The organism is Candidatus Zixiibacteriota bacterium, from assembly GCA_019038695.1.
Taxonomy (GTDB): Bacteria; Zixibacteria; MSB-5A5; order GN15; family FEB-12; genus B120-G9.
In genome coordinates this window covers 1-57,671 of record JAHOYZ010000009.1, presented here as the reverse complement: position 1 = coordinate 57,671, position 57,671 = coordinate 1, and the positions used below count along the sequence as shown (strand labels likewise).

The window sequence follows — 57,671 nt, the reverse complement described above, 5'->3', positions numbered from 1 at the left end:
CAAACGCATCTATGATCGCCTCGGAGTTGAGTTTGATCTTATCACCGGAGAGGCCAATCTCAATGACAAAATGCAACCGATCATCGAACGGCTGGAGAAGGCTGAACTGACCCGCATATCTGAAGGAGCGCTGGTTGTTGATGTAGATGATACTCAGCTGCCACCTTGCCTGCTAAAGAAGGCGGACGGTGCAACTTTGTATGCGACGCGTGATATCGCCGGTGCTTTCTGGCGCTATGAGAAATTTGGATATGATCAGTCGCTGTACGTCGTGGCCAATTCTCAGAGTGACCATTTCAAGCAGGTCTTTGGTGTTATCAAACGACTCGAAGAGGCCGAACAGACACCTGACAATCAGCGTCTGACACCTCGCTTGAAGCATGTTGATTTCGGGTGGGTCAAGTTCGGCGACAGGGCGATGTCTACTCGGGGAGGTAACGTCATTCCGGTTGAGGATGTCATTGACAAAGCGGCATCACTTGTTACTGATATGATCCGGGAAAAGAACCCCGACCTTGAGAATATTGACGACACTGCTGCTATGGTTGGCGTGGGAGCGGTCAAGTTCTCTCAGCTGTCTGTCAAACGTCAAACAGACGTCAATTTCAATTGGGAGGCGGTGCTTAGTTTTGAAGGGGAGACCGGACCGTACTTGCAGTATACCCATGCCCGGCTCTGTTCATTGGAGCGGAAGTTTGGCCAGCCCGTCACTGCGGATGTGAATGTCGTTATGCTGGACGGAGAGGAGGAACGGCGAGTTGTTGAATTGCTGGCCGATTTCCCCGAGGCGATTGCCGATGCCGCCCGCAACTACGATCCGTATTTCATAGCCGCTCATTCGTTGAGGTTGGCCGGTGCGTTTAACAAGTTTTACCAGCGCAAGGCACCCGATGGACGCGTAGACAAGATCATATCTGATAATACCTCCCTGACCGCCGCACGTATGGCGCTTGTGGTGAGCGTTCGTCTCGTGATCGGCGAGGGATTACGCCTGCTTGGGATTCAAGCGCCGGAGGAAATGTAGGATTGGTGATATGCAACCGGTAATCAGCCGCATCAAGAACATAGAATCGCTTGGCGACATCTGTGCCGCCGCCACCAGGAGTTATAAATGCTTATTGTAATGGATACCTCGGCCCCCAAAAGTGCGGTCGAAAACGTATGTAAGCTGATTGAATCGATGGGACTGACGGCCCACCCAATGCCCGGTGCACAGCGCACTGCTATCGGAGTTACGGGCAACAAGCTACAGGTTGATGCGGATCGTATTATGACTCAGGCGGGGGTCCGGGAAATCATCCACGTAACCAAACCATACAAATTGGTTAGTCGGGAGTTTTACCCGGAGTCGAGTGTAATCGAGGTTGGCGACGTGAAGATCGGAGGACCAGAGTTTGTTATCATGGCCGGTCCCTGTTCTGTGGAAAATCGCGAGCAGACCCTTATTATTGCTGAGGCCGTTGCCAAAGGCGGGGCCAAGATTCTGCGAGGGGGAGCATACAAACCGCGCACTTCCCCGTACAGCTTCCAGGGTCTCAAAGAAGAGGGACTAAAAATACTGGCCGAAGCACGGGACAAATTCGGATTGAAAATTGTCACTGAGGCTATAGACACAGAGACCATTGACCTGGTTTCAGACTACTCGGACATTGTACAGATCGGCGCTCGCAATATGCAGAACTACTCGCTTCTTAGAAAAGCAGGCCAGCAAAAGAAGGCTGTATTGCTGAAACGTGGTCTGGCGGCCACTGTCGAGGAGCTACTCATGGCGGCTGAGTATATCATGGCGGAGGGGAACTCAAACGTCATACTATGCGAACGCGGAGTACGAACCTTCGCCGAACATACCCGCAACACGCTTGACTTGTCGGCCGTACCTTATGTCAAACGAACCAGCCATTTACCGATTATCGTTGACCCCAGTCATGGAACCGGACGCAAGGACAAAGTAATCCCATTGTCACGGGCTGCAATTGCCGTTGGAGCTGACGGCATAATAGTTGAAGTTCACCACGATCCTGGGAACGCACTGTCGGATGGACCGCAATCCATCACACCGTCAATGTTCGAAGAATTGGCACACCAAATGCACAAAATGGCCGGAGTGCTCGACCGTACCTGCCTATGAAAACGCTTCATCCAGTCAGGAAAGTAAACGGAACAATATGTGTACCGGGTGACAAGTCTATTGGCCACCGTGTGGCGTTGCTGTCACTATTGGCAAGTGACTCAATAACAGTGACGAACTTCCCCGGTGCGGCGGATTGCCAGAGTTCCTTACAGGCGATCGGGCAGTTGGGAGTGCGCGTCGAGAAGGATGGCGACACGCTGACTCTGTCGTCTCCGGAGACTATTCAATCGAAACCAGGTACAGCTATAGATTGCGGCAACAGTGGAACAACAGTGCGGTTGTTGTCAGGCATTCTGGCTGGCATGGACGGAGAGGTGACTCTCTCCGGCGATGAATCATTGTCTTCACGGCCAATGAAGAGAATCATCACTCCGCTAACGGAGATGGGGGCAGAGATATTCTCTGATGACGGTCACTTGCCGTTGAGGATAAGAGGCGGGAAGCTGTTGCCCTTTGAATATCGCCTGCCGGTGGCTTCGGCCCAGGTAAAATCGGCCCTGTTGCTGGCGGGATTGGCCTCACGTTGTTCTGTCACGGTGCGTGAGGACATCATCACCCGCGACCACACTGAGATCATGATCAAGCAACTGGGAGGGGAACTCAACGTACGAGACATCAAGCAGGTGCTTGTGCGCGATCCGAACGACCCTCGCAAGAGTCATCGGGAGTCGCCGGAACCGTTCAAGCGAGAGATATTGCTATCTTCACGGGCGAAACTTACCGAGGGAACTATCGATATCCCCGGCGATATTTCCACCGGCGCGTTCTTTCTTGCTGCAGCGGCTATCGGCGGTGGATCCGTAACCATAGAGAATCTTGGCCTTAATCCTACTCGCACTGCTTTTCTGGATCACCTGAAGTCCTTCGGTGCTGCGGTTGCAATGACCAACCGTAAGGTTGTCTGCGGCGAGCCACGAGGGACGGTGACGGTATCTGCAGGGAAACTCAAACCACGCCGGATCAGTGGCTCTACCACCGTAGGACTGATCGATGAAATCCCCATCGTAGCGGTTATGGCGGCGTTCGCACCGGGTACCACAATTATCAGGGATGCGGCCGAATTGCGAGTGAAGGAATCAGATCGACTCGAAGCGGTAGCTCACAATTTGAAATTGATGGGCATCAAATGTGGTGTTCTCGAAGATGGACTGGCTATTGACGGGAGTACGGAGTGCTCGGGGGCGGATTTCAAGAGTTTTGGAGATCATCGGATTGCAATGGCGTTCTCGATTGCATCTCTGTTTGCAGTGGGTCCATCAACTATTGATGATGAATCTGTAGTGGCTATCTCCTGCCCGGAGTTCTGGGATCTACTGGAGATGATCAAAGGATGATGGCCCCTCAGAAGTTTGGCCTCATAGGTAGAAACATTGCCTACTCCCTATCTCCGGCTATCTTCAAGTTAGTATTCGACATTGAACAGATCGAAGGCGAGTTTGATATTGTTGATGTTGAACCTGACCTGCTTGAGACACAGATCAAATCGCTCGCATCGCGAGGATACCAAGGACTTTCGGTGACCGTCCCCTACAAGCAAACCGTAATTGATTACGCAGATGAGTTGGACGACCGAGCCGACGCCATTGGCGCTGTTAATTCATTAGCGCTCGATTCGGGGCGTATTTGTGCCTTTAATACCGATGGTTATGGCTTCGCGTTGCCGCTGGAAGTACACCGACCAACCCTTGATCAGGGGGCAGCGACACTATTGGGGTGTGGTGGTAGCGCACGAGCGGTAGCATTTTGCCTTGCCCATGATTTTGGTATGAAGCACCTGGTAGTGGCCGGTCGCAGTCCCAAGCGACTGGAAGCATTCAAAACGACTATGTTACCGTCATTGTCGCCAACAACTATTGAGACTATATCTCTGGATCAATTGACCGAGTTTGTGTCCGGAGACGGGATGCCACTGGTCGTGAACTGTACACCTCTGGGTGGTCCGAATCATGCCCATGAGACACCGTTGCCGGAAGCGTTCCCATGGTGTTGCGGGGACATCTACTACGACCTTAACTATAATACCGACAACTGTGTTCTAAGATCAGCTCATGAGGCGGGGATGATCGTCATTGATGGGAGAGAAATGTTGGTTGGCCAGGCAGTGCGATCCTTTAATCTTTGGACGGGACTTGATGTTCCCTTTGATTCTGTCTACGAACGAATGGATTTCAATGGATAAATGGCACAACATATTCCTGATCGGGTTTTCCGGCTCCGGAAAATCGACGGTAGGATCGTTGTTGGCTCGCACGGTTCGAGCGACATTTTTAGACAGCGATAGCCTTATCGAGGAGTGTTTCGGCAAATCAATTTCTCGCATATTTTCAGAAGAAGGAGAGAACACTTTTCGCGAGGCGGAATCAGATGTGATCAGTGAAGTAATGACCGTAGCGAACACGCGACGAGTGATTGCCCTCGGTGGAGGAGCGTTCCAAACCAGAGGAAACCGCCAGATGATAATGGACCACGACAGCTTAGTGATCTATCTGAGTTGCTCGGTTCGTGAACTGTATCGACGATTGACCAACAACACTGATCGTCCTCTGCTACAAGCGAGACTACGACCGGGGGAGAGCAAGCGACAGGCATTACAGCGACAGATCGCCACCCTGTTGAACAGGCGAAGAAAACAGTATTCTCTGGCTGATATCACAGTCTCAACGACGAATAGGAGTCCTGTCGAAGTGTCTCGTTTCATCCTGAACAAGATCAAGGAGTTGGATGCGAAAAGTAGTCGTTGATCTCGCTGAGCGAAGCTACCCGGTAGTTGTTGGCGCTGGAATCTGGAAGGAAGAGCTTGCACGTCTGGCCGGAAAAGCCACCGGATCGAAAGGGAGATTATTCGTCCTGTGTGATGCTCAGCTGTTCGCGTTATATGGACATGCAATAACTGCCGCCGCCCGGAAGGCTTCTCGGACTGCCCAACTGCTAGTGGTGCCGACAGGTGAACGCGCCAAAACCATGACACAGCTCCGGCGAATCTATGGTTACCTGCTTGATAACCTGATCAGTCGCAACGATGTCATTCTTGCCTGCGGTGGTGGCGTGACCAGTGATCTGGCCGGCTTTGCGGCAGCTACAGTTCTTCGAGGGGTTCGTTGGGGTGTGCTTTCCACTACTCTATTAGGCATGGTCGATGCGGCCATTGGTGGCAAAACGGGCATAAATCACAAACAGGGTAAAAACCTGCTGGGAGCGATCTGGCAGCCATCGTTTGTTATCTGCGACTCCGAGTTATTGGCCACTCTGGCTCCACGACAATTGGTGGCGGGGCTGGGCGAGGTTGTCAAGTATGCCGGTTTGGTGGAGAATAACATGATAGGAACCTTGAATCGCTACCTGCAAAAAGGAGACATGTTCGACCTGCGGGCGTTGACCAGACTGATTCATCTCTCTGTGCAGTACAAAGCGGCTATTGTTTCGCAGGATGAGCGTGAAGGGGGACTTCGGATGGTGCTCAATCTTGGGCATACCTTTGGACATGCCATTGAGAAATCGCTTGGTTATGGACGCTTACTGCATGGCGAAGCAGTTCTGCTGGGACTGTTGGCTGCTGTGGAACTGAGCGGTCGGCTCAAGAAGGTGCGTGTTGGCCGACTCGAAGATTACAAGGATATTATCTGCCAGCTTGCCGGGGAGATACCGCATCGTTACATTGAGGTGGATAAGGTGATAGCCGCTATGTCGCACGACAAGAAACGGCTTGGTAAGTCAACTAGATTTGTGCTGCTGGATGCTCCGGGCCGACCGGTTATTGCCGACAATGTGAAGAAGAAAGATATTCGCATGGCGCTGAAGGCAGCGTTGGCAACATACTGATCTGCGGAGGCAAAACAATGTCACGTGTTCTGGTCGTCAATGGCCCCAATCTCAACCTATTGGGCAAAAGAGAACCCGAGATTTATGGTACACAGACACTTGACGAGATGAACGAGCATCTCACTTCGATGGCGTCCGAGTTGAAACTGGAGGTTCGCTTCTTCCAATCCAATTCCGAGGGCAAGATAATTGACTTCATCCAGACTGAAGCTCCTCAGGCAGTTGGAATGATAATCAATCCCGGCGCCCTGACGCATTACAGCTACGCCCTCGCGGATGCAATCACAGCGGTGGATATTGAGACCATCGAGGTGCACATGTCTAACATCTATGCCCGTGAAGAATTCCGACACAAATCCGTAATTGCTCCTATCGCATCCGGCCATCTGGTCGGGTTCGGTTTTTATGGCTACGCTATGGCATTGTCGTATTTTGCCGATATGAATAAGACGGACTAATACAATGCGAAGAATTCTATTCACATTCGTGCTCAGCACGATTCTGCTATCGGTTTCCTGCCAGGAAACTGCGATCACACGCGATAGCGTACTGACCACGCTGGACTCACTGGAGCACAAACTCCAATGGGTGGAATACCGCCTTGGGCAGGAGAAGTGGAAACAGCACGCGACTGACAGATCGGATTCGCTTGAATATTATCAGGGGCTTCACGACTACGTGATCAATGCCCCCGGTTTGATTCGAACACTTCAGGCCGGACAACGGCTGTTGCAGGACGAGGAAGCGATCAGGCGGTGCGAGTTGATGCGTTCGTCAGTTGCCCTGGGCCAGATTGAGTCGTCTTCAAGAGTAAGCTCACTTCGTGATTCCCTTCTGCGTCTTGATGGTAACGCAGGTTCGGAAACGCCGTACGAGATTAATCAACTATGTTGCAATGAAAGTGATAGAACCGTCCGCGAGCGAACCTATCGCGCTCGAAGCAATATGGGGAACAAGCTGGCTGATGGATTGGGGCAACTCTTTCGGATGCGCAACCAGGAAGCTCGCCGATTGGGCTACAACAACTGCCAAGCTCTTTCGTTTACACAGTATGGGATAGAATCACAGGAGTACTTGAAACTTCTTGACCGTGTAAATTCGCGGAGTACTGATGCATATGTTGTAATCGTTGAGAGGCTGCAGGCACAGTTTGGCAGCACTCCAGTCGAAGTTTGGGATCTGGCCTACGCTTATGAAGATGTAAAGCGGCGAGTTGACGCCTATTTCCCGGCCGACTCACAGCTTTCATTTGTAGACAAGAGTCTTGAGAAGCTTGGATTCGATCTGGATAAATTGCCGATCTACATCGATCGACAGCACGCAACAGCGGGAAATACACGGACCTATTATCTGCCAATTAGACCACCTTACGATGTGCGGCTCACGGTCAATATTGAGGACGGTCTGAGCAGTACACAGGAGCTACTCTATAACATTGGTCAGGCACTACACCAGACACACATATTTCAGGAACGTGAGCTCTATGTAAACGCCCTGCCGGAGGCCTGGACCGAAAGCCTCGCCCAGGCAATAGCCGCCTTGTGCCAGGATGAACGCTGGCTGGCCACATATCCACGCCTTCCACAATCCTTGATCAACGATTACCTTACTGCCCACAACGAGCAGGAGATTATCCGGCTGCGAATGACACTGGTTAATCTGATGTTCGAGTATGAGGCTTACACCAATCCCAACCGCGACCTCAACAAGCTCTACTGGGACCTTTTTGAACGGTATATGATGTTGCCGCGACACGATGACATCAAACCCTGGACTAAGGTAACAACCTTTGTGAAGCAGCCGGTTTGGATGCACAATCATTTATTCGGGAAAATGATAGCAGCCCAGGTAGTAGGCGAGATCAAGCGGCAGTATTCCAGTCTGGCGGATAACCCGGAGATTGGTTCATATTTGAATCAGAATTACTTTCGCTTTGGTGCCCGCTACGACTGGCGCGATCTGCTGGAGCGCGGGACCAGTGAGAAACTCAACCCCGATTATCTGATTCAGGGAATGGGTATCTAAATCCTGACACTGACAAACATCGTTACTTTGTCATAGGCCGAAAGCCACACTGAGCCGTACTCCTGCTACTATTACATTGTGTTTGAAGTGGCTGTACCAGAGGAATTTGTGCTCATATGTCAATATTCTCCTAAAGTACACTTCAAACCTGTTGGAAATAGTGGATCTGCTGTAGACTCTGTGACCTAGTCCAATTTCGAAGAATGTGTATTTCCTGGCATCGTCCGTCGATTCCAGTTCCTTGATTTCAATGGTCCCTAGCTTACCGTTCAGGAAATACGATGTTCGGTTCTTTGGCGTGAATAACCAGCACAAGCTCCAGGAATGACCGATCCCCCTGATTTTGTCGGAAGAAAGAATTTCCTGCGTGGCATACAGAGCATCGACATTGATCCCAATTCTTGCGTTAAGGCTTGCTGTCAACTCCAAGGCCATGCCGGCTCCGTAAACCAATCTTCCGTTACCTATATGGGTAAGACCACCAACGGTAAGAGATGGAATCACCGTGAGAACACTGTGTTTGATTTCAATCTGTTTCTTTGGTGGTTTCTCGTGCTTGCGACGACTGGCATCCGATGTAGAAAAACATAGAGTGACTGCAACTAATCCGAACAGTAACGATGTGATGTATGTATGCACAGAACCTCCCCTGGCTAATGTTCCCAATTAGATAGTCAATATATCGAACGACGATATTGCCAGCAAGCACGTTTAGGTGGTCAGTGACCACCAGGCAGAAAAAAAGGCGGGAGTGAACACTCCCGCCTCAAGTCTTATCACAACGACTTGATTCTTACATCTGTCCCCAAATGCTGAGCGTAACGCGGCGGTTCTTCGAGGCAGCCTGTTTCTCGTCAGGCAGCGCTACCGGTTTGGTCTCGCCATATGATACAACGAAAAGCCGATAGAGAGAGATGCCGCAATGATCAGCAATGTACCGTTTGGCCGAGCCGGAACGCTTCTCACCCAGCATGAGGTTATAGCGAGCTGAACCGGTGCGGTCGGCATGTCCGGCGATTTCGATCAGCGATCCCGGATACTGGCCCATCTTTTCACACGCTTCCAGAAGTATCTCTTCAGCGGTAGGAGTGACATCATAGGAGTCAAAATCGAACTGAATCTCACCCGACCAGAGGACCTGGTAATTCTCAAAGCCTGAGGCCTTATTAATTGCCAGGTCGGTCTTTTCCGCAAGTTGAGCCGACAGCGATTGTAACTTGGTTATCTGATCTGCATTAGCGTTAGTCTTATCGCTCAGATCGCTAATCTGTGCGCCGGTACGCGACTCAGAGTCATTGATCTGCTGAGCAACATATTCTTTGTTGACGCCGCAGCCCATCATCAGCAAAGCCAGCAGCAATCCTACTACCATCATCGTTTTCATCGTGCTTCCGTCCTTTCGTATGCTATTCATTCGATATTTATTAACCACCAAAATCGGCCCCATAATACCGCCTGGAAGCTACATGGCGCAACAAAAAAGACCGCTACTGCTTCACTGCGCCAGCCGTAATACCGGAGACGATATGTCTCTGAAGAAAGCCAAAAGCAATGAGTACCGGTATCACCGCCACTGCCGATCCAGCCATCAGGTGCTGCCAGTCAATAGCCTGGTGTCCCTGAAAATGCGCCAGAGCGACCGGTAGAGTGCGAAGTGACTCGCTCGAAGTTAGGATATATGGAAAGAGGAACAGATTCCAATTTGTGAAGAACACCTGTATAGCCAGAACCGCCAGCGCCGGTTTGCACAGCGGCATAACGATACGAAAGAGAATCGTCAGCTCGCCGGCACCGTCAATACGGGCAGCATCTTCCATGTCTGGCGGTATGGATTCCAGATACTGCTTAACAAGAAAAATACCAATCGGGTTCACTAACCAGGGAAGCATGAGCGCCCAATAGGTATCATACATCCCCATCTTGAGCATGAGGACATAAAGCGGTACAATCAGGATATGTGCCGGAATCATCAGGACTACAATCACGGTCACGAACATTATTCTTCCAGCCAGTCCCCGGTAGCGCGCAAGAGCATAGGCGACCATGAAGCAGAAGAAGGCATTGGCGACAGTCACTACAACAGCTACCAGCACGGAATTGAAGAGAAAACGACCAATACTTGCCTGACGGAAAAGGTCGATGAAATTCGTCAGTGTAACACCGGTCGAGAAGAGATCACCAAATCCTACGGCCGCACCGGCCGGCATGAGTGAAACGCGGAACATCCACAGGATGGGAAACACCATCACTGCCAGAACAGCAGACAGACCAACATAGCGCAATACGAGATGAATCCGATTGGTTACCATATTGGCTGTCTCCTTCGCAGGAGCAGGAATTGTAAAGCCGCAAAAGCAGCCACGATCAGAAAGAGTACATAGGCAGCGGCTGAGGCGTAGCCAAACTGGAAAGCGGTTGTGACACCGACATCATAAATGAAGTAGACCATTGAGGCGGTGTCGAACTTTCCCTTGGTCATCACGAATATCTCGACAAATACCTGGAAGGACTTGATCGAATTGATGACCACGATAAACAGCGCTACCGGTCTCAGGAGTGGTAGAGTGATAGAGAAGAATTGGCGGGTAGAAGAGGCACCCTGAATGCGGGCGGCCTCGTACAGTTCTATTGGAATAGCTTTGAGACCGGCCAGAAAGATTAGCATATAGTAGCCCACCGACATCCAAATATCCATAGCCATGATCGAGTAGAGGGCGGTCGAACTGGAGTACAGGAAACCATGCTCGGGGGGGACAAAACCGATCATCGTAGCCAGTGTGGCCACATACCCGCCTCTCTGATAGAGGTTGGTGAAGATCAACGCGATAACGACCATCGACGTGATAGAAGGCAGGAAGAACCCCGCCCGAAACAGGGACCTCCCGGGTAAACGACGACTGACCAGCAAAGCCATCAAGAGGGCTAGTACCGTCGTTACCGGCACAGAACCTATGACGAAGATAAAGGTGTTCTTGAGGGCGGAGTGAAAATCTTCGTCGGCCAACAGCCCCCGGTAGTTGTCCCAGCCGATCCATTCCATACCGGCACGCGACAAAAGACTGTAATCAGTGAACCCGGCCAACAACGAGAAGACCAACGGAAAAAACCAAAACACCAGAAATGTAATCAGCCAGGGGAGAAGAAGCAAAAGACCGATCAGACGCGAACGCTTCATTGGCTTTTCAGCTTCGCAATCTTACCTCGAGCCTTGCGAAGCGGCTCCGCTACTCCACCCGATTCAAACAGGGATTCCTCGATAGCTTCCTCGATAATGTTTTCAATGAACACCCAGTCGGGGTCAACGGGCGGATGATTGCTCATCGGGATCTGCTTGATGAACGTTTGCAGATGTATATTGGAACTGAAGTATTCATCCGTCTGAGCTACAATACTGGATGGATTAGCCGAACGATTTGCCTTGCAGAAGCGAACCTGATTCTTCGGAGACGTCACAAACCGGATCAGCTTCATAGCCGCTTCTTTTTGCTCGGAGGCTTCGGTAACGGCCAGGAATTCGCCACCCATGAAAGACCGACCAATAAAGGTCGGACCGGGCATCAAGGTTGAGACCAGATCAATCTTGTGTTTTTCAAGTTCAATCCGCTTTAGCAGCCAATCACCCGAAAGAACAAAGCCGACCTTGCCTTCAAGGAAAGCATCCTCAATGCCTCGCTGATTGGCGACATAGCCAGAAGAGTCATGCAGATCTTTGTAGGTTTGTAGCGCGTCAATTGCGTAGGTGGACGCAAGTACGCAGTGCTGTCCATTATCGCTGAATATCTGACCCTGCGCTGACCAAAAGAACGGTAGAAACTTCTTGTACAGACGGTGCTTCTCGGCCGCATTTGATCCCCAGCCGTAGACACCGGAACCGAGAGCGGATACGGCCGCTGCGGATTGCTTCAGATCGTCCCACGTCACCGGTACAAAATCAGGATCATACCCTGCCCGAGTCAGCAACTCCCGGTTAGCAAACAGAACCCGCGTGCCAAGTATCCATGGGAAGGCGTATATCTTGTCGTCGTAGTCAGCCATACTCCAGCCCTGGAAAGCAGAACTGTCGTCAGCGATCATTGACGAAATATCAGCCAGATGGCCATTGGCAGCAAACTGAGCTATCCAGTCAGATCCGAGTTCCAGAACATCCGGTCCCGTGCCGGACGCCAGCGATAGGACAATTTTTTCGTGACCGTTGGCCCAGGTGAGATCGGTCAACTCAACGTTGATACCCGGATTAGCCTGTTCGAATTCGTCAACAATTGTCTCGATCGTTGGTTTGATAGCCGGGTCGGTCCAGAATTGCCACCATCGCAGAGTCGTATCAGCGGTAACATTAGCGGCAACAAGAATTAAAAATAGGAATACTACAAATTTCACAGGGCGACTCCCTTGGTTTCGTTCACTCTTATTATATGACAAGAAGTTCGTCTCTTATCATCCGGTCAATCAAAATCTTTTAGTTGCCCGTAACAACATCAAGCGTTTTCCTTGCAACAATATGGGAGCCATCGTCATAATAGGTACCGTCCTCGATCCATCATGGTTCGACATGGCCCGGTTGCCAACTCTGGTAGCGGCAATTATCTCGGTCCTGGTGGTACTGTATACGACTTTTCATAAGCGGAGCAGGCAGCGTTTCAAACTGCGTGAGATCGCTGGACTGAAAGCGGTCGAAGAAGCCATCGGTCGTGCTACGGAAATGGGACGCCCCTTACTCTTTACGCCCGGGTGGGGGGGGGATATTCAGCGACCAACCACTATCGCCTCAATGAACATCCTGAGTCATGTTGCCCGGAAGACAGCGCAATACGATTGCCGCCTCGTTTACCCGACCCATGATCCCGTTATAATGACGGTGGCACAGGAAGTTGTACGGGAGGCCTGTGTACAGGCGGGCTTTCCTGATCGATATAATGCCAACGATATTTTCTATGTAAGTTCTTCACAATTTGGCTACGCGGCTGCAGTGGAGGGTTTGATTAGCCGCACCAAACCAGCCTCCGTTTTTCTTCTGGGCACATTTGAGGCAGAGTCTCTGATCCTGGCCGAGACCGCCAACATCAATGGCTCCATTCAGATCGCCGGTACCGATTCGACGATTCAGCTTTCCTTCTTTATAGTAGCCTGTGACTACGTTCTTATAGGCGAGGAATTGTTCGCCGCCTCTGGCTATCTATCCGGTGATCGTTCGATCCTGGCTTCGGTACGAGCGCAGGACATCTTGAAAGTCATGCTGGCTATTATTATGATTATTGCCACGCTCTGGGTAACAGTGGATCCTTCATCAAGCTGGTGGCGGTTCTAATGAATCGCCGAATTGCCCAGATCGTTTGCTTTGCCTTTGGTGCTCTGTTGTTTGCGCTCTATTTCTCACAGCACCCAGCCGCGAGAAAGCTCAACGCAACGGTGATGATAGACTATTGGCAGATTATCTTCGCCATAACGCTGTTGGTGGGAGTGCTCGGGTTTGTGCGTATGACCTGGGGTAGTATCCGCAAAGGGGATGACCGCCCGTATCGAATAGTCTCGCTGATCGGGCTGGGCAGTATGCCGGTTCTGGCTATTATCTGGGGTATTAGAGGGGATTCGCCTTTCATGTGGATGTTTGAATATGTTCTGGTGCCTATGCAATCGACAGTGTTTGCACTTCTGGCTTTCTTCGTGGCATCTGCTTCATTTCGTGGTTTCCGTGCACGCTCGGCCCCGGCAGCTGTTCTGCTGGCGGCGGCGATATTGACCTTGCTGAGCCGTTCCTCGCTGGAAGGAATCGTTCCGCAGTTTTTCACCGAAGCGGCCGATTGGGTGCGCGGAAATCCATCAATGGCTGCTCGTCGTGCGATTCTGATCGGAATCGGGTTGGGGTCACTCACGACCTCGCTTCGGGTTATACTAGGTATCGAACGCACGTGGCTCGGGGGCGAGAAATGAAACAAATAGAGAGCCGCCACTGGATATTTGGTGGGCTATTCGTAATTGTAATCATTACGATGGTTCTCAATATCAACCTTGAAGTACGCGTTACGCCGGAGACAGACCGGTTCTATGCCTGCCTTGATTCATTACCGGCGGGGGCCACAGTGATAGTCTCTTTCGATCACGAAGCATCATCGTTGCCGGAGATACGGCCACTGGCTCTGGCCGTGTTGCGTCATGCGTTCTCACGAGACCTTAAATTAGTCGGTACAGCCCTGTTAGCTGAGGGAACTGCTGTTGGCTACCGGCTAATGACTCAGACTGCCGACGAATACGGCAAGACATACGGCGAGGATTATGTCTATCTTGGTTTTAAGCCTCAATACATTGCAGCCATTCTCTCTATGGGGGAGTCGATTCCTGATACCTATCCCGAAGACTATCTGGGGCAGCCCTATCGGGATTACGAAATGCTGGTTGACGTCGAAAACTATGACGACATCGCCGCGGTGATTTCAATTGCCGACGGATCTTTGACAACACACTGGATCGAATACGGCGCGAGTCGTTACAATATCCGCATAGTAGCGGCGGTGACAGCGGCTATGATGACCACCTATGATCCATACCTGGCCTCGGGACAATTGTACGCCATGTTTGGCGGACTTCGCGGAGCAACGGAATATGAACAGCTCATAGGAATTGGCGGTTCCGGCAAACGCGGTATGCTGGCCCAGTCGGCAGCGCATGTGTACGTCATGGTGCTGATTATCGCCGGTAACATCATCTATTTCCGAACACGCCGGAGAAAGGGGTCAGCCTCCTGATGGACTGGAGCGTGATCATCGCCGGGTTGCTGACATTGGCAATTTTCAGTTTCCTCTATCGGGACAACCCGGTCTACAAAATGGCGGAATCTCTGCTGATCGGCGTCTCGATTGGTTATTTTCTGGTCATAACCTGGTCCAATACATTGATGGATCTGTTATTCGTGCCGTTGGTTCAAGATGCGAAGTGGCCGTTGGTTCTGCCCCTGGCTCTTGGACTCATGATGTTTGGACGGTTCCACAAACGGACCGCCTCTTTGTCCCGTATTCCGATCGCGATCCTGATAGGTTCCGGTGCCGGCGTAGCTATTCCAGCTATGCTCGAAGCCCGCACACTTCGACAGATCACCGCTACCGTCGGTCCTTTGCTCTCAGAATCGGGACAGCCTGACTGGTCGGTTATCGTAGTCCTGACGGGGGTTATCACAACGTTGGCCTATTTTTACTTCAGCCGTGAGCATAAAGGTGTGCTGGGGGGGGTTGCCAAGGGAGGGACGTATTTCCTGATGATATTCTTTGGTACTACCTTTGGCTACACTGTCATGTCACGGATGTCAACATTGATCGGTCGCGTAGAGTTCCTGCTGTCGGATTTCGTTCGACTGGCTCAGTGAAAGCGAGTGACGAGGCGATGAAATGTCCCCGCTGCCAGGCGACCATGGAGGAGCAAAAGCGTTCCTTCCACAAACAACGGAAGTGGGTTTGTCCCAAGTGTGGTCGGGTCCGGTTTCAGCCCCACCGAAAACCCTCGCGCCGAAAAGATGACAGCGAATCCCGTGACTAATGACCTGTTTTGCGGGTAAGCCAATAGATGAACCTTTCAGGAAAGAGCACGTACTTACACTATATGTTTTCTAGAGGAGTCGATCACAGTTGACGATGGATATTCGAATCGGAACATCGGGTTACAGTTTTGAAGATTGGCGTGGGGGATTCTATCCGGCAAGTATTGACAAGGGGAAGATGCTTGATCACTATGTGAAGTTCTTCCGCACGGTCGAGATCAACTCAACTTATTATCGTATTCCACATCCGGCCGTGATGGCCAATATTTCAAAGAAGGCACCGGATGGATTCGATTTCATAGTCAAGGTACCCCAGTCATTCACTCATCGACGCACTGACTTGGAAAACGATCGAGCCGCTTATCTCGAAGCACTACGTCCCCTTGTGGAATCCGGTAAGCTGTCAGGTCTCTTGGCGCAGTTTCCATATTCATTCAAGTTTGGTTCTGAAGCTCTCGATTACCTTGGAATCGTTCAGCAGGCTCTGTCTCCTCATCGACTGTTTGTAGAATTCCGCCATCGTGGCTGGGTGAACCGTACAATGTACGATCGTCTCCGCGCAGAAGGGATTGGTTATGTCTGTGTGGATGAACCGCCGTTGCCCGGATTGCTCGATCCGGACTGCTTTGCCACGACCAACACAGCGTACATTCGTCTCCACGGGAGGAATGCCGAACACTGGTGGGACGGAGGAGCATTACGCTATGACTACAAGTACTCCGACGAGGAACTGCAGGGTTGGGGAAAGAAAATTGAGAAGTTGAAACAGAAAAGAGAAGTTGAGAACCTCTATGTGTTTTTTAACAATTGTCATCTTGGACAAGCGGTGGGCAATGCCGTCGATATGAAAGGACTGCTCAAAGTATGATTAGATTTCGCGCCGATGTGGTTTTAGTTGACGCCGGGCATGAAATCGAAGTATAGAGAAAGCACTATGATAGGAAAGAGCATATGAGACTACAGCTGGAATCGATTCGTAAAGAATATGACGGCAAAGTGGCAGTGGATAATCTGTCACTTGATGTCCCGGAAGGAGTGATCTACGGCATTATCGGCCCCAATGGGGCTGGCAAGACGACTACGATCCGCATGATTATGAATATCACAATCCCGGATTCGGGTCGGGTGTTACTTGACGGAGCTCCACCAACCGACGATTTCAAGAATCGGGTTGGATACCTACCGGAGGAGCGTGGACTCTATAAGAGTATGACCCTGATGGAAGTCGTGCAGTACATGGCTGAGTTGAAAGGTAAATCGCCAGCTTATATACGCGAGCATGTTGATCACTGGCTCGAGAGAATGAAGCTTCTGGATTATAAAACTCGTAAGGTTGAAGAATTATCAAAGGGAATGCAGCAGAAATTGCAGTTCATTACAACGCTGTTACACGATCCGGATATTGTTATTCTCGATGAGATATTTTCCGGGTTGGATCCACTGAACATCGAACTCGTAAAAAATGTTATTCTCGATTTGAAGCGAGCTGGCAAGACGATTCTCTTTTCTACTCACGTGATGGAACAGGCGGAGAAACTGTGTGATCACATTTGCATGATCGCTTCAGGCAAGAAAGTGATCGACGGGACACTATCCGATGTTAAAGCGCGATTTGGAAAGAACGCCATTCAGATTGACATGGAGGGAGACGGGGGATTTGTGGCATCCTTACCGGGAGTTAAGAAGGTGAGCGAGTTCAATAACTATCTGGAACTGGATGTGGACAGCGGCACTGACATCTCGGCTATCCTGAAAGCTGTAGCTGATCGGGTAGCGATACGTCGCTTCGAAGTAGTCGAGCCTTCGCTGTATGACATCTTTATCGACATGGCGAACATCGACCCTGCAAAGTACGACGATGGGAAGGAAGGGAAGACCAATGTCTAAGTTCCTTGTCATTTTCAAACGCGAATATGCGCAGGTAGTCAAAAAGAAATCATTTATTATTGGCATTGTTCTTACGCCTTTACTTATGCTCGCCTTCTCAGTCGTTCCTACTTTGCTGGCGACCAAGAAGTCATCGGAGACGGAATTGCTTGCCGTCATCGACCGGAGCAATCATGAAATAGGGGCAGATTTTTCAAAAGCCCTCGAATACTACAAACTCGAAGATGATTCTACCGCGTATTATGGAGTCCAATCTGTTTTCAAGGCCGGAACTGATGAGGAAGAGCGCTATCAGATAGTCTACGATTCGCTCGTAGAGTGTATCAACACTCAGCAAATAAAGTACTTTGTGGTCATTGGTGACGAAGCACAGAATGCGGACTCGGTGTCTTTCATGGTCACCAATGCTGACAATTTTCGTGCCAATAGACGGTTTGGTACTTGCCTTTCCGCAGTTCTGTCCGGCATCAGACTTGAGGAATCTGCGGTCAATCTCGAAGTGGATTCGGTTCTGGCTCTGACAAGGCATATTGACCTGATGCAGAAGGATGCCAAAGGAGATGCTATCCCGTTCAAGGTTAAGTATTTCAGTGCCCTCATGTTTGTAGGCATTATGTTCGGGATGATTTTCGGCTTTGGCCAACTGGTGATGCGTTCGGTGATTGAGGAGAAGAACTCTCGTATTATGGAAGTCCTGGTATCCTCGGTCAGTCCGTTCCAGTTGATGCTGGGGAAGGTATTGGGTTTGGGAGCGGCCACATTTACGCAGGTATCGGTCTGGTTCCTGCTGGGGGTTGGGCTGTATTTCATGAAAGGATCGCTGGAGATTGATCCCTCCATTGACCGCATCCTGTTCAATCCGGCTATTGCAGTGTTCTTTGTGCTCTTCCTGATCTCCGGTTACTTGCTGTTCTCCACGATGTTTGCTCTGATCGGATCGATCTGCAACACCGAGAAAGAGGCTCAGAACTTCATTATGCCGATCACAATGGTGATGATCCTGCCCTTCATGCTTGGTATTTATGTTATTCAGAACCCCAATTCAGCGGCCAGTGTGGTGCTCTCTTTGATCCCGTTTCTTACTCCGACGATGATGTTGATGCGCGTGGTTTTCATAGCGCCAACTCTTTCCGAATACTCGCTGTTTAGCGGAATTGTCGGGGAGGCAACACTCGGTTTCATTCTGTTATGTCTGTCAGTGCTGGGGCTGATTTGGCTGACGAGCAAAGTTTTTCGGGTGGGTATCCTCATGTACGGCAAGCGGCCGACGCTTCCCGAAATTCTCAAATGGGTACGGCAGTAGATGAAAGTGATAATAATCCTATGATACGTCGTGACACACTGCCATCGGTTCTGATCATGCTGGCCGCTTTTGTATTTTTCTCGGCCAATACGGTCTACATCCTTGAAGCGGAGCACTTCACCGACGAAGCAGGGTTTCGATCTGATATTGAATTCGATTTCAGGACCGTCCAGAAGGGACCGTACCTGAACCTTAAATCAGCGGTACTGGTTAATTATGAAAACGGCGAGGTTCTTTACGCTCGCAATGCCGATGCCGTTCGCCCCGTCGCTTCCATAACCAAGCTCGTGGCCGCGATGGTGATTGTTGACAAAGGGGTTGACATGGATCGCACTGAGACGATCACCAAAGAGGACGCCTATCGCTCGTCTCGATCGCGTTTGAACCGCGGATATGAGTTGACGCTTTATGATCTTATGCACGCTGCCCTAATGAATTCCGACAACCGGGCAACCCGGGCACTGGCGCGCGCCACCAGTGGATCGATTGAGACCTTTGTCGAGGAGATGAATAGAAAAGTGAGACGGCTCGGCTTGAAGGCAACCAAATTCACTGATCCCACCGGGCTCGACTCGACGAATGTATCGACCGCTTGTGAAGTGGCGAAGATTCTCCACTATGCTTATCGTTATGAGTTGATTGCTAAGATTACGTCGATGAAGCGGTATCGGGTGAAGATCCAAAATCGCAAAAACACCTGGCGCAATATGGCCAACACCAATTTGCTCATGCATTCGCCCTACAAAGTACTGAGCGGTAAAACCGGCTATATACGTGCGGCTGACTACTGTCTCACAAGCCTGATCCGCAACAAACGAGGAGAACGTCTGACAATGGTTGTGCTGGGCGTACCGGGCGATAAGCTCCGTTTCCGCGAAGCAAGAAAACTTATCGATTGGGGTTCTCGCAAATTGTTGGCTGCGGCTCCGGATGCTTGACCAAATTCCCAAATCGTTTGTCAATTTCCGGCTCAGAGCGTATAATGATTCCCAATATGTCGTCGAAGCCAAACATACTGGTGGTCGGAGCCGGATACGTCGGATTAGCCACAGCCGTTCATCTGGCCGCTAAACGATTTCCGGTCACGGTAGTCGAGAAAAACAGGATTATCGTTGATGGCTTGAACAAGGGTCAGCTTCATTTCCGCGAAAACGATCTGGCACGAGCACTCAGGGAAACCGTAAGAAGCAGCCGTCTTCGAACGATCCTGCCCAGTAAAATTGCCTACGAGAAGGCAGATCTGATTTTCATAGCCATTGACTCGGTTAATCGGGGTGACTGGAAAATGCGACTGGGCGCTTTTGAGCGGATGGCTAACTGGATCGGTGGCTGCAACCGTCGAACAGTGGCTACTGTAGTACTGAAATCAACAAACGTAGTCGGTTTTGCGGATCAGTTCCGACAACTGCTTGAATCGACTCCTCACGGAGAGAAGGTTCGATTAGTTGTCAATCCGGAGTTCCTGCGCGAGGGATGTGCCTACCAGGATACGGTGAGGCCTTGGCGAATCATTCTGGGATCAAAGGAGAAACGTGACGCGACTAGGCTGTTGAAAATCTATAATAAAGTCTACTCTCAGAGCATACCAATTGTTCATACGGATATTCGATCAGCCGAACTAATCAAGCTGGCTTCCAACGTCTACCTAGCTCACAGGCTGGCGTTCATCCATGAAATAACCGATTTCGCCCGAATAGAACAACTTGATCTGTCGTCAATTCAAAGGGGGATAGGTCTGGATGAGCGTATCGGTTTGGACTATTTCACTCCCGGACTTGGATTCGGGGGATCCTGTCTGCCCAAGGACTGCCGCTTGATCAATTCCGCCGAGAGCGAAACCAATTTCACCTTTGAGACCGCCCAGACAGCAATGAATATCAATGATCGCTTGCTCGAACACCTCGTGGAGAATCTAAAGAACCGCTTGCGGCCTCTCAAACGCAAGAAGATCGCTATTCTCGGAGCGGCGTTCAAGCCTGAAGTTGATGATACTCGTGGCTCTCGCGCAGTGAAGCTCGCCATTCGTTTGCGGCGTTCTGGAGCGCGCGTCAGCCTGTATGAGCCGCTTCTACCAAATGCGGAGAAGGTCTTCGAAGGGAACATGCCGCTGGTGCATGACCTTGATGAGGCACTTCGGGGAGCTTCGGCTCTGGTGATCGGTACTGCCCATAAACAGTTTCGCCGTCTTAAACCGGTCCATTGTGCGAGCCTCATGAAGAAACGTCTGGTCGTAGACTATTTCGGAATTCTCAATCGTCGCTCATGGGAAAAAGCCGGATTTGAATTCGTATAGGGGAGAGGTTGTAACGTATGTCCATCAAGACTATTCTTCTTACTGGTTCCTCCGGCACCGTAGGCACTGCCGTAGCGCAAGACCTGTCGAAACGGGGTTATCGCGTTATTCCTCTGGATATTCGTCATTCGTACTGGGATAGTCGGATCGAGCGTCAGACCGTATTCCATGACCTCCGGAAACCTCTAACCAAACTGAGATTGCGCACCAAACCCGATCTTATTATCCATCTCGCGGCCAATGCCCGTGTGCACGATCTGGTGATAAATCCAAAACTGGCCCACGACAACTATCTGATGACATACAATCTCTTGGAATTTGCTCGTACCCGGGGAATTGACCGGTTCGTTTTTTCTTCTTCGCGTGAGGTCTATGGTGAGTCCAAGGCAGGGGAGAGGCGCAAAGAGTCTACAACTCATGTCAGTGGGATCAAATCACCATATACCGCCTCGAAGTTCGGTTCTGAGGCACTGATTCATGCCTATCAAGGGTGCTATGGCATACGCCCTGTGATTGTACGACTGTCAAACGTTTACGGACGGTACGACGTGTCTGAACGAGTCATTCCACTCTTCATCTACTATGCCATGCGCGATCGCGACATCTGTGTCTTTGGGCGCGAGAAGAAACTGGATTTCACTTATATTGACGATTGCTCCGATGGTCTGGTACGGATTGCGGATCGGTTCGACCGTGTGAGCGGCAGAACTCTAAACCTTTCGAGTGGCAAGTCCGAGCGGCTGATGGATCTTGCCCGCATGATTGTGGCTCAGACTGGTTCTGGCTCCAGGGTGTCTGCAAGCACCAAACGGGTCGGTGAAATATCGTCATTTACCGGAGATATATCATTGGCGCGACGCCTGCTGGGCTATGCACCTAAAGTAACACTTGAACAGGGTTTGCCGTTGAATATCGAATGGTACTTGAAAGCTATGAAGATCCGCAGGGTATATGAGAGCCAAAGACGCAACCTGGCCAGGCGCGGCTGGGCTTAAAGTAGTACTTTAGGTGTTTCGGCGTGATTCTGTCGCGAAGAGATTATACTTGAGGATACACCAGATCGCCCGCATCCCATCGCGCCAGCCGATCTTTTTTCCTTCGTCGTAGGTTCGACCGTAGTAAGAAATACCGATTTCGTAAATGCGAACGCGCCGGCGTGCCAACTTTGCGGTGATCTCCGGCTCGAAGCCAAACCGATGTTCCTTAATATCGATGGATTGAATCAGTTCGCGTCGGAAGACTTTATAACAGGTCTCCATGTCGGTTAAGTTGATATTGGTAAACATGTTGGACAGTAAGGTCAGGAAGCGGTTACCTACATAATGCCAAAAATAGACAACACGGTGAGGACCACCACCAATAAAACGCGAACCGTAGACCACATCCGCTTGATCATTAATAATTGGCTGCATCAGGGCCGGGTACTCGGAAGGGTCATATTCGAGATCGGCATCTTGCACCAACACAATATCACCGGTAGCATGGGCAAAGCCGGTTTTCAAGGCATAACCTTTGCCAAAATTTCGTGGCTGATAAATGATCTTGTCAACAAGGGGAGTTATTTTCTGTTCGAGTAGCTCACGGGTGCCGTCGGTCGAGCAATCATCCACAAGAATAAGCTCTTTGTTAGAAACTGGAGCTGCATTAACCCGCCGGACAAGCTCCTCGAGAGTGGAGACCTCATTATAGACCGGTATGATGATCGAGAGTCTCATTTGCTAATATATCCGTGTCTCATAATGTATATTATGTTAACATGCGAGTAAGCTGTTTCCAACTTATCTCGGTTTCACGACCAAATTCAGAATCCTGCCCTTAACGTAGATAACCTTCACAATCTCGAATCCCTCGGTATATGCTTGCAACTTTTCGCTATTCCTGGCCACTGTTTCAACCTCATCTTGAGTAGCCTCCGGCGCCACGCATACGGTGTCACGAAGCTTACCGTTAATCTGCACGGCAACCTTTATGGTATCCGCAACCATCGCCGCAGGATCATACTCCGGCCATGCCGACTTGAAAATCGACTCATCATATCCGGCTCGACTCCACAGATCCTCGGCCAGATGCGGCGTAAGCGGTGCCATAAGTTGAATACTCTTGAGTACTATTTGATCATTTAGCTGATCACTCTGAACCTTGTTCGGGCGATAATCGCGCAATAGTTCCATCATGGCCGCGATGCTGGTGTTGAACTGGAGTCGCGGAAAATCTTCGGTAACACGCTTGATCGTTTGATTGAGTTTGACGTAGATCTGCCGCTCATAGTCGCTGAGGCCGTCGATCCTAACAAGCTTCTTTAGGTCAGGTTTGGTGCCGCGATAGCTGTCTATCAACGGAAACAGCTTGTTGGTCGCGAACTTCTGCACGCCTACAATGAAGTCATCGCTCCACATGACTTCTTTCTCGGAAGGTGCAGTAAAGAACATGGCCAACCGCGAAACATCAACGCCATTGTTGTTCATCACCTCAATCGGTGACACGACATTGCCTTTGGACTTAGACATAACTTCGCCTTTGGCGTCGGACACCATACCATGATTGACCATCCTCGTAGCTGGCTCCGGGCAATCAACCCAGCCAATATCCTGCAAGAACTTATGGAAAAACCGGAAATATATCAGGTGTCCGGTTGCATGGGTGATACCCCCAATATACAGATCGACCGGCAGCCACCGTCGCGCTTTCTCCTTGTCAAATGGCGCAGTATCGTTGTGTGGGTCTAAATATCTTAGATAGTACCACGATGAACACACAAAGGTATCCATAGTATCTGGATCTCGAGTGGCCGCACTGTCGCACTTCGGGCATTTTGCGTTCATGAAATCGGGCACATCGGCCAAAGGTGAACGGCCCTTGGGGCGGTAATCCTCGACTTGTGGCAAAACTACCGGAAGTTCACTCTCGGAGATTGGCTGCGGACCGCATTTGTCACAGTGAATGATTGGAATTGGGCAACCCCAATAACGCTGACGTGATATCGACCAATCCTTCAACTTATAGTTTACCTTGGCACGTCCATAGCCTTGTTGTTCTGCGTATTGCGTGACGTTCGCAACGGCCTTATCACCGAATAAACCATCGAACTGATCAGAGTTGACCATCGGGCCGTATTCGACAAACGCATCATCCATTTGGTCGACATCAAGAATTGTACGCTCATCGGGATGAATGACAACCTTGATGGGAATGCCGTACTTCCGCGCGAAAGCAAAATCGCGGGTGTCATGGGCCGGAACGGCCATAACAGCCCCGGTTCCATAGCCGCCGAGAACATAATCCGCCACCCACAATTGCACGCATTCACTATTATAGGGGTTGATGGCGTATTTGCCGGTGAAAACGCCATCTTTCTCGTCACCGACGGCAGATCGCTCGATGTCAGTCCGGGCGAATGCTTTCTTCTGGTACTCTGACACCTTCGCGGCAAACTCGCCCTCCAGCTTTAGTTCCTCAATGAGCGGCGACTCCGGCGAGATGGCCATGAATGTCACACCATAGATAGTATCCGGGCGGGTTGTGAATATGGACAGCCTCTCCCCTGTGTCCTCGATAGTGAAATCAATCTCCGCGCCATATGAGCGGCCAATCCATTCCCGTTGAATGGCCTTGAGGTTGTCAGGCCAATCTGGTAACAGATCAAGATCGTCGATGAGGCGATCGGCGTAATCGGTGATCTTGAAGTACCACCCGATCTGATCTTTTTTCTCAACTTCAGCATCGCAGCGCTCACATTTCCCATCCACGACTTGTTCATTGGCCAGTACTGTCTTGTCCTCTGGACACCAATTGACAAATCCACGCTTGCGGTAGGCCAATCCACGCTTGAACAACTCGAGGAACATCCATTGCGTCCACTTGTAGTAATTCGGGTCCGAGGACGATATTTCTCGATCCCAATCAAATGATATCCCTACGCCCTGTAATGTCTTTCGTGAGACACTAATATTGCTCTTGGTCCATTCAATAGGATGAATAGAGCGCGCAATAGCTGCACGTTCGGCAGGTAAGCCAAAAGCGTCCCATCCGAAGGGATGGAGCACCTGTTGACCGGTCATCATCTTTTGCCGGGCAACAGCATCGCCAATTATATAGTTACGAAAATGACCCATATGGATGTCACCGGACGGATAGGCAAACATCTCCAGTTGATACCAGGCTTTGTCCTTATCGGGCATGTCTGGAGCACAGAAAAGGCCACTGTCCAGCCACTGTTTCTGCCATTTGGATTCTATCGCTTTGAAGTCGTATTTGCGGGTGTCCTGATCGCTGATCGCCATCTGAAATTCCTCTTGAGTACTACTCAATTATCGGCAAAAAGTAGTAAAATGTCAGGTTGTTGGCAAGGGTTAGTTACTAGCGGACCGGATCTGCTTCAAGCGAACGGCAAACAAGTATGTGCGCTTCAGGGACTCGCGATAACGGCGAGTCATAACCCGATTCAGAGGACATGCCTCAGGGCTTTTTCGTCTATCGGTCCCAGGGTTGTCATGGCCAAAACGGATCGGTCAAAGGTCTCGTTGGCATACTTCAGAACATCTGAAGTCGAAACCCTATTGATGTCTTCCAGGGTTTGGTCGAGAGATCGAAACTCTCCGAGGTACAGTTCCTGTCGTGCGGCGCGGTTCATATGGGCGACCGTCGATTCCATCCCAAGCGTCAGTTGTCCTTTGAGCTGATCCTTGATCGCCTGAAGCTTGAGATTTGAAAGCCGACGCTTCTTCAGCCGCTCCAGCTCCTTGAGTATAATTGCAACACATTCAGCGATGTGCTTCTTGTCGGTCCCGACATAGGTGCCGAATACTCCGGCGTCACGATAGAAATCGAGAAAGGTATAGACCGAATAGGCCAGTCCGCGCTGCTCACGGATTTTCTGAAATAATACCGACGACATGCCTCCGCCAAGGTAAGTATTGACTGCCAAAGCAGCCATCTTGAGGGGCGAGAAAAATGATTGTCCGGGGAATCCGAGACACAAATGGGTTTGCTCGCCATTTCCGGATTCATGAACAATTTGGCCAACAGTCGGCTGGATAGCAGGTGGTGCTGACGGAGCGGTGCCACCTTCGAACTGGAAGTACTTTCGGGCCAATTCGACCAAGCGCCGATGAGAAACATTACCCGAGGCAGCTATTAGTATTGATCCGGCAACGTAGTTCCGTTTCAAATAATCGAGAATGAACTGACGCTGGAAATGAGCCACATTTTCGGTCGGACCAAGAATAGGCTGACCCAGAGGATGATCACCCCAAAGAGTCTGCGCAAAAACATCGTGAACTCGATCTGTCGGCGTATCAGCCACCTCTTTGATCTCCTCGCAGATCACCTTTTTCTCCATCCGGAGATCGGTCGGAGTCAGTTTGGCGTGACAGGTAAGATCAGCCAGAACATCAACCGCTTTCTCAAGTTGATCATCCAGTACCCGCGCAGTATAGCAGGTCTGCTCGCGCGACGTAAAAGCATTGAGGCTCCCCCCTACCGATTCGAGCGCCTCCGCAATCTGCTTGGCTGTTCGGTCCTTAGTACCCTTGAACAACATGTGCTCAATCAGATGCGACAGCCCGTTCTCTTCGGGAGACTCGTAACGGGCACCGACATCGATCCAGACGCCAAGCGAAATGGAGCGGACAGCGGGTATCTTTTCAGTAACTACCCGCAGTCCGCTTCTCAGAGTTGATTTGCGAATTGTGCTCTCTATCTTCATTGCCTATCTACGCGGAGGTCGCGATGGCCGACGGTTGTTATCTCTCCGTGGTGGGCGCGACTGCTCCGGCGGGCGATCATCTCCACCCGGCAGAAGGGCGCGACGCGATAAACGGACCTTACCATCGGGATCAACATTAAGGCACTTGACATCGACGGTGTCACCCAGATTAAGAATATCCTCAACGCGCTCGACGCGACCGATATCAAGCTCGGAGATATGCACCAGACCGTCAGTGCCTGGGAATATTTCAACAAACGCACCAAAAGCAGTTACACGGCGGACGATACCCTTATAGGTCTTGCCCACTTCAGCTTCCTGTGTGATGCTTTCGATCCTTTCCAGAGCCATACGTCCCGATTCGCCACTGACTGAGGCAATCAGCACTGTGCCGTCATCCTGAATATCAACCTTGGCACCGGTCTCTTCGACGATAGCGCGAATAATCTTACCGCCAGGTCCAATCACATCACCAATCTTTCCCGGTGGAATCTTAATAGTTATGATTCTCGGGGCAAACTGGGATAGGTCCTCACGATGCTGTGGGATTGTGGCGTTCATCTTTTCCAGAATATGTAACCGGGCTGTCCGCGCCTTGCCCAGGGCATCGCGCAAAGTTTCGATCTTAAGTCCCGTACATTTGATATCCATCTGAATGGCAGTTACACCTTCGGTGGTACCAGTGACCTTAAAGTCCATGTCACCGAAATGGTCCTCATCGCCGAGGATGTCGGTCAGTACGGCAATCTGGTCGCCCTCTTTGATCAGACCCATCGCAATGCCGGCGACGGCTGATTTGATTGGCACGCCAGCATCCATCATCGATAACGAGCCGCCGCAAACGGAAGCCATGGACGAAGAACCGTTGGATTCCATAATGTCGGAAACGATGCGAATCGTATAGGGGAAGTTCTCCTCGACAGGAATAACGGGTAGCAAAGCGCGTTCGGCCAGAGCGCCGTGACCAATCTCGCGACGATTAGTGCCGCGAATCATCTTGGTCTCGCCGGTTGAGAACGGAGGGAAATTGTAGTGGAGCATATAGCTCTTGTGCGATTCCCCTTCCAATTCGTCGAGTCTCTGTTCGTCAACTTTGGTCCCGAGCGTCACAGCTACCAGTGACTGAGTCTGACCGCGAGTGAAAATTGCGGAACCGTGTACTCGCGGTAGGAAGCCGACTTCGCAGTTGATCGAACGAACTTCATCAAGATGGCGTCCGTCTATTCGCTTGTTGTCGTTAAGAATCATACCGCGCATGACTTCGTTATCGAGATCATGAACGATATTGCCAATGTCTCTGGCACTGTCAGGGAATTCTTCTGCAAGAGCTTCCACAATCTTCTTGGTGAGATTCTTCTTGGCCGTATGGCGTTCGTTTTTGTCGGCGATAGCATTATACTCACCAAGACTAGAACTAACCATGTCCTTGACCTTCGCAACCAACGTTTCATCAACCAGCACCGGTGTGTATTCCATGTCGGGCTTGCCGCAGACTGCCTTCAGTTCGTTGATTTTCTCAATGAGAATCTTGACATGATCATGGCCAAATTGCAACGCCGCGACCATATCGTCCTCGGAAGTTTCACGTCCTCCACCTTCGACCATCGCAATAGCATCTTCGGAACCGGCAAGCACGACATAAATATCGCACTCTTCGAGCTGCTCAAAAGTAGGATTAACCACAAACTCGCCGTCGAGCCGACCAACACGGACTCCGGCGATCGTTTTCGCAAAAGGTACATCGGATATTGCAAGGGCCGCTCCGGTTCCGGTTAGTGCGAGAACGTCGGTGTCGTTTTGCTGATCGTGAGATACGACGAAGTTAATGCACTGCGTCTCACCTCGGAAATCCTTGGGAAAGAGCGGACGAATCGGTCGATCGATAATCCGGCAGGAAAGAATTTCTTTCTCTGAAGGTCGACCTTCTCGCTTGAAAAAGCCGCCCGGGATTTTGCCTGCTGCATAGGACCGTTCACGATACTCAACAGTGAGCGGAAAGAAATCGAAACCAAGTTTGGGTTCCGAGTTGGAACAGACAGTGGACAAGACCATGGAATCGCCGTATTGAACGGTGACAGCCCCATTGGCCTGTTTTGCGAGGTGGTCGCTCTCAATGATCATTGTACGACCACCAAATTCAAATTCTACACGATGTGACATATAACTGTACAGCCTTCCTTACCTGCGTAATCCCAACTCCAAAATGAGTTGGCGATAACTTTCGATATCCGTTCGTTTCAAATAGTCCAGCAGACGTCGTCGCTGGCCGACCAACTTCAACAGACCCAGGCGGGTATGGAAGTCCTTCTTGTGGCTCTTCATGTGGTCAGTCAGATGACTGACACGAGCCGTTAACAGGGCAACCTGAACCTCAGGTGAACCCGTATCGGTTTTATGCAACCGATTGTCTGTAATAATCTGAGCCTTATGCTCTTTTGACAAACTCACTTGCCAACTCCTTCTTAAACATATTAATCACTTGCTTCTTATCTTGTTCTATTTGTTCGACCAACAACTCGGTCGAATCAAACTTCCGATTCTCCCTTACGAAACGAATCGGGTATACTGTAATTTGCCTATCATAGATGTCGTGGTCAAACTCAAAAAGATTGGCCTCGACAGAAATACACTGCTGCGGGTTAAGGTGATTGCGCCCAATGAACATCATCCCCTGATAACAATCGCTCTCAACTTCGACACGACAAGCATAGACGCCTTCAACAGGGAGCAGCTTGCGGTCTGAGTACTTGACGTTGGCGGTCGGGAAACCAAGCCTGTGTCCCATTCCAATACCACGCTCGACTGTTCCATAGATGGCGTAATCGTGTCCAAGGAGATTCAGCGCGTCTTCATAGTTACCACCGAGAATCGCCTTCCGGATACGCGTCGATGATACTGGTTCGCCATCGACCAGAACCGGCTCAACGACTTCAACATCAAACCCCATATCTTTTCCCATCGCCTCCAGAGCCGGAATATCTCCCTGTCGATACCTGCCGAAAGTATGATCGTAGCCAACAATGAGCTTCTTAATGCCAATCCGTTCAACCAGTGTATCTCTAACAAACTCCACCGCCGGAGTCTTCATCAACTTCTCGTTAAAGGGAAGGATCAAAACCTTACCGTCGAAGAAATCAGGAACAAACTTCCCCTTCTCCTCAATTGTTGTCAGCAGAAGCGGTACGTTGGCCGGAGTCACGAGCATACGTGGATGGGGATGGAAAGTGATGAGTACAGCCTCAGTACCGTTGGCCTCACTCTGCATGCGCACTCGACGGAATATCTCCTGATGACCACGGTGGATACCGTCAAAAGTACCAATGGTAGCAATTACGGAAGCACTCGATGGGCGCTGATAGCTCTCTATACCCTGTATGAAAGTCGTCGTCAATTGAGTACCCTGATGTAGCTAAAGAGCGTTTCATTATGAGAAGCAGCCAACTTCGCCACCGAGACTTGTGCGTGCCCCACCGCCAGAACCGACCCGGCACTGTCCTTGAGGAGTACTTCGTCCCCTTTAGCGAAGGTTCCCTCAACTGCAAGGATATTGTCCTTGTGCAGATCACTGCCCATCAGCACACGAGGTCGAAAAGCATCCGAGACGGTGAAAGCCGCAAAGTTGAGCACTTGTCCGATCCCGAGCATATGACTTTGCAATTGCTCCGTCTGAACAAGCGAAGGTAAATCTTCGAGAGTGAGAGCATCATCCACAGAATGAATCCCTATGCTGGTCCGGCGCAGGTTTGACAGATATGCGCCGCAACCAAGCTTTTGGCCAATATCATGGGCCAACGAACGAATGTATGTACCCGAACTACACCGAACCAATAGTCGCAGGAAGGGCTTGTCGAATTCAGAAACGGTAATGGACGATATTTCAACTTCACGTGTGGGCGGTTGGACATCTTCACCCTTACGGGCCATCTCGTGAAGACGACGGCCGTTAACATGAACCGCTGAGTAAGCCGGAACCACTTGCTGGATCGTACCACGAAAATCAGCCAACAACTGTTCCAGGTCGGTTGGATCCAGATCAGGCACTTCGGCTGGGCGTTGAGTATCATCAATGCCCTCTGCGTCGAATGTGACGGAGGACATGCCCAGGTATATTTCGGCTTCGTATTCCTTGTCAGAGTCGGTAAGAAACTGCACAACTTTGGTGGCATTTCCGAGACAAACGACAAGTAGGCCAGTCGCATTGGGATCAAGCGTACCTGTATGGCCGATACGTCGCATACCAAGATGACGGCGAATCTTCTGAACCACATCGTGGCTAGTCATACCAGTCGTCTTATCAATCAGGAGGATGCCGTTATACTTGTGTGGTGACGACGCCATACTATATTTTCTCCAGAAGCTGGAGAAGCTCTTTTTTCGCGTCGGTCACATTCTTGGGAATTGAGCAACCTGAGGCATTAAAATGACCACCACCACCAAATCTGGCGGCGATCGCAGCCACATTAACACCATCACGTGAACGTAAAGAGACGCGAGTATTAGTAGCATCGTGCTCTTTGAGCAGAACACCAACATCTACTCCGCCCGTAAGAAGGGAGTAATCGACCAGACCATCCGATTCGGACGAGTCGGCGCCGGATTCGGTTAACATAGCACGCGTGAGCGACAGCACACAGACAGAGTCTTTATGATGGAACTCGATAGTATTGAGAACTCGCGCAGTCAACCTCATAGTGGACTGGCTGAGTTCGTAGTAGACGTGATCACAAATGGCGCTGGAATCAGCGCCAGCTCTGATAAGCTCACCAGCTACCTGCATCGTACGCGGCGACGTGGATTTGTATCGGAATCTACCCGTGTCTGTAAGGATCGCAGTATACAACTGTGTGGCCACCGAAGCATCAATTTCATAACCTACGGCAGCAAGATATTCGTACACCATCTCCCCTACCGATGACCGCTCAGGCTCAATCCAGTTCACAACACCCAGAGCGCTTGAATCTCGATGATGGTCGATGCAGATAATTGTTACGTCATCTCCCAATAGTGATGCTGCCTGTCCAATCCGTTCAAAACTCGGACACTCAAGTAACACCGCCGTGTCAACGCGCGTGTCTGCAGGAAGCGAATTAAAAGCCAGGATATTCTGAACACCGTCAAGGAACTGGTACTTAGCGGGAATATCCCTGTCACGCACCAGTACAACGTCTTTGTTCAGATGCTTGAGATAAGCCGCGAAAGCCAACTGGGACCCGATAGCGTCACCATCGGGATCGATATGGGACACAACCAAAATCCGACTGCCGCGCTCAATGATCTCTCTTATCTCTGAGTGGGGAATGACTGAGGAAATCGTCTGTGTTTTGCTAGCGCGTGTCATTATTTATCTCATTGAGTAAACGCTCAATGCGAAGGCCTTCTTCAACTGATGGATCAAACTTGAATCTCAGTTCCGGGATGTGTCTCACCCGTAAGTTGCGTCCGATTGCTCCCCGGATCTTCCCGGCCTGTTGCTGAAGGTACCTATCTGCTTCGCGGCGATCATGCTCCTGACCCAAAACGGAATAGTATACAGTCGCCTCACGAAGGTCATTGGTCAGACGCACATTGGTAAAGGTTACCATAGCTGAGAGGTTTTCCGAAAGCTCGGTCTCAAGCAGAGTGGAAATATCCCGCAGGATTTGCTCACCCAGTCGGGTTGATCTTCGAAACTGTCTCACTCCTAATACGACTCCGTCCGGTAGTCAGCAAGGACTACATCATGGAAACCATCAATCTTGTTTATGACCTTCGCAGTGACTTGATCTGCAAAGGCACTATTATTGGCAACGACTGCCATTCCAAGTACCGCCGTTCGGTGGGAATCATTCTCGTCAACTTCGGCTACCGAAACGTTGAAGGAATTACGAACCCTAGTGATCAGGGACTTCAGAATACGCCGTTTCTCCTTGAGAGACTGAACCATAGGCAGATCCAGATGAATCTTCGTTACGACCGTTACCAAGAACGTCTACTCGATCGAGTCCAAAGTTCGAGCCTCTTCAATAAGTTCAAAGAACTCAAGAGTATCACCAACTTTGAGGTCATTGTAGTTCTCAAGGCCGATGCCACATTCGAAACTCTCTTTAACCTCGCGCGCGTCGTCCTTGAACCGCTTAAGAGAACTAAGCTGACCGGTATAAATTGACTTGCCGTCGCGGACCAGACGGCACTTGTCTTTTCGCTGTACACGTCCGGTAGTGATATAGCAACCCGCAATAGTCCCGATCTTGGGTACTTTGAAGAGATCGCGCACTTCGGCAGAACCGACAAAATTCTCCGAGATCGTGGGAGCCAGCATACCCTCCAGAGCTTTCCGAACGTCCTGCTCGGCCTCATAGATAACCTCGTACCGGCGTACATCGACCTTTTCCTTCTTGGCCGCCTCGCGTGCCCGGACATCCGGACCGACCTGGAAGCCAATAATAACAGCATCCGAGGCCGTGGCCAGAAGAACATCAGACTCGGTTACAGCACCGACCGCCATATGGATGATGTTCGTCTTGACTTCATCGGTAGCAATTTTACCCAAGGTGTCGGCAAGCACTTCTACCGATCCGTCAACATCTCCCTTAATAATCAGCCGCAGTTCCTTGATCTGGCCTTCCTTGATACGGTCGAACACCTTGTCGAGGGTCATACGCCCATGCGCACGGCGAGCATCGTGCTCGCGCTTGATCTGGGCTCTCTTGATTGAGATTTCCTTGGCTTCCTGCGCACTCGCCACTACCATAAAACTGTCCCCAGCTTGGGGAACACCGCCAAGACCAGTTATCTGGGCCGGACGGGATGGACCAACAGATTTGACTGACTGGTTTTTATCATCAGTGATAGTTCGAATGTGACCACTGAAGACACCGGCAACGATCGAGTCAGTAACTTTACAGGTACCTTTCTGTATCAAGACGGTAGCTACCGGCCCTCTTCCCTTTTCGAGACGAGAGTCAACTATAACACCCTGACCTCTAATTTCGGGGTCGGCCTCAAGGTCCATCATCTCAGCCTGAAGCAGAATCATCTTAAGCAAATCGTCAACGCCAGTACCCACCTTGGCCGATATCTCGACCATGATTGTCTTACCACCCCACTCCTCAGAAATGAGATTATGATTAGCCAGCTGGGTACGAACCTGGTCAAGGTCGGCATTTGGTTTATCTATCTTATTGATGGCCACTATAATAGGTACGCTCGCGGCCCGAGCATGATCAATAGCCTCGACGGTCTGCGGCTGAACGCCATCGTCGGCCGCGACGATTAGTACGATGATATCTGTAATCTGCGTCCCACGGGCACGCATAGCGGTGAACGCCTCGTGTCCGGGAGTATCCAAAAAGGTGATTCCATTCCCGTCGAAGTCAATTTCATAGGCTCCGATGTGCTGGGTAATTGCCCCCGCCTCGCCAGCGACTACGTTGGTATGCCGAACATAATCCAGCAATGAAGTTTTGCCATGATCTACATGACCCATAATAGTAACGACCGGGGCACGGTGCACCATATTGGCTTCCTGTTCGTCCTCACGAGCGACATCACCAGCTTCGGCCATTTGCTTGATCTCAAAACCAAACTCAGCGGCGATCATCTCGGTAGTATCAAGATCCAGTCGCTGATTGATCGTGGCCATCATACCCAACTCAAAGAGCTTGGCAATCAACTCAGCCGCTTTTCGATCCATCAGCCGGGCCAGTTCGGCCACTGACATGAACTCGGTTACTTCGATTACGTTGGTTGGTGCCGCATCATCGGTGGAATCTCCACCACCCTTGGGGAAATGTCTTTTTTGTTTGGTGCCGCGAAGATTGGCCATCGTTGATTTGAAGGTCTTAGCAACTGCGGCCCGATCGACAGTGTGACGGCCTTTGCGTTTGCGGCGGTCCTTGCGCTTTTTCTTTTTCTCGATTTTGCGCATGATACCGGCAACCGAGGATTTTGCATCGTTGACTTTGATGCCACCGATTCTGGTTGATACGGCCGTCGGAGAAGGTTTTGCGGCGATTGACTTCGTCCGCTGCTGCATTTCCTTCTTGGCTTCCTTCTTGGACTCCTCGAATTTCTTTTTGACGGCTGCCACCATAGGGGTCGTGGCTATCGACATATGCGACTTCGGTCCAAATTTAAGGTCGCGGAGCACAGACAACATCGCATTGGATGATATCTTGTAATCCTTTGCCAACTCGTAAATGCGTTTCTTCTTCTTCTCAGGCACCATGTATTATCGCTACCTCCATGCGGTCAGATACTCTATACGCTACCGAACCGATCACTTCGATTCCGTTTCCTCTTCGGGCATCTCGTCATCAGTAACACTCGCCTCAACACTTTCTTCCTCTACGTCGTCAAAATCAGGAGCTGTTGCTTCAGGTACATCATCAACTTCTGTGACGTAGCTGTCGTCATCTATGAAGACATCTTCGGCTGTAAGCTTCTCTTCTTCTTTCTTATCCTCAACTTCATCACTCTTCTCTTCTTCCTTCTTACGTTGGGCATATTCTTTCTCGATCTCTGCAACCATCGCCTTGGCCCGTTCACTCAGCTTCTCAGCTGATTTGGGACCCAGCCCTTCAACCTTGACCAGAGACTCCAAAGAAGTCTGCGCCAATCTCTGCACCGAACTGATATCGATTTCGATGAGGCGCTCCTGGAGCTTTGCCCCCACACCGTCAAGCTGAGCAATTGGCATTAGCATCTCGGCTTCACGATGCTGGGATTCATTGTAATCCGTTTCCGATACAATGTTGACTTTCCAGCCTGTAAGCTTGGACGCTAGTCTGGCATTCTGTCCGTTGCGACCGATAGCCAGCGACAGCTTCTCATCTTCCACAGCAACCGTCATCTTGGTTTCATTATGATCGATATCGATATTGACAACCCTGGCCGGGGCCAGGGCACGGGTCACAAATAGCTCGGAATTGGAGGAATAAGGCACGATATCAATGCGTTCGTTGTTGAGCTCTCTTACGATCGACTGCACCCGTACACCCTTAATGCCCACACAGGCACCGACTGGATCTACGCGGTCATCCGATGACAGCACAGCCACCTTGGACCGTTCGCCAGGTTCCCGAGCGATCTTCTTAATCTCGATGACTCTCTCGTATATCTCAGGAACCTCCAATGCAAAGAGTAGCCGGACAAACTCGGCACTCACCCGTGACAGAATAATCTGAGGACCGCGCATGGATCTTTGTACATCCAGGATAAAGGCACGAATACGATCCCCCTGTCGGAACTTCTCCCGAGGAATCTGCTCTTTGACGGGAAGAATGGCCTCGCCCCGTCCCAGATTAACAATAACGTTACCCTTGTCAATCTGCTGCACCACACCCGATACCAGTGTGTTCACCTTGTCGATGAACTCATTATAAATACGATCACTCTCGGCTTCGCGGACTTTCTGGATCAGTATCTGTTTAGCAGCCATGATGGCGTTACGACCAAACTCCATCTCGTAGTCGATGTAAATCTCGATTTCATCACCGACTTCAGCCTCAGGGTCCATATCCTGGGCTTCGGCCAATGTGATTTCAATATTGGCGTCCTCGATCTCGGCAACAACCTGCTTGGTCGCAATCATAAGCAGTTCATTCGCCGCACGATCGAACCGAAATGAGATATTATCGGTAAAGGTGTATTTCTTCTTGGCAGCAGCCAGAAGACTGACCTGCAAAGTATCAAGTACAGCATCAAACTCGAGGTTTTTCTCGCGAGCGATAAGAGTCATCGCTTCAATCATGTCAAAGGCCATTACACCATCTCCATCAAAAGACGATTTTCGCCTGCTTAATATCCGCAAGCGGAACTATAGTAGTCTGCTCTTTCTCCCGCAAAGTGACTTCACTTTCGGTGGCACTGATAATTTCACCGGTTAACTTCTTCCGGGACTTATCAGCAAATTCCACGCGAACAGTTTCACCCGTACGGAACTCAAAATCACGCGCTTCGGTCAACGGCCGGTCAAGTCCCGGTGACGATACCTCAAGCGTATAACCGTGCTCAAACCAATCGGTTCCATTGATCACATCACCAGCAACCCGCGACAGACGAGCACACTCATCGAGGGTCAGGTCTTTCTTCGAATAAATGAACAGCCGTAAAGTATTATTCCGTTTGTACCTCGACAGAACGAGGTCCACAATTGCACATTCTTCCGCCGCTAACGGCGCTTCAAGCAACTTCGCAATACTCTCTTTCAGTTCACTGTCATTCATCGATTCATCACCATACACAAAGAGTGGGCCATAGACCCACCCGAAGCTAAGAAATATAGCTCTCAGTCCATTGTCGCGCAACAAAATAATACATCATTTGAGGGTTTGCGAATGTTCCTTTGCGCCCACCACAAGACCTCATCCCTGTCCTAGGTCTTTACCCCTATGCCTCTTTCTTTCATCGACTTACCACCAATCACTACTCATGCAGACAGGTCGATCAAGTCAATCGGGACTGACAAGTATTAGCCGGATGGAACTTGGCGTCAAGAAATCTGTTGCCCTTTAGTTGCGGAAGTGTTATTTACGTTCTGCATCCGCACCAATGTGCCCCCGTGGTGTAACGGATAACGCGGCGGCCTCCGGAGCCGTAAATTCAGGTTCGATTCCTGACGGGGGTACCATTAATGAATCAATCAACCGTACTGAATAATTTGATACTCGTGCAAGAGTTACAGCATATTTCAGTATAGAAACGTCGCAATCACAGCCAACCAGATAATAGCCGAAGCAGTAATAGCCCTCGTCATATTCCGGCATACCAACAGAAAAAGCACTGTGAACAGCAGGGCAATGCCAATCCTAGCGGTCCAGCGTTCAAGGTGAGAAATTGAAAGACCATCGCCCAACAGTACGATGGCAGCCACCGCCAAACCGAGATAGATCATCCAGAAGGCACCTTTGGTTCCCTTTGTCTGTGCCTGTGGCTGTTCATTGCTCACGATTGTACTCCTTGAGGAAGTTCTCAATTCCTTTACATATCCCCTTGGCAATTCGATAGCGAAAGCGGCCTGTCTTGAGGTTTGCTTCCTGCTCTGGAATCATCATAAATGCGCACTCTACCAGAACCGCCGGATACTGGGTAGGCCTAAGGACAGCAAGGTTGCCATGATACAGGCCATGATCGTCCAGATCGGTAGCCTTCACCAACTCAGGGTGGATAGCACGAGCCAGGTTCAACGAATGGGGATGATAGTAATATACCGATGTGCCGTTATTGACAAACGGATTCACGCCATCCGGCAGAGCATTGTTGTGAATCGATATGAACAGATCGGCATCGTGTGCCCAGGCAATAGCCGGTCGATCATAAAGGGGGACATGGCTGGTGTCGGAACGAGTCATCACCACTGTGACGCCCTTCTTACGAAGCATCTTTTCCAGCACCAGCGCGATGCCAAGATTAGCTTCCGCTTCGGTATATCCGGTCGCTCCTATTGCCCCGGGATCCCCCGAATGGCCAGGATCGATAACGATGGTTTTGCCGTGCAGACGGTTAATATTCTGCGGGGGACGGTTGAGCTGGAACACAAAAGTACTGCCCTCGTAGTAGCTGTCGTACCCCCATATATCCCGAGTGAGTTGAAGAGTCAGTTCATATAGCCCCGGTTCAGGCTGGAACCAAGTGATAATGTCAATCAGTTCATCATTGGCATCGTAGCGTATCCAGTCAGTGTCGCTGGTCACGCCGTAGAGGCGAATACGAATAATGCGACGATTCTCTTCCTCAACTCTAAACAAGTGCTTGCCAGAAAGAGCACACTTCAATACCACTCGGTCAGAATAACTGCGAGTGCGAAGAGAAACCAGATGGGATTGGGGCGGAAGATCTCCTTTGGGCAACTGTTCAACAGATTCGTGGAAAGCCCAACCCACCTGTGTTGCGGAGAACCGCAGCATGTACCACTCCCCTACCCTGCCAACCGCTAAAGCCTCGACACCCTGCGGCTGAAATAGGGCGAGGTAGCCTTTACGAGGTCCGTGACGAATGATTTGCACCGTGTCGGTAAAACGAACTGTGAACGGATACTCGGCACTATTGAGTGTTACCGAATAGCTACTGCCGGCGGAGATAATCGTGTCCGGTAAGGATAGATTCCCCAGATCAAGACTGTCGCGCTGGAGTTGCGTTGACAGAAAATATCGAGCGAGTATGCTATCCCGACACGGTGGTGCAAGATGATATTCAAGTCTGATTGCGCTATCTGTTCTCACCGAATTTGGAACATCGTAGAAACCCGTGTAGATGCCTTTTATTTTCAAAGAATCTGGTACAGCCCCAATCCCAAAAACTGACTCGCCCCAATATGACTGCATCTGCGGATCGATCTCAGTCATGGGCACAGTATCAACCACACCCGGTATAGAAAAGGAAACGTCACAGCCGGGTGTGGCCTGGAATGAAACAACAAGACGATTACCGGTGGTTAGGTCGAGATCGCCGGAATATAGACGACGTTCGGAGCCTATCTGAAGGGAATCTGTCGGAAACGAAGTCAGCGGCATCGGAACGATCACAGCTACGGTGGCGGATAATGTCGTAGATTCGGAATGAATATCATGCTTCTGCCGATTACGATTTCGCAAATCTTTGTCGCTGAGCTCAAGTCGGGCTGTAACATTGAACTCAAAATCCCCCGGTTCCACCGGGACATATGCAAGAAAGCCACCACCCTCGTGGACCGATACACAGTGTCCATTTATGTCCACACTCCAGTTATCTCCGAAACTAATTGAGCCAATGTTGCCGAAGACAAAGGTCGAATCTGTCGCGCCGATGACCTGGCTGTCTTTGGGGTAAATAACGGTAAGAATTGGCTCCTCATTAGCAGACAATGAGGCTGGCAGCCACAGCATGATTGTTGTCAGGCAGAATGGTAGGAATAACCGGAGAAACAACGTTCCCGTCCTACTCGGCAATATATCGTTCGACCACTTCGCGGCGCAATTTGGGACCGCCGATGATTTCCCTATCGACATTAATAGACTCCCTGTCATAACGAATGCCGCGAGCAATATCATCCTCAAGCAGTAGCGGGCCATCAAGATCGAAGTAATCCGCCCGGGATGACATGTATACTGACTGAGCGATGCCGACTGAAGATTCCACCATGCAGCCAAGCATCACCTTCTTCTTATTCTCATGAGCTTTGTCAGCTAGATTGATCGCCTCCAGAATACCGCCGCACTTTTCCATCTTGATGTTGATGCCATCAACGTAATTGTAATACTGTTCAAAGTCATCGCCAGCATTGAGTCCTTCGTCCATGATGAGTTCCACACCTTCTGTCTTACCCTTCAAATGAGGCCACTCTTCCACAAACTCCGCATCAGTAGGTTGCTCGATGACCTTGATGCCTTTGCTGGCCAGATGGTAGATCATCTCTTCCGCCTTGGCGCAAGACCACGCACCATTGGCATCAACCCGAAGTTCCCGTCCTTTCACCTGTTTCAGGGCATCAAGAATCATCACATCTTTCTCGTGCCCCATCTTGATCTTAATGATCGGATAATCACTGTTATTGATGGCTGTGATCATCTCTTCCGGAGAGCCGATCGAAACGGTCACAGAACTACGAATACCCACCGGGCTGCCCAGTTCGAGAATCTCCCACGGGTACCGGCGTGACTCACCAGACAGGTAGTGTAAAACAGCACCGACCAGCGCTGCCTTCGCGGTGGCGTGAATATGAAAACGGCTGATTTCTTCGAGAGTGCTCATACTGATCTCCTCCAGATCGCCGAGAAGTCCGACACCTTTCATGAGTTCAGCTTGTATGTCATCAACGCTGGGACCATAATGCACAGAACCGGAAGCTTCGCCGCTGTATCTGTTATTTATGATTGCCAGCAGATTTGTCTTGACGCTTGTCTCTCCCTTGGATACGACAAACTTGCGCTTGAGCGGAAGTGCGATCTTAACAGCGTCTATATGAATCATTGAAGTACTCTCCTTGCTTGCACAAACTCTCGGTCAAGATCGGCCCGGTAGTCGGCGTCTTCAGTCGACAGTGACTCGATCCGCACTCCACCACTCCCACGCGAGGCATGAATAAAGCGGTTGCGATCTATAGCCAAAGCAACATGTCGGTCAAAGAACAAAAGGTCACCACTTCTTACACCCTCACGCGCAACCTCACAGCCTGTTATCACCTGATCCACAGTATCTCGCGGCAGGACCAAGCCATAGCTACCGTACACCGCCTGGACCAATCCGGAGCAGTCAAAACCCATAGGACTAACACCGCCCCACAAATAAGGAACTCCCAGAAACTTTCTGCCCTCCGCGACCAATCGAGGTCCGGTCACCTTTTTGGCATTACTACTGTTTATCGGCCGAAGATTTCGTCCCTTGACGAAAAGACCAGTACGACCGGGAAGATTAAGGCGAACCAGTTGTTTGACCTTACCCTTGATGGCGAGATGAGTACCGTAGTACAGCACATACGGCGCAACGGATCGACCAGATGTATTGTAGATGCGAGTCTTCGAGGTGACCAGAACTCTCCGAGGGCAGCTACAGTACCCATCGTAATCCTGTTTAGAACCAATCAGAGCAACAAAACGCGCATCTACCCAGCCAGAATAACCATCCATTTGTCGAATCCGTAAAAAGCCGGATTCTGATTTACCAACCCGAATACTTTCGCCGAACAGTAATTGACTGATACGCTCACTGTGGTGACCCGGCTCGGCTCTCAGGTCAAGAAGATTGGTTGTAATCCATCCATATCGCATGAGAGAATGCTACGAGTCGACTGTCAGTCAGGCAACAAAAACAGCCGATGGCGAATTCGGGACATAGAAGATAAAACGCGGCAGACAAGGAAGTCTCCCGCGGATAGATAACATTATTTCCGGTTGCGCAACTAAGCCCGCATCTTCGCCAGAAGTCCGTCCATCAGGCGTAATGCCTCCTGGATATTCTCAACTGAATTGGCGTATGAGAATCGTAGAAATCCCTCGCCATACTCACCGAAACATGTTCCAGGCAAACAGGCCACACCGCAATCGTCAAGCAATCGGTCGGCTAATACTTGAGCCGTGAAGCCGGTGCCAGTGATGTTCGGGAAAACATAGAAAGCACCCTGTGGCATCAGGCACGAAACGCCGTCAATCGCGTTCAACCCATTGACAATTGCCTCGCGGCGACGCCGGAACTGAACCATCATTTTTTCCACGTCATCCTGCGGACCGGTCAAACCTTCGATAATTCCAGCTTGAGCAAATGTGTTCGTGCAGGAGAAGTTATTGATTGCAAAGGTGAACAGGTATTCCGCTAGTTTTTCGGGAACGACTGCAAACCCCAATCGCCAGCCGGTCATCGCGTATGTTTTTGACATGCCGTCGATGAGTATCGATCGTTTCAACGCCCCCGGGATAGAGCCGACAGACTCAAAGGCCACGTCGTAGATAATGCGCGAGTATATTTCGTCAGCCAGAATCCAAAAATCATATTCTTCAGCCAACTCGTAGATAGTTTGAAGGTCTCCCTTTGTCAGGATACCGCCAGTCGGATTCTGAGGTGAATTGATAACCAACATGCTAGTTTTGGGGTTCACCAGTTCCTTGAGTTCGTCAATATCAAACCGGAAGTCTTTCTCCATACGAAGATGCATTGAAACCGGTTTGGCACCGATGAAGTTTGAGACTGACTCGTAGGTGGGGTAGCCCGGATTGGGGACAATGACTTCGTCGCCGGGATTGATTGTAGCCATCATGCAAGTGAATATGACCGGCTTGACACCGGGCATTACTACCAGATGCTCAGGACCGATATCAATATTGCGTGTTCGGGCCATATACTCGGCAGCTACTTTTCGTGCCTCAATAACTCCGGCCGACGGGCTGTAGTGGGTCTGGCCATTCTTAATTGCCCTGATAGCAGCTTCACAGATATTCTGAGGAGTGTCAAAATCTGGCTCGCCGATCTGGAGATGAATAATCTTGCGGCCTTCTACCTCCATCTGTTTGCACTTGGCCAGCACTTCAAACGCGCCTTCTCCGGTCATACGTCCTATGGCATCACTAAATTGCATAGTTGCCTTCTTTCATCTATAGCTTTAGTAGCTCAATTGCCTTACTTGCAATGTGTTCCGCTGCCACTCCGAACTTTCTGATCAATTGCCATGGTCTCCCTGACTCGCCGAAACGATCCTCAATGCCAATCATGTCAAATGGCAACGGTCTGTTGTCCAGGGTTCGTTCGCACATAATAGCCGCCGCCACTAGTCGTCCCAGACCACCCACCTGATGTTCCTCGGCCGTCAGAATCGCACCGGTTTCAGTGGCGGCTCTGATTATCGCCTCATTATCAAGCGGTTTAATAGTGTGCATATTGATCACACGCGTCTCAACACCATGTTCTTCTTTGAGGATACATGCCGCTCTGAGCGCCTCGGCGACTTCGGGACCACATGAGATCACCGTAATATCCTCGGCTTCATTTTCATATTCAGATGCTGGTATAATCTCAAATGCATCGACGAGTTGTTTTGCATCGCCATCTCGAAGGCGAAAGATATTGGCTTCTCCGAACCGGAGAGGGCTGTTTTCATTGGTGATAATGGGCGTGGCTTCACGAGCGTAGCGCAGGTATTTTGGTCCCACCACATCGAAAAGCAATATACTGGTCATCTTCTCGGTCTCGATGGCGTCAGACGGCACGGCCACATGCATATTGGGTAGACCAACCATTTGAAAGAGAGCTTCCAGTTCCTGATGCGTCGCTCCGTCCGGACCAACCGATATTCCACCATGCGCACCAACGACAAACACATTAAGATCGTTGTAACAGACTGAGACACGGAGTTGATCGAGGTTACGAGCCGAGGAAAAAACACCGTAGGTGCCGAACACGGGAAACTTACCCTCTTTGGCGAGACCAGCCGCAATCGTAGTAGCATTCTGCTCGGCTATACCAACCGAGATGAAACGCCTTTCTCTATCGGGATGATTCTTACAGAAATCAAGGATATTGATGGAACCAGAAATATCGGCACCGATACAAACGATACGTTCATCATCACCATACCGCTCAAGCGCTCGACCGAAACCCAGACGAGTAGGTAACATCTCAACTTTCATCGAATCGGAAGCATTCCACCAGTAGTTCCGAGAGAACTTCGGCATAGCCTCGGAGACTGAAGACTCAGCCTTTTTATCGAACTCCTGTGCGTATGCAAACATGGAGTCGACGTCGAATGCGCCGGCAAGTCCGAGTTCGTTCAGCAGGCAATCAAGTTCTTCCCTGTTCGGAACTCTGCCGTGCCAGCCCACCTCGTTTTCCATGAAAGACACACCCCTACCTTTGACAGTATTACAGATAAGAACCACCGGTTTACCGGTATCATTATGATTACGGGCAAAATCAAGTTTGGCAACGATGTCAACCATGTCGTGACCATCAACATCAAGCACATGCCAGCCGAAGGAACGATACTTGTCATCGAGTGGATCGATGTCCAGGACATCCTTCGTGGTGCCGTCAATCTGGAGTCGGTTTTTGTCGATGATCAACACCAGATTGTCCAGACCATGGTGTGAGGCTGACATCGCCGCTTCCCAGATCGAGCCCTCCTGCTGTTCGCCATCGGAGCTTATTATAAAAGTCTTGAACTCTTGTTTGTCCAGTCTGGCTGCCAACGCGATTCCGACTCCCACCGAAAAACCCTGTCCGAGTGATCCCGAAGATATTTCTACTCCGGGTAGATCCTTTGCGTGGGGATGACCCTGCAAGGGCGAAGTCAGTTTACGGAGTGTGACAAGTTCCTTCTCGGGGAAATAACCAGAGACAGCCAGTGCCGTATACAAGGCTGGTGCTTTGTGACCCGCCGACCAGATGATACGATCACGATCAGCCCAGTCGGGCTTGGCAGGATTATGGCGGGCAACTCCGAGATAGAGAGCGGCGCAGATATCCATGATGCTGAGCGTACCCCCGGAATGTCCCGAACCGGCCGCGCAGAGTGCAATTTCACTGAGACCACGCATATAGTTGGCGCGTTCGCGCAATTGGTCTACAGAATACTCTGGAAGGGTTGTCTTTGATTGGGCAGATGACATTCAGTTTCCCGTTTCACACTGACATGTCGAACTCGTCGAATCGTTCGCAGTTGCCTTCAAGTTATCTGCGGCCGGGCCTGCTACCAGTACCTTATGTATCGAGCTGGTTCCAGAAACGAAGCATCTTTTTTCGAAGCACCGCCAGCGATCCATTGTTGAGAATAACGCGATCCGATCTCTCCTTGTATTCTCGTAAGGACAGTTGAGCGTGCTGTCTTGCTTCAGCATCCGTCCGCGCCATTCCACGAATCACCAAGCGCCTGAGACGATCTTCCAGCGCAGCATGAATGACCAGCACAAAATCAACTTCATCATCCATATCCCAGTTCAGAAGCAACGCGGCATCAATAACAACTACGTTGTGGGTTTTCTGGAGAGATTGCACTCTTAGGCGCAACTCTTTCAATAGATACGGATGAACAAGTTGATTCAAAGCCGTTTTGGTTTGCTCTGTCTGAAAGGCCCGCGTGGCGAGTTTCTTACGGTTTAGCATTCCGTTGGAGTCAATGATATCCTTGCCAAAACGACGAGCCAGTTTGCGGCGAAGTACATCAGATCTGTTCACAACCTGGCGACCGATCAGGTCAGCATCAACAATAGCTGCCCCACACGATTTAAGGATACTTGCGGCTGTCGATTTGCCGCCACCAATCTGTCCGGTCAGGCCAATGATCATAAGTCTAATAAACAACGAACGGGAGGCAGGAGCAAGCGGTGTTTCAAAATGGTGGTCTGTTTCGAAGACAGTCACCCTTCGATTACTTGAAATGACAGTGCGCACTGCCGTCGATATTGTCAAAGTTATCCTGGGCTTATTGCAGAGTCGTCCCTCGCTCAGATCAAGAAAACACTACGCATCCTACTTAGCGTCAAGCCAGTTCTCCCCTACACCCATATCGACAACGACCGGAACTATCAGCTTGATAGCTTTTTCCATCTCACGCTTGACGAGTCTGCGGACTCTATCAAGTTCATCGCGATGAACGTCAAACACTAATTCGTCGTGAACCTGAAGTAGCATTTTCGATTGCATCGGAACCAGCTGATCGTGGATACGGATCATGGCCACCTTAATCATGTCGGCGGCCGTCCCCTGAATTGGCGTGTTGATAGCCACCCGCTCGGCAAATTGACGAACGTTGTGATTGCGGTCATGAAGACCCGGCAGATTCCGCCGCCGGCCATACATTGTTATCACATACCCTTTGTCACGACCGAACTGCTTGGTTCGATCCATATACTCTTTGATACCCGAATAGCGTTCCAGGTAAGTATCGATAAACTGTCGCGATCCCGCCAGATCAAGTTCCGTCTGTTGTGCCAGTCCAAAGGCACTGACACCGTAAATCACTGCGAAATTGGCCGTCTTGGCCGCGCGGCGTTGTTCGGAAGTCACCTGCTCAATATCAACTCCATAGACCTCAGCGGCAGTTCGAGAATGAATATCCTCTCCCTTGCGGAAGGCGGCGATCAAACTGGGATCATCAGACATGTGAGCCAGTAATCTGAGTTCGACCTGAGAATAGTCTGCTACCAACAAGATGTGGTCATCGTCACGCGGAACAAAAGCCTTGCGAATCTGGCGACCTTCTTCGGTTCGCACCGGTATATTCTGAAGATTAGGGTCGGTCGAGGACAACCGTCCCGTGGTGGCTACCGATTGATTGAACGAAGTATGCACTCGGCCGGTGTTTGGATCGACCATCTTTGGTAAGGCATCAATGTAAGTACTCTTGAGCTTGGTAAACTGTCTGTATTCCAATACGAGTTTCGGAAAAGGATTTAACAGCGCGAGTTCTTCAAGCACCCTGACATCGGTTGAGTAACCCGTTTTCTTCTTTGTTTTTCCTTTGGAGGGCAGGCCGAGCTTCTCAAAGAGTACATGCGAGAGCTGTTGCGTAGACTTGATATTGAACTCGCCTCCTGCGATTTCGAATATCTGGTCCGTCAGTCCAACAAGTTTGCCCTGCATGTTGGCTGAAAGCTTCTTCAAAAGAGCGGTATCAACCCGAATACCCTCTTCCTCCATCGAAGTCAACACCTTTACCAATGGTAGTTCGATGTTGTAATATAGGTTCTGCTGATCCTGCTCGTGAATCAAACTTGCCAGAGCGCCGCGCAGACGGAAAGTATAGTCCGCATCTTCAGCAGCATAGCGAGTGGCCAGATTGACTGGCACGGTTGCGAATGATCTCTGCTTCTTCCCCGTACCGATTAGTTCGGTGATCGGTTGCATGCGATAGTCGAAGTGCTTCAGTGCCAGAAAGTCGAGTGAGTGCCGACTAGTGGGATCGGCAACATAGGAACCGAGCATGGTATCAAAACTGACCGGTTCGATTTCAACGTCATAGCGATGCAGGACCTCAATGTCGTATTTAATGTTCTGTCCGCATTTCTGAACTTCAGGGTTCTCCATCAAACCCTTAATTTCTGCGAGTGCTTCATCGAAAGGAAGATTGGCCTCTTTGTCGTCATGTCCCAGCGGAACGTAATATGCTACGCCCGCTTCCTTACACAACGAGACACCAACCAAATTAGCGTTGCGGGCATCAAGGGAAGTTGTCTCAGTATCTACTGCGATCTCCCTGGCAGAAGCCATCTCTTTCAGCATCTTTCTCAGATCATGCATGCTGTCGATGAGTAGATAGCTCGCGTCGGGTGGCTTGGTTTCCGTAAGTTCAACCATCTCGGCATCGGTGGCTGGAAGAATGTCTCTGAGAAGCCTGGTGAACTCCAACTCCACGAACAATGATTTGGTTTTCTCGTAGTTAAATGGTCGCCTGGCCATCTGTTCCATATCGCAGTCAAGTGGTACATTGGTAACAATCGTTACCAGGTCACGAGACAGACGAGCCAGATCAACATTCTCGGTAACTTTCTTGCGCGTGCCGTTGGCTTTAATCTGATCCGCGTTCTCCAGTACACCGTCCAGCGATCCGAATTGCGCTAGCAGAACATCGGCAGTCTTGGGACCGACCCCCGGTATGCCCGGTACATTGTCCGAACTGTCCCCCATTAAGGCCAGTTTGTCGATCACCAGTTCCGGTTGCACTCCGAACTTCTCCTCAACCTCATCCGGCCCCATTTTCGCAGGAGGAGTAGTCCCTGGCTTGGGCGTGTAAATGCGAATGTTGTCACTTACAAGCTGGAAAAAATCCTTGTCGCCAGTCACGCACCAAACATCAAACCCAGCTGCTTCCGCCTTCCGCGCCAGGGTTCCGATAACATCATCCGCCTCGTATCCCTGCTTCTCAAAGTGCATAATGTTCAGTGCCTCAACCGCCTGGCGAATACGCGGCAATTGTGCAACCAGATCGTCGGGCATCTTGATTCTCGTGGATTTATACTCCTCATACTTTTCATGCCGGAAAGTCGGATGAGGCGTGTCCCAAACCACAGCCAGATAGTCAGGTCGTTCACTCTTGATAATCTTTAAGAGCGAGTTGACAAACCCAAACGTGGCCGATGTATTCTCCCCCTTGGAGTTGATGAGCGGATTCCTGATTAGCGCAAAGTAAGACCGGTAGAACATAGCAGAGCCATCAATAAGATAGACGCTTTTCCTTCGGTCGCTCATTGATACAGCCTGTGCGACGCTATATACTCACAGACAGATGCCGGCACGAGTCGGTCAAGAATTACGCCTGATATCCCTTCCTTGAGACTCTGACGAACAAGACTCGAAGAAATATCAACCGGTTCGATTGGAATCAACTCGATGCGATCACATGGAAGTTGCCACTGAGGTCCGAAATCAAAACCGGGACGGGATCCAACCAAGAAAACAACTTCCTCCAGAAGCTCCTCGGGTTTGTGCCATGAAGGCAACTGCCGCAAGTTGTCGGCTCCAATGATGAACCGGAACGAAGCCGTGGTATAGGTCGTTTTGAGTGCCCGAATGGTGTCGAGCGTATAACCAGACAGTTGTTGATCGGCTTCAATCTCACAGATTTCAAAGTCGAGTTGCGGCTCCAGTGCCAGCTTAAGCATGGCAACTCTGTCCTGGTAAGAAGTACTCTCACGTGAGTTCTTACATGGATGGAAGCAGGACGGAATAAAGATGACACCACTGAGGTCCTGAACAATGAGAAGTTGTCGGGCCAGATTCAAGTGACCATTGTGAACAGGATCGAAAGCCCCTCCAAGAATACCCCAGGTACCCCCATCTTCAATGGCCGGCATGTTCTCCCTGTGATTCTGTAAGGTCTTGATGCAAAAGTTTCTCGAGGTACTTACCGGCTTTTGATGATCGGTTATGGTTGGGGAAATCATTTTGAAACTCCTCCCAACACGGACGCGCCTCTGACATCTCCCCATTGTCATAGTACTTCTTGCACCTGTTGAAGGCGGCTTCGACAATCTTCTCCGTTGCCTTGGAGGCCATCTCATGATCAGGGAACACGGCCAGGAAACTCTCGAACTTAAGGCGTGCCTCCTCGTAGTCCTCCAATTTAAACTCCATCAGCGCATAATAATAGGTAGCGAGGGGAGCAAATTCGGTATCAGTGTAGTCATCGATCACGCGTTGAAAATATGTCTTGGCGGCTACGTAGGCCCCTATACGGTCATAGACGATCCCGCTACTATAGAACTTTCTGGCCATCCTGGTACGAGCCGCCAGCAGGTGTTCGCGGGCACCCTCGACCTGATCCGATTCCGGAAAATCAATAAGGAAATCCTCGAAAAGCTTGATCGCACTCTTCAACTCGCTCTGGTCAAGACCGTAATGTCCGGGTGTTGACTCATAGTAGGATACAGCTTTCAAGTATATCGCTCGTTCAAAGAAAGCAGACGACGGATAGTTGAGGGCGAGTCTATTGAACTCGACCGCTGCCAACTGGAAGTCATCGTTTCGGAAATAAGCCATGCCAAGGTAGTACTGAGCAGTATCGACAATAGCATCGCCCGGAAAATTATAGATGACCGCCTGGAACTTCTCAATAGCGTCGAAGTATTTCTTCTTGTCGTACTTTTCCCTACCCAGTTCAAAAGTCTCACGAGCAGTCAGATTAGTCAGGGTCTTGTTGCCACCGCACGATAGCATCAACCCCGTAGCTATTATGATTACCAACACCCGTGTTGTTGCAAAGCCAGTCAGAGTTTTCAAACCCGATATGTCTCCTTGAGCATTTCGTAATAGCGCAGGACCTTGTTGATATAGACCTGGGGAATGGGTTTGTCCTGCCTCATGATTCCCCGCAGACGAGTCTCGCCCATGTTATACGCGGCCAGTGCCCTTTTGATGTCTCCAAACTTGAGTACCTGCTCAAAAAGATGCAGCGTACCCAGTTTGATATTGGCCACCGGTTCAAATAGTGTCTCTGAGCCTTGCCAGTCAACTTCGGTGCGTGTGGCGAGGTCCTTACCTACAAAAGGCACAACCTGCATCAGTCCACGGGCTCCAACATGACTCTTCTGGCCTTTCTTAAATGATGATTCTGTCAGTATTATCGCCAGAATAAACAGCGGGTCATACTGATATCGTTTGCTTTCGGAATAGATGACTTCCGTAAGAGACATGACTTCCTCATCGTTGAAACCGATCTGGAAATCATCAATCGCCTTGAACACCTGAAGTTTCTCTTCCAGCTCAGTGATACGTCCCTGCTGGAAGACAATCTGCTGTTCGAGGCTGTACTTCTCGCTAACCAGATAAACAGCTACACCCGATTGCAGCAGGTAGATGAAGACTACCACTAAGGCCAATGGCTTGGACAGGAAAATGCCCAGCTTCTCATAGTGGATCATATTCTACTCCTCGCTCCTTACAGCGCGCAAATCATAGCCATCTGCTTCAGTGATTCGCACCTGGCAGATTGAACCCACCGTCAGACCATCACCAACAACAGTGACTTCCTGATCAATGTCAGGACAATCCCGCTGAGTACGACCAACGGCGGAACCATCATCGCTTACGGCATCAATAATAACTTCCTGCGTACTGTCTATCAAGGAGTTATTCTTGGCGAAAGCAATTTCCTGTTGCAGGAGCATTAGGCGATCCAGACGCTCAGTTTTGACCTCCTCAGGGACTTGATCAGGTAAGTCAGCACCCGGCGTTCCCTCCTCTGCCGAATAGCAGAACGCCCCGAGCCGGTCAAAAGCAGTTGCCTCAACAAACTGGCACAATTCCTGAAAGTGCTCCTCCGTCTCACCCGGGAAACCGACGATAAACGTGGTTCGCAGTGCTGAATCGGGGCTGGCGTGGCGAATCCGTGAAATTAGATCGGCAATGGCCTCACTATCATTCTGTCGCCCCATAGCGGCCAGAATCCCGGCGTTGATATGCTGCAGAGGCAAGTCAAAATAGGCCAGCGTCTTATTACCGGAGGTCATGTGCTCAATGAGCTCTACATTGAGACCCGATGGATGCAGGTACATAACCCTGATCCACTCCAGCCCACTAAGACTTTCGAGTTCGCTTAACAGGTTCACCAGTTTCGGTCTGCCAGACAGGTTATTGCCCCAGACGGTCGCCTCCTGGGAAACCAGAATCAATTCACGCTTACCGTTATCAATCAGGAATCGGGCTTCGTTAAGAATCGAGTCCATCGGTCGACTGCGATAGCGACCCCGTATCGAAGGGATCGCACAGAACGTACAGCGGCGGTTACAACCATCGGCAATCTTCAGATAGGCATAAGGATACGCGTCTGATATGAAGCGTTGCTTCCAGTCGAGGTAGCTAAGTTCGTCGGCTGCCACCGAAGCATGGGAACGCGAGGAGCCCAAACCCGACATAGCGTCGGCCAGAGCATCGAGTTCCCCTAAGCCGAATACACCATCAAGCTCCGGGATATCGGCCAACAGGTCATGGCCGTATCGTTGTGAAAGGCAACCAGTCGCAAACAGGCGTCGGGCGCCGCCTTCTGTCTTGAGTCGTGCCATTTGTAGGATAGCCTCGATTGACTCCTCCTTGGCCGGAAGAATAAAGCCGCAGGTATTGATAATGACAGCCTCAGCTCCCTCCGCGACATCGACCTGAATATGTCCGGCCTTCAGAAGCCGAGCGGCGATGTAGTCACCATCAACTTCGTTCTTGGGGCAACCCAGTCTGTATATGTAGAACGTCATAACGGGAGACTCAGAACCGGACTACATCCGTGGAATCCGGAAATGATGGAACAAAGAAGCTCTCCACGCACGAATCGGCGAGATCCTGGTTTAGGAAGTGGATGACATTTCGATCTTCATTGATATCGTAGAACTCCATGCTATCCAGCCGTGTGGTTGCTTCAGACACGTACACAGTCAGGGAGTCGGGGAGATCTGAATCATCCGCGCTGGGATTTTTTCCAGTCAGGCGGTATTCCCTGTTCGGAATTGAGACGTGGGTAAAGTACCAGTGATCAAGATTGGTGATGAACGAAATCTCACTCCCTACCCCATCCGAACTGTCGTGCGTTTCTACCAGTACCTGATTGTTCAGCTCTGAGTACGAATAACTGTGTTGCCCATCGTACAGATATTGATCGGGTCCGATGGTTATGTCAAAGCGACCATCAGCGGCAATAACAGCCAAACCGGCAGCAGAATCCGTTTGTTCAAACACAGCCGACTCGACTGTCACCAACAGTTCAAAGTTCACACACACAGCCTTCGCCAGAGATGTCTTGATCAGTTCGAACGCATCAGTCTCCGACTGAGATTCGGTCGAACCAATGACTGACGCCAGGCATACGAGAAGGAATGCTGTTACTCTCATTATGAAACTTATACAGCCAGCATGGCCGGTTAGTTTGATTCTCCACCACCAACCGGAGCTTGGCCCGCATTTTGGAAGAGGGTATCGATATATGTCTGATCGACAAGCACATCACGCGCCTTGGAACCGTCGAAGGCTGAGACAATTCCGGCCTGTTCCAGTTTATCGATCAGTCGCGCGGCACGTTGGTAGCCGATACCGAGCCTCCGTTGCAATAGCGAAACTGAACCTTGCTTATGGCGAATTACGACTTCGCAAGCCTCGCGGAAGAGTGGATCACCAAAATCTACTTCAGTTTCAGTAGTCTCACCACTGGCTTGAGTGATGCTCTCAAGCGCCAGCATTGGCAATCCCTGGTCCTTAATAAACCCAACGATACGATCCGTTTCCTCATTCTGGAGGAAGGCACCGTGCAAACGAGTTGCTTCCGGTTGCCCCGGATGGAGGAACAGCATGTCTCCGTTCCCTAACAATTTCTCGGCTCCGTTACCATCGATAATCGTACGAGAATCAACCTTCTGGGATACCTGAAAAGCAATCCGGGCTGGGAAGTTAGCCTTTATCAAGCCGGTGATAACATCCACCGACGGACGTTGGGTAGCCAGAATCAGATGTATTCCGACCGCACGGGCCATCTGAGCCAGTCGCGTAATTAGTAACTCCGTCTTGGACGAATTGGTAGACATCAGTAGATCCGCCAATTCATCCACCATAATTACAATGTATGGCAACTGCTCTTCGGGACTCTTCTGTTTCTTGTTGAAATCTTCGATATTGCGCACTGAGGCATTGGCTAGCTTGCGATAGCGCCCTTCCATCTCGACAACAGCGTCAGCCAACACTTTTTCGGCTCGACGAGGATTGGTGACCACAGGACGTCCCAAATACGGAATGCCTGAATAGATGGTCAGCTCGAGCATCTTAGGATCGACCATAATGAAGCGCACCTGGTGCGGGTGCAGGCGATACATCAGCGAAGTCACAATTACATTGATACAGACTGATTTGCCTGAACCAGTGGCTCCGGCAATAAGTAAATGAGGCAGTTTGGCCAGATCGGTCACATAGGGTTCGCCGGCGGTTGTCCGGCCGAGAGCCAACGGCAGACGCAGCTTCGCATCGTTGAAGGCAGGCGAACTTATAATATCTTTCAAAAACACAGTCTGGGCGTTACGGTTGGGGATTTCCACTCCGACGGCCGCCTTGCCCGGAATCGGCGCAATTATGCGAATACGTTTGGCTTTCAGGGCCAGAGCTAAGTCATCCGACAAATTGATGATCTGGTTAACCTTTATGCCGGTACCGGGTTTGAATTCATACCGTGTGATCACCGGTCCGGGATAACGATCAATCTCCCCTTCAATCTTAATCCCAAAAGTCTCCAGAGTCTCTCGTAGCATCCGGGCTGTGAAAGCCAGTTCATCACTACTGACTGCAGATCCGGGATGAGGATTGTCATCAAGCAGGTCCAATGTCGGATAGCGGTACTCCATCGAAGACACTTGAACCTGTTTGGCCGCCTTTGGACGGGACGTGCGTGGTCGAGGTGGTCGCTCGAAATCGTCCGATTGAGCTTCATCATGCTCGTCGTCCGTCTCTACCTCCCCATCGGCCTCTATCTGTTCCTGCAGTTCATCAGAGAACTCAGATTCAGCATTTTCTTCGTCGTTTCCGGTACGTATCAATCGGGTGAACCACTTGAAGGAAAAGAACCAGCCAAGTCCTCCCCGAAGTGAACTGCCGATAGAGGTTAGAATGTGAGCGCCCGGTAGTTCAAAACGGATCGAAAACAGACCCGACACTGATGTATACAATACAAGAATCAAAACAACAAAACCACCCAGTATGACATAAGAACCAAGCTCACCTACGACGCGAATCGATAGCAGGGTCAGCTTCTCCCCTATATAGCCACCAATGACACTGTCGTTGGCTACGAGCGATCTCTTGAGAAGCAGATGTACATTAAACAGCATCGTTCCCAGCAAACCGAGTCCGAACAACAGGGTCGCTGTGAAGCGTAACCTTCGAGACAAATCGCTTGCAAACAGGCGCAGTCCTGAAATGGCCAACCCCAGTGGGAGGAAAAACGATAACCAGCCAACTAGAATCATACCTACAAAGGCAAGGTAGGCACCAAGCATCCCGGCCTGATTACGATACTGAATATCGAACGGATCGATATTAATATCGAGTTCTCCTTGAATGCGCCGATCATCAAGGCCATCGTGGGATACCAGTGCTATCAACAGCACCATTGCCGACAAGAACAACACTATGCCGAGCGCTTGACGCCCCTGATTTGCCTGCTTCTTCTTCCTGCTTTTCTTCCTGGCCATAAACTCCCTGTGGCGGCGGTTCCGGTGGCTGTGTTGGAATCGGGAAAAAAAAGGCAGGGGTCAAACTACCCCTGCCCGAATATCACTGAGTCGGGATACTACTTACGCACAGCTTCTTTCAATCTTTTACCAGCCTTGAAAACCGGGACTTTGCAGGCCGGGATATCAATCGGGGCACCTGTCTGCGGATTGCGTCCGGTCCGTGCCTTTCGATTCGAAATTGAAAAAGTACCGAAACCTGAGAAACTAACTTTGGTGTCATTCACCAACTGTTTGGTGACACCGTCCATAAAGGCTTCAAGAGCGGTTCCCGCCTGCTTCTTTGTGATACCAGAGTGTTCAGCCATGTAGGTAATCATCTGTTCTTTGGTCATTGTAGAGCCTCCTTGGGCTTGAAAATGTTTTCGTCTCTACCTTTCATTTTCTCATATATCTCTGGAAATTCAAATAGTGTCAACTAAAACAAGAAGAGAAAACGGCCAAATATCGCCTATTTTGGCGGTTATTCAGACTTAGAAACGATTGAATTGAGTCGATTTGAAGGAGTCATGATTGTTGTCAATCTTGATATCAGGGATGGCAGTAACATTAAGTTTGAAGCCAAAACCTTTATTGGAACCAATCGGTACCCAATATAAACTCCCTGTCCAGCAATGAATTTTTCGCACAATATTTACCCGATTATTGACCGTCAAATCTCGCTCAAAATCGTACTGCTGCGTGTAAGATACTGTCGTCACCGGGGTTAGATTGAATCCAATAGTGATGTTAACCAGGCTCGATTTTTTGTAAGTTGACGTATGAAGGCCGGATTCACGGAAAGTGTACGCAAATGAGCAATTCCATCCGCGCTTGCTGCCTGTCGTCACTTGGCTTGCCGAATCCACACCGAGAGGAATATCAGCTGCCTCGTCAAAGAGGAATGTCTTGCCCGCCAACCGGAAGCTCAAGCTGAAGTCAAAACTCGTAAGGAATGGAGAAAAAAGCTGTTCTTCGTCAGTTTCGGGATCATAGAACGTGTGGTTCATGTTCCCCCTGACCGTAATTCCCGGAATTGAACTGGTATGAAAACTCGTTTTCATATCCGACAATGGCTTCTCATCATCCTCAAAATTATAACTGAAACCGGAAGTCAGTGAGAGAAGCTCCAGATTGGTTTCCTTTTCATCTCTCTTCACTTTGGCCTGGAAGACATTCTTCAAACTCACGGTCATAGCGGAGCGTTTAGTACTGGCGGCACCGCCACCGGCAAAGGATCGAATCTCGGGGTGTTTTTGAATATCCGGTGACCAGGACCAGCCGAGCGACGGAGAGAATACATGTCGCAAACCGATCAGGTTGCCAATTTTGGGATGAATCGTACCGTAAATACTAGTGTTGGCCGAAATCCCGCCACTGTACGAGTAAGTTCGATATATCTTCGAAACATCAATATCCGCTGCTTGCGACTGGTCGCTCTCCCAAATCTTGAACCAGGTTTCGCTATAACGAAAGCTCGGAACAATATTCGCATAGTAACCCAGTTTGATAGTCGGCAATGCCAGACTTGGATTATGCGTTATCTTAGCGTATTTCTTCCGACTGCGATAGTGAACTGACTCTGTAATGGTTGTATCTTTCAGCCCTCCATCGCCATCATCAATCTGAATATTGTACGAGGCTGTTGAATCTCGCATGACACGGTTGGAGTAGTTGATGAGGCTAGGTTTATAGCGGAAAATGAAACCGTTATACCATTTTTGGACCTTCAGACCGTTTTCATCAGTCGAGCCGCTACCAAAAAGCCAGATGGACGGTAAAGATAGCGACATTGTGGGCATTTGGTCAGTTCTTGTCTCTTGATCCATATTCACGATGTGGCTGAAGCTACCGGTCAGTGAAGTATTCTTGCCAAATTGTTTCGAGAAATTAGCTTTGGAACGAATCTCGCGATTGAGACGTTCATCGAGATTGGAGGAATATTCCGTGTAGTATGATTCGCTCGATTGATAGCTACCATCAGCCTTGATATCAAATGACGGCGTGATCTTGTGGTTGTATACTCCTGAAATGGAGTAGTTGCGCTTCCGCTGTTCGGTTGCCTGTCCCAGATTGTAACTTGTCTGGCGACGGTACTCTGCATTCAAGAAGCCATTTAGAACATATCGCTTGGAGAAATTGATCCGGTTTTTAATCGTAATCGTTCGATTTCTCTCGTGGTAATCGACCGCTCCTCGCCAGTCCCAATAGTCTGATGCCGCCCAGTAGTATCCCAGGTCATTAATGAATCGATCACCACGTTCGAAATTGCCAAATTTGAACGGTAAGAAGCCACTGTGCCGACCTTTTTTCAGTGGAAATACATAATATGGAATGGCTATCAAAGGAATCCGACCGAGGTAAAACACTACCGGTCGGCAGATCATCTTTTCACCCTCAATGAGTTTCATTCGTGAGGATTTGAAATGAAAATGCGGCTCGTCAGCATCGCAGGTCGTGTAATAACCATCATCAACGTAGAATATTTCCTTCTGTTCCCTAAACAGCTTTTGCCCATAGTAAACGCCGTCCTCATAGGCCGATTTGGACTGGATAATCCTTCCTTTTTCAGTGTCCACCGAGTATTCCAGATAGTCCCCTAATAACTCATCGTCGCCATCACGCAAGATCACCGGAATAGTAGCTGGTTGAAGTTCTGTTGCCAGCGATGGTAAATCCTCAACCGTACTCGTGTCCGGTTCAACAAGGACTTCCTCTGCCGAGCGTGCCCTGATCAGTCTCTCCCGAGTGTCAAATTCAACTTCGTGCGCGGTCAACGACATAGCCCCCGAATGAATCTCACAAGCGCGGTGTAAATAGATTACGGAATCTGCCAGACTATATTCGACTAGAGTACCCTTGTACTCTATAC

The 57,671-nt window shown here is 50.2% G+C and carries 52 protein-coding genes and 1 tRNA gene (1 of these 53 running past the window's edge); 19 read left to right on the top strand and 34 right to left on the bottom strand.

Annotation, left to right across the window (positions count from 1 at the left end):
• The 8 genes from argS to KOO62_04020 all read left to right on the top strand — a co-directional run.
• Positions 1-1,024, top strand: partial view of an arginine--tRNA ligase gene (gene argS / locus KOO62_04055; GenBank protein ID MBU8933161.1) — the 3' portion only. Its footprint begins 773 nt before the window's first position; 1,024 of the gene's 1,797 nt are visible here — the last part of the coding sequence; the start codon falls outside the window, past its left edge; the stop codon is at positions 1,022-1,024.
• Between the two features lie 87 nt (positions 1,025-1,111).
• A complete protein-coding gene (gene aroF / locus KOO62_04050; protein ID MBU8933160.1) occupies positions 1,112-2,128 on the top strand; it encodes a 3-deoxy-7-phosphoheptulonate synthase in 1,017 nt (338 codons plus the stop codon).
• Positions 2,125-3,465: a 3-phosphoshikimate 1-carboxyvinyltransferase gene (gene aroA / locus KOO62_04045; GenBank protein MBU8933159.1), complete on the top strand. Its 1,341-nt coding sequence runs from the start codon at positions 2,125-2,127 to the stop codon at positions 3,463-3,465. Before aroF ends, aroA begins: the two co-directional genes overlap by 4 nt.
• On the top strand, positions 3,462-4,310 hold the full coding sequence (locus KOO62_04040; protein ID MBU8933158.1) for a shikimate dehydrogenase: 849 nt from the start codon (positions 3,462-3,464) through the stop codon (positions 4,308-4,310). Before aroA ends, KOO62_04040 begins: the two co-directional genes overlap by 4 nt.
• Positions 4,303-4,872 (top strand): shikimate kinase, encoded by a 570-nt coding sequence (locus KOO62_04035; GenBank protein MBU8933157.1) that lies wholly within the window; start codon positions 4,303-4,305, stop codon positions 4,870-4,872. The genes KOO62_04040 and KOO62_04035 overlap by 8 nt, the downstream gene beginning before the upstream one ends.
• Entirely contained in the window at positions 4,853-5,950 is a 1,098-nt protein-coding gene (gene aroB, locus KOO62_04030) for a 3-dehydroquinate synthase (protein ID MBU8933156.1), read from the top strand. The genes KOO62_04035 and aroB overlap by 20 nt, the downstream gene beginning before the upstream one ends.
• A 17-nt stretch (positions 5,951-5,967) precedes the next feature.
• Positions 5,968-6,408: a type II 3-dehydroquinate dehydratase gene (gene aroQ, locus KOO62_04025; protein ID MBU8933155.1), complete on the top strand. Its 441-nt coding sequence runs from the start codon at positions 5,968-5,970 to the stop codon at positions 6,406-6,408.
• Positions 6,409-6,412: 4 nt separating this feature from the next.
• Positions 6,413-7,975 carry a hypothetical protein gene (locus tag KOO62_04020; GenBank protein MBU8933154.1) on the top strand — a complete coding sequence of 521 codons (1,563 nt, stop codon included), beginning with the start codon at positions 6,413-6,415 and terminating at the stop codon, positions 7,973-7,975.
• 30 nt (positions 7,976-8,005) lie between these two features.
• On the opposite strand, the gene KOO62_04015 is transcribed toward KOO62_04020, so the two are convergent.
• From KOO62_04015 to KOO62_03995, 5 genes are all read right to left on the bottom strand, one after another.
• A complete protein-coding gene (locus tag KOO62_04015) occupies positions 8,006-8,614 on the bottom strand; it encodes a hypothetical protein (protein ID MBU8933153.1) in 609 nt (202 codons plus the stop codon).
• Between the two features lie 154 nt (positions 8,615-8,768).
• A complete protein-coding gene (locus KOO62_04010; GenBank protein ID MBU8933152.1) occupies positions 8,769-9,359 on the bottom strand; it encodes an OmpA family protein in 591 nt (196 codons plus the stop codon).
• A gap of 103 nt (positions 9,360-9,462) precedes the next feature.
• Entirely contained in the window at positions 9,463-10,284 is an 822-nt protein-coding gene (locus KOO62_04005) for a carbohydrate ABC transporter permease (protein ID MBU8933151.1), read from the bottom strand.
• The gene (locus KOO62_04000) at positions 10,278-11,150 is read right to left on the bottom strand and encodes a sugar ABC transporter permease (protein ID MBU8933150.1); all 873 of its coding nucleotides are present in this window, start codon (positions 11,148-11,150) and stop codon (positions 10,278-10,280) included. Before KOO62_04000 ends, KOO62_04005 begins: the two co-directional genes overlap by 7 nt.
• Positions 11,147-12,352: an extracellular solute-binding protein gene (locus KOO62_03995; GenBank protein MBU8933149.1), complete on the bottom strand. Its 1,206-nt coding sequence runs from the start codon at positions 12,350-12,352 to the stop codon at positions 11,147-11,149. The genes KOO62_04000 and KOO62_03995 overlap by 4 nt, the downstream gene beginning before the upstream one ends.
• 121 nt (positions 12,353-12,473) lie before the next feature.
• Between KOO62_03995 and KOO62_03990 the strand changes: the two genes are divergently transcribed.
• The 10 genes from KOO62_03990 (at position 12,474) to KOO62_03945 (ending at position 21,978) form a co-directional block, all read left to right on the top strand.
• Entirely contained in the window at positions 12,474-13,280 is an 807-nt protein-coding gene (locus tag KOO62_03990; protein MBU8933148.1) for a hypothetical protein, read from the top strand.
• A complete protein-coding gene (locus KOO62_03985; GenBank protein ID MBU8933147.1) occupies positions 13,280-13,903 on the top strand; it encodes a hypothetical protein in 624 nt (207 codons plus the stop codon). Before KOO62_03990 ends, KOO62_03985 begins: the two co-directional genes overlap by 1 nt.
• A complete protein-coding gene (locus tag KOO62_03980) occupies positions 13,900-14,715 on the top strand; it encodes a hypothetical protein (GenBank protein MBU8933146.1) in 816 nt (271 codons plus the stop codon). Before KOO62_03985 ends, KOO62_03980 begins: the two co-directional genes overlap by 4 nt.
• The gene (locus KOO62_03975; protein MBU8933145.1) at positions 14,715-15,329 is read left to right on the top strand and encodes a hypothetical protein; all 615 of its coding nucleotides are present in this window, start codon (positions 14,715-14,717) and stop codon (positions 15,327-15,329) included. Before KOO62_03980 ends, KOO62_03975 begins: the two co-directional genes overlap by 1 nt.
• A gap of 265 nt (positions 15,330-15,594) precedes the next feature.
• Complete coding sequence (locus tag KOO62_03970) at positions 15,595-16,368, top strand: DUF72 domain-containing protein (protein MBU8933144.1); 774 nt, start codon at positions 15,595-15,597, stop codon at positions 16,366-16,368.
• An 83-nt stretch (positions 16,369-16,451) separates the two neighbouring features.
• Positions 16,452-17,387: an ATP-binding cassette domain-containing protein gene (locus tag KOO62_03965; protein ID MBU8933143.1), complete on the top strand. Its 936-nt coding sequence runs from the start codon at positions 16,452-16,454 to the stop codon at positions 17,385-17,387.
• Positions 17,380-18,690, top strand: a complete 1,311-nt coding sequence (locus KOO62_03960; GenBank protein MBU8933142.1) for an ABC transporter permease — start codon at positions 17,380-17,382, stop codon at positions 18,688-18,690. Before KOO62_03965 ends, KOO62_03960 begins: the two co-directional genes overlap by 8 nt.
• On the top strand, positions 18,675-19,628 hold the full coding sequence (locus tag KOO62_03955; GenBank protein MBU8933141.1) for a serine hydrolase: 954 nt from the start codon (positions 18,675-18,677) through the stop codon (positions 19,626-19,628). Before KOO62_03960 ends, KOO62_03955 begins: the two co-directional genes overlap by 16 nt.
• A gap of 56 nt (positions 19,629-19,684) precedes the next feature.
• A complete protein-coding gene (locus tag KOO62_03950; protein ID MBU8933140.1) occupies positions 19,685-20,983 on the top strand; it encodes a nucleotide sugar dehydrogenase in 1,299 nt (432 codons plus the stop codon).
• A 17-nt stretch (positions 20,984-21,000) separates the two neighbouring features.
• On the top strand, positions 21,001-21,978 hold the full coding sequence (locus KOO62_03945; protein MBU8933139.1) for an NAD(P)-dependent oxidoreductase: 978 nt from the start codon (positions 21,001-21,003) through the stop codon (positions 21,976-21,978).
• Positions 21,979-21,987: 9 nt separating this feature from the next.
• Here the strand turns inward: KOO62_03945 and KOO62_03940 are convergent, their stop codons facing one another.
• The 13 genes from KOO62_03940 to KOO62_03880 form a co-directional block, all read right to left on the bottom strand.
• A complete protein-coding gene (locus KOO62_03940) occupies positions 21,988-22,698 on the bottom strand; it encodes a glycosyltransferase family 2 protein (protein ID MBU8933138.1) in 711 nt (236 codons plus the stop codon).
• A gap of 63 nt (positions 22,699-22,761) precedes the next feature.
• On the bottom strand, positions 22,762-25,263 hold the full coding sequence (gene leuS, locus KOO62_03935) for a leucine--tRNA ligase (protein ID MBU8933137.1): 2,502 nt from the start codon (positions 25,261-25,263) through the stop codon (positions 22,762-22,764).
• Between the two features lie 161 nt (positions 25,264-25,424).
• Positions 25,425-26,687, bottom strand: coding sequence for an insulinase family protein (locus KOO62_03930; protein ID MBU8933136.1), 1,263 nt, complete (start codon positions 26,685-26,687; stop codon positions 25,425-25,427).
• Between the two features lie 3 nt (positions 26,688-26,690).
• Positions 26,691-28,847: a polyribonucleotide nucleotidyltransferase gene (locus KOO62_03925; protein ID MBU8933135.1), complete on the bottom strand. Its 2,157-nt coding sequence runs from the start codon at positions 28,845-28,847 to the stop codon at positions 26,691-26,693.
• Positions 28,848-28,865: 18 nt separating this feature from the next.
• Entirely contained in the window at positions 28,866-29,135 is a 270-nt protein-coding gene (rpsO, locus tag KOO62_03920; protein ID MBU8933134.1) for a 30S ribosomal protein S15, read from the bottom strand.
• On the bottom strand, positions 29,113-30,078 hold the full coding sequence (locus KOO62_03915) for a bifunctional riboflavin kinase/FAD synthetase (GenBank protein ID MBU8933133.1): 966 nt from the start codon (positions 30,076-30,078) through the stop codon (positions 29,113-29,115). The genes rpsO and KOO62_03915 overlap by 23 nt, the downstream gene beginning before the upstream one ends.
• On the bottom strand, positions 30,075-31,025 hold the full coding sequence (gene truB / locus KOO62_03910) for a tRNA pseudouridine(55) synthase TruB (GenBank protein ID MBU8933132.1): 951 nt from the start codon (positions 31,023-31,025) through the stop codon (positions 30,075-30,077). Before truB ends, KOO62_03915 begins: the two co-directional genes overlap by 4 nt.
• Before the next feature lies 1 nt (position 31,026).
• Positions 31,027-31,587, bottom strand: coding sequence for a hypothetical protein (locus tag KOO62_03905; protein MBU8933131.1), 561 nt, complete (start codon positions 31,585-31,587; stop codon positions 31,027-31,029).
• A gap of 424 nt (positions 31,588-32,011) precedes the next feature.
• Positions 32,012-32,365 (bottom strand): 30S ribosome-binding factor RbfA, encoded by a 354-nt coding sequence (gene rbfA, locus KOO62_03900; GenBank protein MBU8933130.1) that lies wholly within the window; start codon positions 32,363-32,365, stop codon positions 32,012-32,014.
• Positions 32,366-32,367: 2 nt separating this feature from the next.
• Positions 32,368-32,649: a DUF503 domain-containing protein gene (locus tag KOO62_03895; protein MBU8933129.1), complete on the bottom strand. Its 282-nt coding sequence runs from the start codon at positions 32,647-32,649 to the stop codon at positions 32,368-32,370.
• A 6-nt stretch (positions 32,650-32,655) separates the two neighbouring features.
• Positions 32,656-34,893, bottom strand: coding sequence for a translation initiation factor IF-2 (gene infB, locus KOO62_03890; GenBank protein ID MBU8933128.1), 2,238 nt, complete (start codon positions 34,891-34,893; stop codon positions 32,656-32,658).
• A 51-nt stretch (positions 34,894-34,944) separates the two neighbouring features.
• Positions 34,945-36,429 (bottom strand): transcription termination factor NusA, encoded by a 1,485-nt coding sequence (gene nusA, locus KOO62_03885; GenBank protein MBU8933127.1) that lies wholly within the window; start codon positions 36,427-36,429, stop codon positions 34,945-34,947.
• Between the two features lie 13 nt (positions 36,430-36,442).
• Entirely contained in the window at positions 36,443-36,892 is a 450-nt protein-coding gene (locus KOO62_03880) for a hypothetical protein (GenBank protein MBU8933126.1), read from the bottom strand.
• Positions 36,893-37,221: 329 nt separating this feature from the next.
• On the opposite strand from KOO62_03880, the gene KOO62_03875 reads away from it, so the two are divergent.
• Positions 37,222-37,296: transfer RNA gene (locus tag KOO62_03875), tRNA-Arg, on the top strand.
• Between the two features lie 60 nt (positions 37,297-37,356).
• Here KOO62_03875 and KOO62_03870 read toward each other — a convergent pair.
• The 16 genes from KOO62_03870 to KOO62_03795 all read right to left on the bottom strand — a co-directional run.
• Positions 37,357-37,614, bottom strand: coding sequence for a hypothetical protein (locus tag KOO62_03870; GenBank protein ID MBU8933125.1), 258 nt, complete (start codon positions 37,612-37,614; stop codon positions 37,357-37,359).
• Positions 37,604-39,529: an N-acetylmuramoyl-L-alanine amidase gene (locus KOO62_03865; GenBank protein ID MBU8933124.1), complete on the bottom strand. Its 1,926-nt coding sequence runs from the start codon at positions 39,527-39,529 to the stop codon at positions 37,604-37,606. Before KOO62_03865 ends, KOO62_03870 begins: the two co-directional genes overlap by 11 nt.
• Positions 39,530-39,581: 52 nt before the next feature.
• Positions 39,582-40,613, bottom strand: coding sequence for a hypothetical protein (locus tag KOO62_03860; GenBank protein MBU8933123.1), 1,032 nt, complete (start codon positions 40,611-40,613; stop codon positions 39,582-39,584).
• The gene (locus tag KOO62_03855) at positions 40,610-41,410 is read right to left on the bottom strand and encodes a C40 family peptidase (protein ID MBU8933122.1); all 801 of its coding nucleotides are present in this window, start codon (positions 41,408-41,410) and stop codon (positions 40,610-40,612) included. Before KOO62_03855 ends, KOO62_03860 begins: the two co-directional genes overlap by 4 nt.
• Before the next feature lie 131 nt (positions 41,411-41,541).
• The gene (locus KOO62_03850; protein ID MBU8933121.1) at positions 41,542-42,711 is read right to left on the bottom strand and encodes a pyridoxal phosphate-dependent aminotransferase; all 1,170 of its coding nucleotides are present in this window, start codon (positions 42,709-42,711) and stop codon (positions 41,542-41,544) included.
• A gap of 16 nt (positions 42,712-42,727) precedes the next feature.
• The gene (locus KOO62_03845; GenBank protein MBU8933120.1) at positions 42,728-44,737 is read right to left on the bottom strand and encodes a transketolase; all 2,010 of its coding nucleotides are present in this window, start codon (positions 44,735-44,737) and stop codon (positions 42,728-42,730) included.
• Positions 44,738-44,828: 91 nt separating this feature from the next.
• A complete protein-coding gene (gene coaE / locus KOO62_03840) occupies positions 44,829-45,413 on the bottom strand; it encodes a dephospho-CoA kinase (GenBank protein ID MBU8933119.1) in 585 nt (194 codons plus the stop codon).
• Positions 45,414-45,596: 183 nt separating this feature from the next.
• Complete coding sequence (polA, locus tag KOO62_03835; protein ID MBU8933118.1) at positions 45,597-48,314, bottom strand: DNA polymerase I; 2,718 nt, start codon at positions 48,312-48,314, stop codon at positions 45,597-45,599.
• Positions 48,311-48,919, bottom strand: a complete 609-nt coding sequence (nadD, locus tag KOO62_03830) for a nicotinate (nicotinamide) nucleotide adenylyltransferase (protein ID MBU8933117.1) — start codon at positions 48,917-48,919, stop codon at positions 48,311-48,313. Before nadD ends, polA begins: the two co-directional genes overlap by 4 nt.
• Positions 48,906-49,844, bottom strand: a complete 939-nt coding sequence (bamD, locus tag KOO62_03825) for an outer membrane protein assembly factor BamD (protein ID MBU8933116.1) — start codon at positions 49,842-49,844, stop codon at positions 48,906-48,908. The genes nadD and bamD overlap by 14 nt, the downstream gene beginning before the upstream one ends.
• Positions 49,841-50,485 carry a transglycosylase SLT domain-containing protein gene (locus KOO62_03820; protein MBU8933115.1) on the bottom strand — a complete coding sequence of 215 codons (645 nt, stop codon included), beginning with the start codon at positions 50,483-50,485 and terminating at the stop codon, positions 49,841-49,843. The genes bamD and KOO62_03820 overlap by 4 nt, the downstream gene beginning before the upstream one ends.
• A gap of 3 nt (positions 50,486-50,488) precedes the next feature.
• A complete protein-coding gene (gene rimO / locus KOO62_03815) occupies positions 50,489-51,811 on the bottom strand; it encodes a 30S ribosomal protein S12 methylthiotransferase RimO (GenBank protein MBU8933114.1) in 1,323 nt (440 codons plus the stop codon).
• 10 nt (positions 51,812-51,821) lie between these two features.
• On the bottom strand, positions 51,822-52,442 hold the full coding sequence (locus tag KOO62_03810; protein MBU8933113.1) for a hypothetical protein: 621 nt from the start codon (positions 52,440-52,442) through the stop codon (positions 51,822-51,824).
• Between the two features lie 29 nt (positions 52,443-52,471).
• Positions 52,472-54,781 carry a DNA translocase FtsK gene (locus tag KOO62_03805; protein ID MBU8933112.1) on the bottom strand — a complete coding sequence of 770 codons (2,310 nt, stop codon included), beginning with the start codon at positions 54,779-54,781 and terminating at the stop codon, positions 52,472-52,474.
• 98 nt (positions 54,782-54,879) lie between these two features.
• A complete protein-coding gene (locus KOO62_03800) occupies positions 54,880-55,155 on the bottom strand; it encodes an HU family DNA-binding protein (GenBank protein ID MBU8933111.1) in 276 nt (91 codons plus the stop codon).
• A gap of 138 nt (positions 55,156-55,293) precedes the next feature.
• A partial coding sequence (locus KOO62_03795) for a hypothetical protein (GenBank protein ID MBU8933110.1) occupies positions 55,294-57,671 on the bottom strand: 2,378 nt, incomplete at its 5' end.

Bases quoted from the DNA above. Each gene is read 5' to 3' on its own strand.
- KOO62_03880 (MBU8933126.1), bottom strand. From the start codon at position 36,892: ATGAATGACAGTGAACTGAAAGAGAGTATTGCGAAGTTGCTTGAAGCG.
- polA (MBU8933118.1), bottom strand. From the start codon at position 48,314: ATGAGCGACCGAAGGAAAAGCGTCTATCTTATTGATGGCTCTGCTATG.
- KOO62_03800 (MBU8933111.1), bottom strand. From the start codon at position 55,155: ATGACCAAAGAACAGATGATTACCTACATGGCTGAACACTCTGGTATC.
- KOO62_04005 (MBU8933151.1), bottom strand. From the start codon at position 10,284: ATGGTAACCAATCGGATTCATCTCGTATTGCGCTATGTTGGTCTGTCT.
- KOO62_03820 (MBU8933115.1), bottom strand. From the start codon at position 50,485: ATGATCCACTATGAGAAGCTGGGCATTTTCCTGTCCAAGCCATTGGCC.
- rimO (MBU8933114.1), bottom strand. From the start codon at position 51,811: ATGACGTTCTACATATACAGACTGGGTTGCCCCAAGAACGAAGTTGAT.
- infB (MBU8933128.1), bottom strand. From the start codon at position 34,893: ATGGTGCCTGAGAAGAAGAAGAAACGCATTTACGAGTTGGCAAAGGAT.
- KOO62_03980 (MBU8933146.1), top strand. From the start codon at position 13,900: ATGAAACAAATAGAGAGCCGCCACTGGATATTTGGTGGGCTATTCGTA.
- aroB (MBU8933156.1), top strand. From the start codon at position 4,853: ATGCGAAAAGTAGTCGTTGATCTCGCTGAGCGAAGCTACCCGGTAGTT.
- KOO62_04000 (MBU8933150.1), bottom strand. From the start codon at position 11,150: ATGAAGCGTTCGCGTCTGATCGGTCTTTTGCTTCTTCTCCCCTGGCTG.
- KOO62_03805 (MBU8933112.1), bottom strand. From the start codon at position 54,781: ATGGCCAGGAAGAAAAGCAGGAAGAAGAAGCAGGCAAATCAGGGGCGT.
- KOO62_03990 (MBU8933148.1), top strand. From the start codon at position 12,474: ATGGGAGCCATCGTCATAATAGGTACCGTCCTCGATCCATCATGGTTC.
- KOO62_03985 (MBU8933147.1), top strand. From the start codon at position 13,280: ATGAATCGCCGAATTGCCCAGATCGTTTGCTTTGCCTTTGGTGCTCTG.
- aroA (MBU8933159.1), top strand. From the start codon at position 2,125: ATGAAAACGCTTCATCCAGTCAGGAAAGTAAACGGAACAATATGTGTA.
- nusA (MBU8933127.1), bottom strand. From the start codon at position 36,429: ATGGCCTTTGACATGATTGAAGCGATGACTCTTATCGCTCGCGAGAAA.
- KOO62_03945 (MBU8933139.1), top strand. From the start codon at position 21,001: ATGTCCATCAAGACTATTCTTCTTACTGGTTCCTCCGGCACCGTAGGC.
- KOO62_03955 (MBU8933141.1), top strand. From the start codon at position 18,675: ATGGGTACGGCAGTAGATGAAAGTGATAATAATCCTATGATACGTCGT.
- KOO62_04020 (MBU8933154.1), top strand. From the start codon at position 6,413: ATGCGAAGAATTCTATTCACATTCGTGCTCAGCACGATTCTGCTATCG.
- coaE (MBU8933119.1), bottom strand. From the start codon at position 45,413: ATGATCATTGGCCTGACCGGACAGATTGGTGGCGGCAAATCGACAGCC.
- KOO62_03975 (MBU8933145.1), top strand. From the start codon at position 14,715: ATGGACTGGAGCGTGATCATCGCCGGGTTGCTGACATTGGCAATTTTC.
- KOO62_04010 (MBU8933152.1), bottom strand. From the start codon at position 9,359: ATGAAAACGATGATGGTAGTAGGATTGCTGCTGGCTTTGCTGATGATG.
- leuS (MBU8933137.1), bottom strand. From the start codon at position 25,263: ATGGCGATCAGCGATCAGGACACCCGCAAATACGACTTCAAAGCGATA.
- KOO62_04040 (MBU8933158.1), top strand. From the start codon at position 3,462: ATGATGGCCCCTCAGAAGTTTGGCCTCATAGGTAGAAACATTGCCTAC.
- KOO62_03965 (MBU8933143.1), top strand. From the start codon at position 16,452: ATGAGACTACAGCTGGAATCGATTCGTAAAGAATATGACGGCAAAGTG.
- KOO62_03865 (MBU8933124.1), bottom strand. From the start codon at position 39,529: ATGCTGTGGCTGCCAGCCTCATTGTCTGCTAATGAGGAGCCAATTCTT.
- KOO62_03970 (MBU8933144.1), top strand. From the start codon at position 15,595: ATGGATATTCGAATCGGAACATCGGGTTACAGTTTTGAAGATTGGCGT.
- truB (MBU8933132.1), bottom strand. From the start codon at position 31,025: ATGGCGTCGTCACCACACAAGTATAACGGCATCCTCCTGATTGATAAG.
- KOO62_03845 (MBU8933120.1), bottom strand. From the start codon at position 44,737: ATGTCATCTGCCCAATCAAAGACAACCCTTCCAGAGTATTCTGTAGAC.
- KOO62_04035 (MBU8933157.1), top strand. From the start codon at position 4,303: ATGGATAAATGGCACAACATATTCCTGATCGGGTTTTCCGGCTCCGGA.
- KOO62_03810 (MBU8933113.1), bottom strand. From the start codon at position 52,442: ATGAGAGTAACAGCATTCCTTCTCGTATGCCTGGCGTCAGTCATTGGT.
- KOO62_03925 (MBU8933135.1), bottom strand. From the start codon at position 28,847: ATGTCACATCGTGTAGAATTTGAATTTGGTGGTCGTACAATGATCATT.
- KOO62_03905 (MBU8933131.1), bottom strand. From the start codon at position 31,587: ATGGTGTACGAATATCTTGCTGCCGTAGGTTATGAAATTGATGCTTCG.
- KOO62_03855 (MBU8933122.1), bottom strand. From the start codon at position 41,410: ATGCGATATGGATGGATTACAACCAATCTTCTTGACCTGAGAGCCGAG.
- aroQ (MBU8933155.1), top strand. From the start codon at position 5,968: ATGTCACGTGTTCTGGTCGTCAATGGCCCCAATCTCAACCTATTGGGC.
- KOO62_03940 (MBU8933138.1), bottom strand. From the start codon at position 22,698: ATGAGACTCTCGATCATCATACCGGTCTATAATGAGGTCTCCACTCTC.
- aroF (MBU8933160.1), top strand. From the start codon at position 1,112: ATGCTTATTGTAATGGATACCTCGGCCCCCAAAAGTGCGGTCGAAAAC.
- KOO62_03950 (MBU8933140.1), top strand. From the start codon at position 19,685: ATGTCGTCGAAGCCAAACATACTGGTGGTCGGAGCCGGATACGTCGGA.
- KOO62_03930 (MBU8933136.1), bottom strand. From the start codon at position 26,687: ATGAAGATAGAGAGCACAATTCGCAAATCAACTCTGAGAAGCGGACTG.
- nadD (MBU8933117.1), bottom strand. From the start codon at position 48,919: ATGCCGGCCATTGAAGATGGGGGTACCTGGGGTATTCTTGGAGGGGCT.
- KOO62_03850 (MBU8933121.1), bottom strand. From the start codon at position 42,711: ATGCAATTTAGTGATGCCATAGGACGTATGACCGGAGAAGGCGCGTTT.
- KOO62_03860 (MBU8933123.1), bottom strand. From the start codon at position 40,613: ATGATTCATATAGACGCTGTTAAGATCGCACTTCCGCTCAAGCGCAAG.
- KOO62_03960 (MBU8933142.1), top strand. From the start codon at position 17,380: ATGTCTAAGTTCCTTGTCATTTTCAAACGCGAATATGCGCAGGTAGTC.